Source organism: Streptomyces sp. NPDC048424 (assembly GCF_040651555.1).
In the GTDB taxonomy this organism is placed as follows: Bacteria; Actinomycetota; Actinomycetes; order Streptomycetales; family Streptomycetaceae; genus Streptomyces.
The window spans coordinates 111,465-169,135 of the sequence record NZ_JBEZKE010000014.1 but is presented as its reverse complement, the minus strand read 5'-3'; the positions used below and the strand labels follow the sequence as shown (position 1 = coordinate 169,135).

Annotated in this window: 40 protein-coding genes and 1 pseudogene (2 of these 41 cut by a window edge); 18 read left to right on the top strand and 23 right to left on the bottom strand. The window is 73.5% G+C overall.

The window, feature by feature from the left end; all coding sequences use genetic code 11:
• On the bottom strand, positions 1-287 hold the 5' portion of the coding sequence (locus tag AB0D29_RS21485; protein WP_362856249.1) for a TetR/AcrR family transcriptional regulator. 391 nt of this gene lie to the left of the window's left edge; 287 of the gene's 678 nt are visible here — the first part of the coding sequence; the start codon lies at positions 285-287; its stop codon lies beyond the left edge, outside the window.
• A gap of 63 nt (positions 288-350) precedes the next feature.
• On the opposite strand from AB0D29_RS21485, the pseudogene AB0D29_RS21480 reads away from it, so the two are divergent.
• Positions 351-1,963 (top strand): annotated as a pseudogene (locus AB0D29_RS21480) (FAD-binding oxidoreductase).
• An 82-nt stretch (positions 1,964-2,045) separates the two neighbouring features.
• Here AB0D29_RS21480 and AB0D29_RS21475 read toward each other — a convergent pair.
• From AB0D29_RS21475 to AB0D29_RS21455, 5 genes are all read right to left on the bottom strand, one after another.
• Positions 2,046-2,954, bottom strand: coding sequence for a geranyl diphosphate 2-C-methyltransferase (locus AB0D29_RS21475; RefSeq protein WP_362856247.1), 909 nt, complete (start codon positions 2,952-2,954; stop codon positions 2,046-2,048).
• A 2-nt stretch (positions 2,955-2,956) separates the two neighbouring features.
• Entirely contained in the window at positions 2,957-4,240 is a 1,284-nt protein-coding gene (locus AB0D29_RS21470; RefSeq protein ID WP_362856245.1) for a family 2 encapsulin nanocompartment cargo protein terpene cyclase, read from the bottom strand.
• A 341-nt stretch (positions 4,241-4,581) separates the two neighbouring features.
• Positions 4,582-5,994: a family 2B encapsulin nanocompartment shell protein gene (locus AB0D29_RS21465; RefSeq protein WP_362856243.1), complete on the bottom strand. Its 1,413-nt coding sequence runs from the start codon at positions 5,992-5,994 to the stop codon at positions 4,582-4,584.
• A gap of 312 nt (positions 5,995-6,306) precedes the next feature.
• Entirely contained in the window at positions 6,307-7,875 is a 1,569-nt protein-coding gene (locus AB0D29_RS21460) for an amidohydrolase (RefSeq protein ID WP_362856241.1), read from the bottom strand.
• A 41-nt stretch (positions 7,876-7,916) separates the two neighbouring features.
• Complete coding sequence (locus AB0D29_RS21455) at positions 7,917-8,129, bottom strand: MbtH family protein (RefSeq protein ID WP_351296379.1); 213 nt, start codon at positions 8,127-8,129, stop codon at positions 7,917-7,919.
• Between the two features lie 93 nt (positions 8,130-8,222).
• On the opposite strand from AB0D29_RS21455, the gene AB0D29_RS21450 reads away from it, so the two are divergent.
• Positions 8,223-9,341, top strand: a complete 1,119-nt coding sequence (locus AB0D29_RS21450) for an alpha/beta hydrolase-fold protein (protein WP_362856239.1) — start codon at positions 8,223-8,225, stop codon at positions 9,339-9,341.
• A 32-nt stretch (positions 9,342-9,373) separates the two neighbouring features.
• On the opposite strand, the gene AB0D29_RS21445 is transcribed toward AB0D29_RS21450, so the two are convergent.
• The 8 genes from AB0D29_RS21445 to AB0D29_RS21410 all read right to left on the bottom strand — a co-directional run bounded on the left by AB0D29_RS21445 (position 9,374) and on the right by AB0D29_RS21410 (position 29,570).
• A complete protein-coding gene (locus AB0D29_RS21445) occupies positions 9,374-11,077 on the bottom strand; it encodes an ABC transporter ATP-binding protein (protein ID WP_362856237.1) in 1,704 nt (567 codons plus the stop codon).
• The gene (locus AB0D29_RS21440; RefSeq protein WP_362856235.1) at positions 11,064-22,061 is read right to left on the bottom strand and encodes an amino acid adenylation domain-containing protein; all 10,998 of its coding nucleotides are present in this window, start codon (positions 22,059-22,061) and stop codon (positions 11,064-11,066) included. The genes AB0D29_RS21445 and AB0D29_RS21440 overlap by 14 nt, the downstream gene beginning before the upstream one ends.
• A 56-nt stretch (positions 22,062-22,117) precedes the next feature.
• The gene (locus AB0D29_RS21435) at positions 22,118-23,905 is read right to left on the bottom strand and encodes an ABC transporter ATP-binding protein (RefSeq protein ID WP_362856233.1); all 1,788 of its coding nucleotides are present in this window, start codon (positions 23,903-23,905) and stop codon (positions 22,118-22,120) included.
• On the bottom strand, positions 23,902-24,966 hold the full coding sequence (locus AB0D29_RS21430) for an iron-siderophore ABC transporter substrate-binding protein (RefSeq protein WP_362856231.1): 1,065 nt from the start codon (positions 24,964-24,966) through the stop codon (positions 23,902-23,904). Before AB0D29_RS21430 ends, AB0D29_RS21435 begins: the two co-directional genes overlap by 4 nt.
• 113 nt (positions 24,967-25,079) lie before the next feature.
• The gene (locus tag AB0D29_RS21425; protein ID WP_362798593.1) at positions 25,080-25,928 is read right to left on the bottom strand and encodes an ABC transporter ATP-binding protein; all 849 of its coding nucleotides are present in this window, start codon (positions 25,926-25,928) and stop codon (positions 25,080-25,082) included.
• Between the two features lie 47 nt (positions 25,929-25,975).
• Positions 25,976-27,085: an iron chelate uptake ABC transporter family permease subunit gene (locus AB0D29_RS21420; protein ID WP_362856229.1), complete on the bottom strand. Its 1,110-nt coding sequence runs from the start codon at positions 27,083-27,085 to the stop codon at positions 25,976-25,978.
• Positions 27,058-28,116 (bottom strand): iron ABC transporter permease, encoded by a 1,059-nt coding sequence (locus AB0D29_RS21415; protein ID WP_362856352.1) that lies wholly within the window; start codon positions 28,114-28,116, stop codon positions 27,058-27,060. The genes AB0D29_RS21420 and AB0D29_RS21415 overlap by 28 nt, the downstream gene beginning before the upstream one ends.
• A 98-nt stretch (positions 28,117-28,214) precedes the next feature.
• Positions 28,215-29,570, bottom strand: a complete 1,356-nt coding sequence (locus AB0D29_RS21410) for a lysine N(6)-hydroxylase/L-ornithine N(5)-oxygenase family protein (RefSeq protein ID WP_362856227.1) — start codon at positions 29,568-29,570, stop codon at positions 28,215-28,217.
• 270 nt (positions 29,571-29,840) lie between these two features.
• On the opposite strand from AB0D29_RS21410, the gene AB0D29_RS21405 reads away from it, so the two are divergent.
• On the top strand, positions 29,841-30,788 hold the full coding sequence (locus AB0D29_RS21405) for a methionyl-tRNA formyltransferase (protein WP_362856225.1): 948 nt from the start codon (positions 29,841-29,843) through the stop codon (positions 30,786-30,788).
• Positions 30,789-30,850: 62 nt separating this feature from the next.
• On the opposite strand, the gene AB0D29_RS21400 is transcribed toward AB0D29_RS21405, so the two are convergent.
• Positions 30,851-31,735, bottom strand: coding sequence for a 2OG-Fe(II) oxygenase (locus AB0D29_RS21400; protein WP_362856223.1), 885 nt, complete (start codon positions 31,733-31,735; stop codon positions 30,851-30,853).
• 173 nt (positions 31,736-31,908) lie between these two features.
• Between AB0D29_RS21400 and AB0D29_RS21395 the strand changes: the two genes are divergently transcribed.
• Both AB0D29_RS21395 and AB0D29_RS21390 read left to right on the top strand, forming a co-directional pair.
• Complete coding sequence (locus AB0D29_RS21395) at positions 31,909-32,556, top strand: DUF4389 domain-containing protein (RefSeq protein WP_362856221.1); 648 nt, start codon at positions 31,909-31,911, stop codon at positions 32,554-32,556.
• Positions 32,557-32,588: 32 nt separating this feature from the next.
• The gene (locus AB0D29_RS21390) at positions 32,589-33,647 is read left to right on the top strand and encodes an alpha/beta hydrolase (protein ID WP_362856219.1); all 1,059 of its coding nucleotides are present in this window, start codon (positions 32,589-32,591) and stop codon (positions 33,645-33,647) included.
• Between the two features lie 31 nt (positions 33,648-33,678).
• Here the strand turns inward: AB0D29_RS21390 and AB0D29_RS21385 are convergent, their stop codons facing one another.
• The 5 genes from AB0D29_RS21385 to AB0D29_RS21365 form a co-directional block, all read right to left on the bottom strand.
• A complete protein-coding gene (locus AB0D29_RS21385) occupies positions 33,679-36,234 on the bottom strand; it encodes an ABC transporter permease (RefSeq protein ID WP_362856217.1) in 2,556 nt (851 codons plus the stop codon).
• 120 nt (positions 36,235-36,354) lie between these two features.
• Complete coding sequence (locus AB0D29_RS21380) at positions 36,355-37,146, bottom strand: ABC transporter ATP-binding protein (RefSeq protein WP_362856215.1); 792 nt, start codon at positions 37,144-37,146, stop codon at positions 36,355-36,357.
• Between the two features lie 125 nt (positions 37,147-37,271).
• Positions 37,272-38,558 (bottom strand): HAMP domain-containing sensor histidine kinase, encoded by a 1,287-nt coding sequence (locus AB0D29_RS21375; RefSeq protein WP_362856213.1) that lies wholly within the window; start codon positions 38,556-38,558, stop codon positions 37,272-37,274.
• Positions 38,559-38,563: 5 nt separating this feature from the next.
• Positions 38,564-39,343, bottom strand: coding sequence for a two-component system response regulator CseB (gene cseB / locus AB0D29_RS21370; RefSeq protein ID WP_362856211.1), 780 nt, complete (start codon positions 39,341-39,343; stop codon positions 38,564-38,566).
• A 215-nt stretch (positions 39,344-39,558) separates the two neighbouring features.
• Positions 39,559-40,725, bottom strand: coding sequence for a glycosyltransferase (locus AB0D29_RS21365; protein WP_362856209.1), 1,167 nt, complete (start codon positions 40,723-40,725; stop codon positions 39,559-39,561).
• Between the two features lie 258 nt (positions 40,726-40,983).
• Between AB0D29_RS21365 and thpR the strand changes: the two genes are divergently transcribed.
• The 4 genes from thpR (at position 40,984) to AB0D29_RS21345 (ending at position 46,771) form a co-directional block, all read left to right on the top strand.
• Entirely contained in the window at positions 40,984-41,568 is a 585-nt protein-coding gene (thpR, locus tag AB0D29_RS21360) for an RNA 2',3'-cyclic phosphodiesterase (protein WP_362856207.1), read from the top strand.
• Between the two features lie 84 nt (positions 41,569-41,652).
• Positions 41,653-42,558, top strand: a complete 906-nt coding sequence (bla, locus tag AB0D29_RS21355; RefSeq protein WP_362856205.1) for a class A beta-lactamase — start codon at positions 41,653-41,655, stop codon at positions 42,556-42,558.
• A 40-nt stretch (positions 42,559-42,598) separates the two neighbouring features.
• Positions 42,599-43,258 (top strand): maleylpyruvate isomerase N-terminal domain-containing protein, encoded by a 660-nt coding sequence (locus AB0D29_RS21350; RefSeq protein ID WP_362856203.1) that lies wholly within the window; start codon positions 42,599-42,601, stop codon positions 43,256-43,258.
• Between the two features lie 72 nt (positions 43,259-43,330).
• Complete coding sequence (locus AB0D29_RS21345; RefSeq protein ID WP_362856201.1) at positions 43,331-46,771, top strand: hypothetical protein; 3,441 nt, start codon at positions 43,331-43,333, stop codon at positions 46,769-46,771.
• Between the two features lie 21 nt (positions 46,772-46,792).
• On the opposite strand, the gene AB0D29_RS21340 is transcribed toward AB0D29_RS21345, so the two are convergent.
• Positions 46,793-47,422 carry a cadmium resistance transporter gene (locus AB0D29_RS21340; protein ID WP_362856199.1) on the bottom strand — a complete coding sequence of 210 codons (630 nt, stop codon included), beginning with the start codon at positions 47,420-47,422 and terminating at the stop codon, positions 46,793-46,795.
• Between the two features lie 110 nt (positions 47,423-47,532).
• On the opposite strand from AB0D29_RS21340, the gene AB0D29_RS21335 reads away from it, so the two are divergent.
• The 9 genes from AB0D29_RS21335 (at position 47,533) to AB0D29_RS21295 (ending at position 55,116) form a co-directional block, all read left to right on the top strand.
• Entirely contained in the window at positions 47,533-48,036 is a 504-nt protein-coding gene (locus AB0D29_RS21335; RefSeq protein ID WP_362856197.1) for a metallophosphoesterase, read from the top strand.
• A 224-nt stretch (positions 48,037-48,260) separates the two neighbouring features.
• Positions 48,261-49,127 (top strand): CAP domain-containing protein, encoded by an 867-nt coding sequence (locus tag AB0D29_RS21330; RefSeq protein ID WP_362856195.1) that lies wholly within the window; start codon positions 48,261-48,263, stop codon positions 49,125-49,127.
• A gap of 188 nt (positions 49,128-49,315) precedes the next feature.
• Positions 49,316-49,870: a hypothetical protein gene (locus AB0D29_RS21325; protein WP_362856193.1), complete on the top strand. Its 555-nt coding sequence runs from the start codon at positions 49,316-49,318 to the stop codon at positions 49,868-49,870.
• 266 nt (positions 49,871-50,136) lie between these two features.
• Positions 50,137-50,901: a thioredoxin family protein gene (locus tag AB0D29_RS21320; RefSeq protein WP_362856191.1), complete on the top strand. Its 765-nt coding sequence runs from the start codon at positions 50,137-50,139 to the stop codon at positions 50,899-50,901.
• Positions 50,898-51,512, top strand: a complete 615-nt coding sequence (locus AB0D29_RS21315; RefSeq protein WP_362856189.1) for a TlpA disulfide reductase family protein — start codon at positions 50,898-50,900, stop codon at positions 51,510-51,512. The genes AB0D29_RS21320 and AB0D29_RS21315 overlap by 4 nt, the downstream gene beginning before the upstream one ends.
• Positions 51,509-52,297, top strand: a complete 789-nt coding sequence (locus tag AB0D29_RS21310; protein ID WP_362856187.1) for a cytochrome c biogenesis protein CcdA — start codon at positions 51,509-51,511, stop codon at positions 52,295-52,297. The genes AB0D29_RS21315 and AB0D29_RS21310 overlap by 4 nt, the downstream gene beginning before the upstream one ends.
• 68 nt (positions 52,298-52,365) lie before the next feature.
• Positions 52,366-52,944: a hypothetical protein gene (locus tag AB0D29_RS21305; protein WP_362856185.1), complete on the top strand. Its 579-nt coding sequence runs from the start codon at positions 52,366-52,368 to the stop codon at positions 52,942-52,944.
• A 37-nt stretch (positions 52,945-52,981) separates the two neighbouring features.
• Positions 52,982-53,704 (top strand): response regulator transcription factor, encoded by a 723-nt coding sequence (locus tag AB0D29_RS21300; RefSeq protein WP_362856183.1) that lies wholly within the window; start codon positions 52,982-52,984, stop codon positions 53,702-53,704.
• Positions 53,701-55,116: a HAMP domain-containing sensor histidine kinase gene (locus tag AB0D29_RS21295; protein WP_362856181.1), complete on the top strand. Its 1,416-nt coding sequence runs from the start codon at positions 53,701-53,703 to the stop codon at positions 55,114-55,116. Before AB0D29_RS21300 ends, AB0D29_RS21295 begins: the two co-directional genes overlap by 4 nt.
• Before the next feature lie 53 nt (positions 55,117-55,169).
• On the opposite strand, the gene AB0D29_RS21290 is transcribed toward AB0D29_RS21295, so the two are convergent.
• The gene (locus tag AB0D29_RS21290) at positions 55,170-57,011 is read right to left on the bottom strand and encodes an SMI1/KNR4 family protein (RefSeq protein WP_362856179.1); all 1,842 of its coding nucleotides are present in this window, start codon (positions 57,009-57,011) and stop codon (positions 55,170-55,172) included.
• A 70-nt stretch (positions 57,012-57,081) separates the two neighbouring features.
• Positions 57,082-57,671 carry the 3' portion of a LysR substrate-binding domain-containing protein gene (locus tag AB0D29_RS21285; protein WP_362856177.1) on the bottom strand. Its footprint extends 322 nt past the window's final position, so the window shows 590 of its 912 coding nt (coding positions 323-912); its start codon lies off the right edge, out of view; it ends in the stop codon at positions 57,082-57,084.

Below are 57,671 nucleotides of genomic sequence, written 5' to 3'. Positions count from 1 at the left end.
GCCGTACGGATCGCGTCCAGCAGCCGGTCCCCGACGGGGACCAGGCAGGCGACGTACAGGTCCTCCTTGGTCCCGAGGTACTGGTGCAGCAGCGTCTTGGTGACGCCCACGCGCGCGGCGATCGCGGGGAGCGACGCGGCCGCGTAGCCGTGCGCGGCGAACTCCTCCGCGGCGGCCTCCAGCATCTGCTGCCGGCGGTGCTCCCGCGGGACGCCTTTGGTGCCGGCCTTCCGAGTGCCGGCCCTCTTGGTGCCGGCCTTCGAAATCGGGGCTGGTGGGGTTGCCATGAGCAGATATTATCAGTAGGTAATTTACCGCTAGGTAAATTACCTCGACCCCTGGAGTGCCCCATGGCCGGCACCACCGCGCAACCGACGTCCCGTGCCCGCTCCTGGTGGGGCTGGGGGTGGGCCGACGCCCATCCCGACGACGCCGAATGCGCCGCGATGGGCGCCCTCCTGCCCGGTACCCTCGCCCGCCCGCTCCCCGTGCCCCGGGTACGGGACCTGGGCATCGGCAGCTCCGCCGTGCGGCCCCCTCGGAGCCTCGCCCGGCTGGTCACCGCCGATCCCGCCGACCGCGCCGCCCACGCCATGGGCAAGGCGTACCGCGACGTGATGCGCGCCCTGCGCGGGCGGCCCGGCCGCGTCCCCGACCTCGTCGCCCGACCGCTGGACGACCGGGACGTGGCCGACCTGCTGGACTGGGCCGGCGAGCGGCGGGTCGCCGTCGTCCCGTACGGCGGGGGCTCCTCGGTCACCGGGGGCGTGGAGTACCGGGGCGACGAGCACCGCGCGGTGCTGTCACTCGACCTGACCGCCATGGGCCGCGTCCTGGAGGTCGACTCCGAGGGCCGGTCCGCCCGCATCCAGGCGGGCACCCTCGGGCCGAGCCTGGAGGACCAGCTGCGGCCGCACGGCCTGACCCTGCGGCACTTCCCGCAGAGCTTCGAGTTCTCCACCCTCGGGGGCTGGCTCGCCACCCGGGCCGGCGGCCACTACGCCACCGGCCGTACGCACATCGACGACTTCGTGCAGTCGATGCGCGTGGTGACCCCGGCCGGCACCGGCGAATCCTGGCGGCTGCCCGCCTCGGGCGCCGGCCCCTCCCCCGACCGTCTGTTCCTGGGCTCCGAAGGGGCCCTCGGCATCATCACCGAGGCATGGGTCCGGGTGCAGGAACGCCCCCGCCACAAGGCGTCCGCCGCGGTCTCCTTCGCCGACTTCCACGACGCGCTCCGGGCGGTGCGCGCCCTCGCGCAGTCCGACCTCTCCCCCGCCAACTGCCGTCTGCTGGACGCCGGTGAGGCCGCGCTGTCGGGCGCGGCCCAGGACGGCCGCGCGGTGCGGTGCTCGGTTTCGAGTCGGCGGACGAACCGGTGACCGCCCGGCTCGACCGGGCCGTCGCCCTGGCCCGTTCGCACGGCGGCCGGCGCGGGGCGGCGAACGGGGGCGGTGACACGGCCGCCGGTGCGTCCGGTGACGCGGCCGTGGGCGCCTGGCGTTCGGCCTTCCTTCGGATGCCCTACCTGCGCGACGGCCTGGCCAGGATGGGCGCCGTCGCGGAGACCTTCGAGACGGCCGCCACCTGGGACCGGATCCCGGGCCTGATCGACGCGGTGCGCACCGAGGTGGGCGCGGCGGCGCTCAAGGCCACCGGACACCCCGCGACGGTCAACTGCCGTCTGACGCACGTGTATCCGGACGGCGCGGCCCCGTACTTCACCGTCCTCGCCGCCGGCCGGCCCGGTGACGAGGTCGCCCTGTGGGACGACCTCAAGGCCGTCGCGGGCGAGGTCCTGCACCGCCACCGGGCCACCATCACCCACCACCACGCCGTGGGCCGGGACCACCGCCCGGACTACGACCGCCAGCGCCCCGAGCCCTTCGCCCTCGCGCTGCGGGCCGCGAAGGGGGCGCTGGACCCGCACGGCATCCTCAACCCCGGCGTCCTCGTGGACTGACCGGTCCCGTGGGCGGCGGGTGGGGCCGGGTCCGCCGGGGGGCGGATCCGGCCCTCGGGCCGGCGTGCGGGATCAGACGCGGTCAGACGCGGTCGGCGGCGATCAGCACGTACTGGAAGGAACCGTCCTTGTAGGACTCGATGAACGCCTCCTCGATACCCGTGACCAGCGAGGACGTGGCCCGCAGCTCCCAGTAGGGCAGCGTCTCGGGCGTCAGGTCGATGACGGCCTGCGGTACGAGACGGTTGTCGGCCATGGCGCGCAGGTACTCGCGGCGGGAGTGGATGTTGCACTCGAAGTGCGCGTTGATCTGCGAGACCCACTTCGAGGGCTGGCCGTAGCGCGGGTTCCAGCAGCCGGTGATGGTCACGTAGCGGCCGCCGACCGCGAGGACGCGGGAGTGCTCGGCGAAGAGGTCGTGCAGGTCGACGTACATGCTCGACTCGTTGTTCCAGGAGGCCGCGGCCTGCCCGGTCTCGAAGGGCGTGCTGAGCATGTTGCAGACGCGGGCGTGGACGTGGTCCTCGATGCCGAGTTCACGGGCGCGCTGGTTGGCGAAGTCGGCCTGCTTGGCCGACAGGGTGACGCCTTCGACCTTGCATCCGAAGCGCTGGTGGGCCATGACCATGGAGCCGCCGCGGCCGCAGCCGGCGTCGACGAGGGTGTCCTCGCGCCGGATGGGGCCGAGGTGGTTCAGGAGGACCTCGGCCTGCGCGGACTCCAGCCGGTGGAGCTCGGCGACCAGCTTCTTCTCGTACTCGCCGGAACCGGCGTCACCGAGGGAGGCGTGGTCGACGTCGCCGATGCCGTAGTGGTGGTGGTAAAGGCCGTCGACGTCGCCGAGCCGCAGGTTCACGGGCCTGGCCTCGTTGTTCCAGTAACGGGCGATGTCGCCCTGGTAGGGCGTCGCCGGGGAGGGGATGATCACGGAGGGGTCCGCGGATGTGGCGGCGGTGGTGGTGAGATCGGTGCTAGTCACGGATAAGTCCATCCTTACCAGAAGTCGGGCAGGCTGTAGCGGTAGGTGTTCGTCTGGTGCCAGTAGTGGTTGCCGTCGACCCATACGGCCACGCCCCGCAGGAAGCGCGACACGCTCGGGACGGGACAGGCGGCCGCCAGGGCGGCGGCTTCGGCTTCGAACTCGTGCATGAGGTCGTTGTGGACCTCGACCGCCTTCAGGTAGGCCTCCCGCTCGGACATGTCCTCGCGTTCGGCGATCACCACGGGCAGGTTCAGGTGCCGGCCGGGGCTGGCGAGTTCCTTGGTGTAGGAGTACAGGTCGTTGACGATCGTGGTGGCGTTGCCCGCGAGCGCGATGACCCGCTGCATGGCGGACTGCGCGTGGAGGTCCGCGGGCAGTTCGTAGCCGCCGACGGAGTCGGTGATCGTGGGGCAGGGGCGGAAGTTGTTGAACTGGCGCATCGCCAGGTACTCCCAGACCTCGGGTACGTGGTCCGTCTGGGCCCAGGCCGCCTCGGCGAGGTACCCCATGTGCAGACGGGCCATGTCGTGCCGGAACCTGTCGGCCTGGGAGGGAGTGGCCAGTTGGAGGAAGTACTCCATGGCGGAGCGGTAGGCGCGCCGCGGCGCGTCCGAGTGGAGCGACTGCGCCCACTCCGGCTCGTACTCCTTCGTCGTGTGGAGGGGGTCGAGGGCCGTGTGCGCCAGCAGGAGGCGTCCGCCGAGGCCGATGGGCGAGCCGCCGTGGTCCTCGCAGTAGCAGTCGTCGACCGCGTTCTCCGCGACCATCAGCCGGGTGGCGAGCATCAGGTGCTCGATGCTGGGGGCGTCCGGATGGCAGGCGACCATGTAGCGCCCGACGGAGAAGCCGTCGAACTCGCCCTCCCAGTCGTCGGGGTACAGGTCGACCTCGTCCACCGCCCAGTCCTTGATCCTGCGGCTGACCTCCTCCACCCGCGCGGGATCGGGCTCCGGGATCGGGTGGTGGTAGAGGCCGGGGATCGGATGGCCCGGCACCGGCTGCTCGGGCGCCGCGGGCGCGAGCGGCTCCGCGCCCCGGGCGGCCGGGTGCAGGCTCGCCGTGCCCAGCCCGCTGGGTCCGCGCAGGATCCGTTCGAGGGCCGGGCTCACCTGCCGCGCGGCGGCGGACCCGGCGTCGGATACGGGCGCCTGTACGGGCACTTCCGCGGGCACGGTGGACACGGCGCCGGCGGCCTCGACACCGGAGGCCAGGGCGTTGGCGAAGACGTGGGCCCCGAAACGGGCCGCAGCGGCAGGCAGGCTCGACTGCAGAGGGGAAGGCCCGGGCTCGGGCATCCGTGGCTCCTTGCTGGGGTGGGTGGGCTGTCCCGGACCGCCCCGGGCACGCTCGGCCGGCCCGGCCCGGAGGCCTGGCCGGCCGTCGTGGCCGTCGTGGCCGTCGGGGGGGGTGGGCACGCTGGGTCCTGTGCGGGCGATTTTCGTGGATCAGGCCGCGGCTCCCCCAGCTACCGCTGGGAGGTGCCCCCAGGCGCGGTGCATCGCAAGGCGGAGGAGCGCAGCTCGTACTCGGCCGTACTCGCGCGCTCCGACAACGCGGCGAGGTGCCGTGGCTGGGGGCACCTCCCAGCGGTAGCGGGGGGAACGGCGCGGGCCCGCGAAGATCGCCCGGACAGGGCCTAGTCGCGCCTGCGGGCGATCTGGACGTTCTCGAGCACGCCGAGCGCGTCGGGCACCAGGATCGCGGCGGAGTAGTAGGTGGTGACCAGGTAGGAGATGAGCGACTTCTCGTCGATGCCCATGAAGCGCACCGACAGGCCGGGCTCGTACTCCTCCGGCAGGCCGGTCTGGCGCAGGCCGATGACGCCCTGGTTGTCCTCGCCGGTTCGCATGACCAGCACGGAGCTGGTGTTCTCCTTGCTGATGGGGATCTTGTTGCAGGGCAGGATCGGGACCCCGCGCCAGGCCGGGACCTGCTGCCCGCCCACGTCGACGTGGTCCGGGTAGAGCCCGCGGGAGTTGAACTCGCGCCCGATGGCCGCGATCGTCCGGGGGTGGGCGAGGAAGAACTTGGAGCCGCGGCGGCGGCAGAGCAGCTCGTCGAGGTCGTCCGGGGTGGGCGGGCCGGAGTGGGTCTGGATCCGCTGCTTGAAGGCGGCGTTGTGGAGCAGGCCGAACTCCCGGTTGTTGATCAGCTCGTGCTCCTGGCGCTCGCGCAGCGCCTCGATGGTGAGCCTGAGCTGCTCCTCCGTCTGGTTGTGCGGCCCGTTGTAGAGGTCTGCGACCCTGGTGTGGATCCGCAGGACGGTCTGCGCGATGGACAGCTCGTACTCGCGGGGCTTGAGCTCGTAGTCGACGAAGGCGCCGGGCAGTTCGGCCTCGCCCGTGTGGCCGGCCGACATCGCGATCTCGGCCTCGCCGTGCTTGTTCTGCCGCTGGTGCGGGAGCGAGCTGAACCGCTGGACGTGGGACTGCAGGCTCGGCGCCGAGGACAGCACGGCGGCGAACTCGGCGCGGGACAGCGTGAGCAGGGTGCCGGGGGTTTCGGCGGTCGCGGTGTAGTCCCACGTGGCGTCCGCGTCCAGCAGGGCGTTCTCGCCGAACTGCTCGCCGTCGGCGAGGACGGCGACGGCGACCGCGTCACCGTACTTGCCGACGGACGTCTGGTTGATCCGTCCGTGGGCGATCAGGTGGATCTGGTCGGCGGGGGTGCCGCGCTCGACGAGCACCTCGCCGGCCCGGAAGTCGCGCTGGACGCACCGGCCGGCGATCGCGGCCAGCACCTCCTCGTCCTCGAAGCCGCGCAGCACGGCCAGTTCGCCGAGCTCGCGGGGGATCACCCGGACGTCGCCGCCGTCCTGGATGAACTCGATCCGCCCGTCGCCGACGGTGTAGCTGAGCCGGCGGTTCACCCGGTAGGTGCCGCCCTTGGTCTCCACCCAGGGGAGCATCCGCAGCAGCCACCGGGAGGTGATCTCCTGCATCTGCGGGGCGGACTTGGTCGTGCTGGCAAGGTTGCGGGCGGCGGCCGTACTCAGGCTGGACTGCTGGGGGGCTTCCAGCTGCGTTTCCTGGCTCGTGTCAACAGTCATCGGTCGAGCTCTCCTTCGTAAGGGCGGCGATCGGCATAAGTGCACGTCACCGGTGAAAGAGGAAAAAGAGGGGGGAATATTCGGGAATCCGTCCAGATCCCGGGGAACACTAACGGCGGGTACGTCCGGCGGACCCTGACACGCCGTCCTCATTACCTCGATGCAGTGATCTTGACCCGCACCACGTTTGCCCGGCCGACCGATGAGATCCAGCCTGGTCCAGACCGCCACGGTTCATCGCCGGCAGCGACCCCGGCGCCACATGGCGAAGGCCCGCCGCGCCCCTGGGGACGCGGCGGGCCTTCGCTCGGGCTACTTTCCGGCCTCGCGGCCGTCGACGTACGTTGCCACCACCTCGATGTCGCCGATGCGCGAGACGTCCACGCCGCGCGGGTCGTCGCCGAGCACGACCAGGTCTGCGCGTTTGCCCGGGGTGAGGCTGCCGGCCCGGTCCTCCCAGTGGCAGGCGTAGGCGCCGGCCACGGTGTACGCGTGCAGGGCCTCGTCCACGGTGATGCCCTCGTCCGGGCCGATCAGCCGGCCGGATGCGGAGGCGCGCTCGACCATGAACTGGACGGCCCGCAGCGGGGAGCCGTCGGTCACCGGACGGTCGGAGCTGCCGACCAGGGTGATGCCGTGGTCGAGGAACCCCCTGCCCCGGTAGAGCCAGGGCGCCCGCTCCGCGCCCATGATCGCCGCGTAGTCGTCGCCGAAGGAGCGCAGGAAACCGGGCTGGACCACCGCGCTGACGCCCAGTCGGGCCATGCGCGGGAGCTGGTCGGGGCGGATCAGTCCGGCGTGCTCGATGCGGTGCCGGGCACCGGGGCGGGGGCGCAGGCCCTGGGCGCGTTCCAGGGCGTCGAGGGCGACGTCGGCCGCGCGGTCGCCGATGGCGTGGACGGCGAGCTGCCAGCCGCCGAGGTGGCCGTCCACGATGGACTGCGCGAGCGCCTCGGGGTCGTCCTGCAACTGGCCCGCGTGGTCGAGGCCTTCGTAGGGGGCGCTCAGGGCGGCGGTACGGGCCATCATGCCGCCGTCGGTGAAGATCTTGAGGGCGCCCACGGAGAGCCAGTCGTCGCCGAAGCCCGTGCGCAGGCCGAGGTCGAGGGCCTTGGGGATGCCGTCGGCCTCGTGCGCGCCGACCGGGCGCAGCCTGTCGGCGGAGACCATCAGCTGGACCCGCAGCGGCAGCAGGCCCTTCTCCCGGGCCAGTTGGTAGGCGCCCAGCTCGACCGGGGTGTGGCCGAAGAGGGCGCCGCCGATGCCGGCCTCGGCGCAGGCGGTGATGCCCTCGGCCAGGCAGGTGCGGGCGGCGCGTCCGATGGACTCGGCCACCTCCTCCTGGGAGTACGGCAGTCGCAGGGCGCGGGCGGCGCCCATCGCGCCCTCGGCGAGGAAGCCGTTATCGTGCGGGACGTCGGCGGCGAGCAGGTCCAGGACGGCGGTGTTGACGACGCAGCCGTGCCCGGAGTCGTGCAGCACGTACAGCTTGTGGCCCTGGCTGACCGTGTCCAGTTCGGCTGCCGTCAGATGGCGTCCCAGTGCCCGTTGGTCGTAGCCGACGATGCTCACCCAGGCGCCGGGCGTGTTCTTCCGGGCGACGGCGTCCGCCACGATCGCGAGGGCGTCGTCGATGCGCGTACAGCCCGCGATGCTGGTGGTGTTCTGGGTGAAGCCGGTCCAGGGCAGGTGCACGTGGGCGTCGATGAACCCGGGGAGCACCGTGGCGCCCTGGAGGTCGATCACCTCGCGTGCGGGGAGGGCGGCGACGGCCTCGTCCAGGCCGACGATCCGGCCCTGCCAGATGCCGAGTTGGCGGGCGACCGGATGGTCCGGGTCCATGGTGAGGAAGCGGGCGTTGATGAGCTTGGTGCACAGCATGGGCGGTGTCGTCCCCCTGTGGGTGTCGGCCGGAGCGCGGGTCAGGCGTCGATCGACCGTACGAGGGAACGGGGGCGCAGGTCGGTCCAGTTGGCCTCGATGAACTCCAGGCAGGCCCCTCGGGTGTTCTCCTCGAAGACGGTCGTCCACCCGCCGGGCACCTCGGCGAAGGAGGGCCAGAGCGAGTGCTGGCCCTCGCCGTTCACCAGCACGAGGAAGCGGCCCTCGGCGTCGTCGAAGGGGTTGGTGCTCACGGTCGGTACCTCCCGGGAACGTCGTAATTAGGTTAGGCTCGCCTAATTCCGAAGAGCTTAGTCCTTCCCCTTGCCGCTCACAAGGAGATCCGCATGCGCCTGACCGATCCCGTCTCCGGCCGCGGGGCCGGCACGGACCACTCCTTCGCCGCGTACGGACTGCTCGGCGAACCCGGCACTGAAGCGTTCTGGGCGGCAGCGGGGGCGCCCGCCTCCGTCCGTACCGGCGACGGGAGTTGGACGACCCTGTTCCTGTGGCGCGGCGCCCCGGCGAGCATCGGGTTCGAGAGCTGGTCGGAGCCGGTGCCCCTGCGCCGGTGGGGCGGTACGGACTGCTGGTACGCCGAGGTCCCCATGCCCCCGCGGCTGCGGGTGAGCTACCAGTTCCTCGTCGACGGCGCGGCGCACGCCGACCCCTTCAACCCGGCCGGCGCGGGCGGCGACCGGTCCATCGCCGCGACCCCCGACGCTCCCGCCCAGCCGCACTGGCCCCTCATCGGCCCCTCGGACGTCCTGCCCCTCCCGCGCACCCGGCTCCGCTGGGCGAGCGAACGGCTCGGCGGGCGGCGTACCGTACGGGTCCACCCGGCGGGCGGTGGCGGACCGGTGGTCCTGCTGCTCGACGGGGATGACTGGCTGTACCTGCACCCGGCCGTGACCGCCTTCGACTCGGCCGTCGCCGCCGGCGAGATGCCCCCCGTGACCCTCGTGTTCCTGCCGGTCCGGGACCGGGAGGCCGAGTTCGGGTGCGGGCCCGGGCTGTGGGAGGCGGTGCGGGACGAACTGCTGCCCCTGGTGGCGGAGACCGGTCTGCCCGCGGACCGGGACCGTCTGGTGGTCGCCGGGCAGAGCCTCGGCGGGCTGAGCGCGCTGTACGCGGCGCTGGAGTTCCCTGACCTGGTGTCCCGGGTCACCTGCCAGTCGGCGTCGTTCTGGTGGGCGCCCGGCGCCCCGGACCTGGCGGACCCCCTGGGCGGCCCGGCGGGCGGCGCCCTCGCCGCGCGCCTGCGGGAGGGCCCCGACCTGTCCGGGCTGCGGATCGCCTTCGACGTGGGGGAACACGAAACCCGGATGCTGCCCCACTGCGAAGAGGTCGAGGCCCTGACCGAACGGGCCGGTGCGACCGTACGGGTGTCCCGCTCGGCGTCCGGCCACGACCGGGCGGGCTGGCGGCACGCCCTGCTCAGGGACGTCGGCTGGGCCCTCGGCTAGGCCCGTCCCTCTCGGCTCTCGGCTCTCGCCGCTCAGCGGGCCACCGCCAGGCAGTAGCCCTCGTCGGTGGCGAGGAGGTTGCGGTGGGTGTCCTCGGCGGTGATGACCCCGTCGTCCAGGACGAGGACTCGGTCGGCGGCGTCCAGGAGGGCCGGGCTGCCGGTGATCACCACGGTGGTGCGGCCCCGGCGCAGCTCCGCGATGTTGCGGGCGATGAGCTGTTCCGTGACCGCGTCCACGGCGGTCGTCGGATCGTGCAGGACGAGGATGTCGCTGTCGGCGGCGAGGGCGCGGGCCAGGGACAGCCGTTGGCGCTGTCCACCGGACAGGTTCGCGCCGCGGTCCCGGACCCCGTAGTCGAGCCCTTCGCGGTGGAGGGCGACGACGTCGGTCAGCATGGAGGCCTCCACCGCCTCGGGGAGCGTGCGGCTGGTGCCCGACGGGTCGATGTTCGTACGGAGGGTGCCCGCGAAGATCTCCCCCTCGTACGGGTTCACCAGCATGTGCTCGCGGACCGCCTCGATCGACAGGTCGGCGATGTCCTGCCCGCTGACCCGCACCACTCCCTCGTACGCGCCGGGCGGGACCTTGACGGCCAGGATCGAGGCGAGGTCGGCCGCGGCGCGCGGCTGGTAGACGGCGATCGCCACGAACTCCCCGGCCGGAACCTGCAACTTCAGCTCGCGCAGGGCCCCGTACCGGACGCAGTCGATCTCCAGGTCCCCACCCGGGGCCGGGCGCTCGGGCCCGGTGGCCGTCACCGGCAGTGCGGCCAGTACCAGTGCCATCCGCTCGGCCGAAGCGCGGGCCATCATCACGTACTTGGGCATGTCCGAGAACATCTTGAGCGGTTCCATGATGAACTGGGCCAGCCCGACGGCCATGACGAGTTCCCCGACGGTGATCCGGCCGTCGAAGGCCAGCCAGCCCGCCGTCAGGGTCACGGAGGCCGCGAGGACGGCGTTCAGGGCCATGGCGGTGCCCGCGTACGCGCCGTTCGCCAGGGCCACGGTGACCGCCTGGTGCTTCGCCTCCGTGCTGACCTTCCGGTAGGACCGGAACGCGGCGTGGTTGCCGCCGAAGCCGTGCAGCGGGCGCAGGCCGGTGATCAGGTCGGCGACCTTCGCGCCCGCCCGCGCCACCCGGGCCTGCTGTTCGCGGGTGCTGGAGCCGATCCGTTTGGACATCACGCTCAGGATCGACAGGATCGCGACGGTGCCCACGATCACCAGCAGGCCGAGCCGCAGGTCGGCCAGTCCCAGGGCGACCGCCGCGACCAGCACCGCGACCAGCGAACTGATCAGGAGCGGCACCACCTCGATGATGTCGGCGGTCTGGTCGGCGTCCTCGGTGGCGATGGTCAGCACCTCGCCGGACTTGAGGTCCACGTCCCTGGCCACCGGCTGGAGTCCGCAGTCCGCGACGCGCACCCGCCAGCGGTGCGCCTCGGTCGTGTTGGCCTTCTGCAGGATGCGCATGCCGAACCGCCACGACAGCGACACGGTCGTGATGATCACGGCGAGCGCGGCGATGGACGCGGCGAGCGCGCCGAGGCTGCGCTCCCCCCGCATCGTGTGCTCGACGATCAGGCCGAGCGCGATGGGGAAGGCGGTCTCACCGGCCTGGTAGAGGCCCATGAGGACGGTGCCCCAGGTCATGGCGCCGACGTTGCGGCGCAGCGCGGTGCGGAGGATGTCGGACCCCACGTGGGGCCGCTGCTTGTCAGGAGTTTTCATCGACGTGGCGGGCAATCGCTTCCGGGGTGCGCAGGGTGAACAGATCACGGATCGTGATCACTGGACCGTACTCGCGGCGGAGCAGCCCGATCAGCCGCACCGCCAGCATGGAGTGTCCTCCGAGGGACACGAAGTCGCTCACCGCGCTCACCTCGTCATCGTCCAGGTCAAGGGCCTCTGCGAAGTACTCGCACACGACGGTCTCGGTCTCCGTCTCCGGGCCGCGCTCCCCCGCCGTCGTCAGCGCGCCGAGCGGCTTCGCCTCCGGCAGCGCCTTGGTGTCGGCCTTCCCGTTCACGGTCAGGGGGATGGCGTCGACCTGTGCGTAGTGGGTCGGGCGCAGGAAGTCCGGCAGTGCGGAGCCCACTTCGGCGGCGACGGTCGCCAAGTCGCCGTCGTCCAGGACGAGGTAGGCGGCCAGCCGGTGGGCGCCGTCGACCTGCGGGTCGGGCTGGGCGACCGCGGCGGCGAACCGGACGGCCGGATGCGCGGCGAACGCGGCCTCGACCTCGCCGAGTTCGACCCGGTGGCCCCGGATCTTGACCTGCTGGTCCGTGCGGCCGAGGTACATCAGGTTCCCGTCGGGCCGCCGCAGCACGAGGTCGCCGGTGCGGTACATCCGCTCGCCGGGGGCGCCGAACGGGCAGGCGACGAACCGGTCCGCGGTCTGGCCGGGCTGGCCGAGGTAGCCGCGGGCGATGCCGATGCCCGCCACGTACAGCTCACCGGGGACCCCGTCCGGCAGCGGGCGCAGCCACGGGTCCAGTACGTACACGTCGGTGTTGTCGATGGCCACGCCGACCACCGGGTCCTGGCATTCGAAGGTGCCGACCCCGAGCGTGTTGATGGTGTACTCGGTGGGCCCGTACAGGTTGTAGCCGGCCGTCCCCCCGGTCTCGGCGAGGCGCTGCCACAGCGTCGGGGTGACGGCCTCGCCGCCCAGCAGCACCAGCGCCGGCCGCCGCGTCGGGTCGTCGAGCAGTCCCTCGGCCACCAGCTGCTGCGCGTAGGTGGGGGTCACGTTGATGACGTCGATCGCGTGCTGGAGGCAGTACTCGACCAGCCGGGGGGCGTCACGGCGCAGTTCCTCGTCGCAGATGTGCACCTCGTGGCCGTCGGCGAGCCACAGCAGCTCCTCCCACGACATGTCGAAGGCGAAGGACACGGTGTGCGCGATGCGGAAGACCCGGTGGCCGTGCTCGGCCAGCACCGGCTCGAAGATCCGGCGCTGGTGGTTGATCAGCATGTTGGTCAGCCCGGCGTACTCGGTCACCACGCCCTTCGGGCGCCCCGTCGATCCGGAGGTGTAGATCGTGTACGCGGGGTGCCGCAGGCGGTCGGGGTCGTCCGGGGCGTACGTCACGAAGGGTTCGGCCCCGGGGAGGGGCCGGTCCAGTTCGATCAGGTCGCCGGTCAGCCGGGGGGACACGGCGCTGACGGTGAGGATCACGTCGGGGCGGGCGTCCGCGACGATCGCCGCGATCCGCTCGTCCGGGTGGTCCAGCTCCAGCGGCACGTACGCGGCGCCGGTGCGCAGCACGGCGAACAGCGCCACGATCGAGTCGAGCGAGCGGGGGATCGCGAGGGCCACGGTCGTCTCGGGACCGATGCCGCGGTGGGCCAGCACGCCCGCCACCGCGCGGCTGCGGTCCCGGAGGCTGCCGAAGGTCATGGTCCGGCCGTGGGCGACGAGCGCGACCCGCTGCGGGTCACGGTCCGCCGCCCGGTCGAAGCGGTCGACGACGGTGTCCGTGCCGATGTCCGTGCGGTCGGCCGGGGCGGGTCGCGGCTCCAGGCCGGGCAGCGCGCCGACCGGGCCGGTGGAGCGGGCCAGGTCTTCGAGCACGCGCAGGTAGTCGTCGAGGAGCCGGCGGGCGGCCCGTGTGTCGTGGTCGCGGTACTCCAGCTTGACCGTGAGCCGGTCGCCGGGCGTGACGACCCAGGTGAAGGGGTAGTGCGTGGAGTCGTCGGCGCGCACCGCGGTGATGCCGTGCCGGGCGTTCATCTCGGCGAAGGCGTCCATGTCCAGGAAGTTCTGGAGCACGAACAAGTTGTCGAACAGCGTGTCGTGGCCACTGGCCCGCTGGATCTCGCCGAGCCCGAGGTGCTCGTGCTCCATCGCCGCGACCCTCGCCGCTTGTACGGCCGACAGGTACGCGCCGGCCGTGTCGCCCGGCCGGGCCCGCGTCCACATGGGCACGGTGTTGAGGAGTACGCCGACGATGTCGGACAGGCCCTCGCCCTCGCGGCCGGAGACGGTCACGCCGAACACGGCGTCACCGCGGCCGGTGCGGGCGCCCAGGAGGAGGCCGAACGCGCCGGTCAGTACGGAGTTCAGCGTGACGCCGTGCGCCCGGGCCGCCTCCCGCAGCAGTTCCGACGCCTCGGTGGAGAGCGTGTGCACGAGCGTGCGCGGCAGGTCGTCGACGAGGGCCGGTGCCGGTCCGGCGAGCAGCGTCGGGCCCGGGAGGCCTGTCAGGTGCTCCGCCCAGAAGCGTTCCGATGCGGCCGCGTCCTTGGCGTCGAGCGCCCGGGCGTACTCCTCGAAGCTCGGCGCCGCCGGGGCCGGGGGCGTCAACTCGCCCGCGAGGGCTGCCTCGTAGGCGTCGAACAGGTCCCGCAGCACGATCTCGCGGGACCAGCCGTCCCACAGCAGCAGGTGGTAGCTGAGCAGGAGGCCGTCGCGGCCGTCGGGCATCCGCACCACGGTCAGCCGGATCAACGGCGGCTCGCCCGGGTCGAATCCGGTGTCCCGGTCCCGGGCGAGCAGGGCCTCGACCTCCGTGTCCGTGGCGAGGGTGAGCGTGCGCACGCCGACCCGCCGGCCGGCGGCGAGGACCTGCACGGCGTTTCCGTCGTCGTCGGTGGTGAATCCGGCGCCCACCACCGGGTGCCTCGCGATCACCCACGCCATCGCCTCGGCCAGCGCGTCGGTGTCCAGGCGCCGGTCGAAGGTGAACCAGCTCTGCGCCACGTAGTGGCCGGCCGGGCCCGCCAGCTGGGCCTGGAAGAACAGACCCCGTTGGAGCGGGGTGACCGGGGCCGTGCGCTCGGCGGTCGTGGCCGCGTCCGCGATGCGTTCCAGGGCCCGCCGCCAGTGCCCGGTGATCTCGTCGGGTACGCCCTCGGCGAGGGTGAAGGCCGCGTGCAGGCTGCCGGTGGCCGCGTCGGTCCAGGCGTTGACCTCCACGGCGTACGGGCTGCCCTGGTCCGCACCGGTGACGTGCAGGGCCTGGGACTCGCCGCCCCGGCCGAGGTAGTTGAAAAGCACCTGCGGGCGGGCGTCCAGCAGGGGGGCGGTCTGCGGGTTGAGGTACCTGAGCTGTCCGTACCCGACGTGCGCGCGCTCGTCCGGCTGCCGCTCGGCCACTTCGCGGGCCGCCGCCACGGGGTCGGTGTGCGCGGAGAGCCGTACGGGCGCGATGGAGGTGAACCAGCCGACCGTACGGGTGTAGTCGTGGTGGGCCAGCGCCGGGACCCGGCCGTGCCGTTCCAGCTCGACGGCGAGGTCGGTGGGCGCGGGCTGTACGTGGGTGAGTGCGGTGCGCAGGGCGCCGCACAGCAGCTCGGTGAGGCCGATGCCGAGTGCGGCGGGAGCGGTACGCGTCACGAGGTCGCTGACCTCGGGCGGGAGCACGACCGTGGTCTCGCGCGGTCCCTCGACGGCGGGCAGCAGCGGGGGCGCCTGGAGCGTGGTGATCCAGTGTCCGAGGTCGTCGGTCACGTGGGCGGACCGGTACGCGAGGGCCTCCGCGTACTCGGCGTAGGAGGTGGTCGGCGGCGCCAGGGCCGTGCCGCGCAGGGCGGCGGCCAGGTCGTCGAGGAGGACCAGCCAGGACACCGAGTCGACGGCGAGGTGGTGCACGGTGACCACCAGGGTCCGGCTCGCCTCCAGCCAGGTGAACGCGATGACGTCCCCGGCCTCGGGGTCGAGCCGTCCGGCGGCCTCGTTCGCGGCAGCCGTCGCATCGGTGGCGCCGGTTGCGTCCGCTCGTACGACGGTGACCGCGCGGGCGGGTTCGGTGCGCAGGGCCCACACCCCGTGCTCGACGCGCAGCCGCAGCCGCAGGGCGGGGTGCGCCGCCACGACGGCGTCCGCGGCGCGCTGGGCGTCGGCGAAGCCGGTGCCCTCGGCCGCCACGAGCGCCCTGGCCTGGGCGAACCGGGCGAGGGAGCCGCCCAGTTCGCGCCGGCGCAGGATGATCGATGTCGGGGGCAGCGGGCCGTCCTCGCGGACGGCGGAGGCGGGTGCCGGTGCGGGTGCCTGCTCTGCGGCCCGCGGGGTGCCCGTCGCCAGGTGTTCGGCGAGGGCGCGGGGCGTCTTGAGCAGGAACACGTCCCGTGGGGCGATCGCGAGGCCGAGCGCCCGGGCCCGGTTGACCACGGTGATGGCGAGGATGCTGTCGCCCCCGGCCCGGAAGAAGTCGCAGTCACCGTCCACGGCGACACCGGGCAGCGTGTCGGTGAAGATGCCGACCAGCGCGGCGAGCGCCGAGCCCGACGCGGCCACCGGGGTGTCGTCGTGGTGTGCGGCCCGCTCGGCCAGGGCCTTGCGGTCCAGTTTGCCGTTGACCGTCAGCGGCAGGGCGTCGACCGGGAGGACCAGGCCGGGCACCATGTGCGCGGGCAGCTTCGCGGCCAGCAGGCGGGTGAGGGCGGTGGCGTCGCCCGGAACCCGGCCCACGAGGTGCGCCACGAGGTGGTCGCCGCTGTCGGCCACGGTCACGGCGACGTCGACCACGCCGTCGAGCTCTCTGATCGCGGACTCCACCTCGCCGAGCTCGATGCGGAAGCCCTTGAGCTGCACCTGGTCGTCGGCGCGGCCGGTGAACTCCAGCTCTCCGTCGAGGGTGCGGCGGGCGAGGTCGCCCGTGTGGTACATGCGGGAGCCGCCGCCCGCGAACGGGTCCGCCACGAACCGGGCCGCGGTGAGTCCCGGCCGGCCCAGGTAGCCGAGCGACACCTGGTCGCCGGCCACGTAGATGGCACCCACCCGGCCCGGCGGCACGGGCCGGAGGCGGTCGTCGAGCAGGTGGGTGACGAGGCCCGGGATCGGGGCGCCGATCGGGCTGGCCTCGTCGCCGTGGCCGAAGTCCCCGTCGGTCAGGACCCGGTGGGTGACGTGGACGGTGGTCTCGGTGATGCCGTACATGTTGACCAGCTCGGGCGTGGCGGTGCCGTGCCGCTCGACCCAGCCGCGCAGCCGGCCGAGGTCGAGTGCCTCGCCCCCGAAGACGATCCGGCGCAGTGCGGGGAGCGGCTCGCCGGCCTGCCGGTCGGCCTCGATGAACTGGTGGAAGGCCGAGGGGGTCTGGTTGAGCACGGTCACGGCGCGCTCGCGCACCAGCCGGTGGAAGTCCACCGGGGAGCGGGTCAGCCCGTAGTCGGGCACCAGCAGTTCGGCGCCGTGCGCGAGCGCGCCCCACAGCTCCCAGACCGCGAAGTCGAAGGAGTACGAGTGGAACTGGACCCATACGTCGTGCGGGCCGAAGTCCATGTCGGGCCGGGTGTTCGCGAGCAGGGTCACCACGCTGGAGTGCGGGACGACGACCCCCTTCGGCCTGCCGGTCGATCCGGACGTGTAGATCACGTACGCGGGATCGCGCCAGTCGACCTCGGCCGCGGGCGGGGTGGCGTCCTGCGGCGCCTCGTCCCCCTGGACGAGCACGAGGGCCGGCACGCCCGCCCGGTCCAGCAACCGTGCGAAGCGGTCGCGCTGTTCGCGCTCCACGAGCACGACCTGCGGTGCGGCGTCGGTGAGGACGTACTCCAGCCGTTCGTCCGGATAGGCGAGGTCGAGGGGCACGTACGCGCCGCCCGCGGTGACGATGGCGACCAGGGCGACGACCTGCTCCAGGGAGCGGGGCACGGCGACGGCGACCCGTTCGCCGGGACCGACGCCGGCCGCGCGCAGGACCGAGGCCAACTCGTCCTTGGCTGCGGCCAGTTCGCCGTAGGTCAGGGAGCGGACGCCGCCGTCGAGGGCGCACTGGGTGACGGCGACCCTGGCCGGGTCCCGGTGCGCGGCGGCGTCGAAGAGCGCGCCCAAGGTCGTCGGGCTGATCTGCTGCGGGCGCCGGGCGTCCTCGGCCGTCAGGTCGTCGACCAGGGCGTCCGGGCGGGTGAGCAGACCGGTGAGGGTGCGGGTGAAGGTCCGCAGGATCGCCCGGGCGCCGGCCTCCCGCAGCAGCGCGCCGTCGTAGATGAGGTTGAAGCGTGGTCGGCCGTCGAGGGCGCGTTCCACCACGAGCGTCAACGGGTAGTGCGGGGCCCCTTCGTTGACGATGCCGGTGACGGCCAGGGTGTCCTCGGTTCCCCGCAGACCTGCCACATCGGTCGCGACGTCGAAGACGACCAGCGTGTCGAAGAGCGGTCCGGCGCCGGCCTGCCGGCCGGTGCGCGCCAGCGAGACGTGCTGGTGCGGCAGCACCGCGCTCTGATGCTCCCGTACCGACCCGAGCAGCTCGTGTGCCGTGGTGTGCGCGGCCCACCGGGCGCGCACGGGAATGGTGTTGATGAACAGGCCCACCATGTCCGCGATGCCGGGCACGTCGGCGTCCCGCCCGGACACCGTGGAGCCGAACACGACGTCCCTGCCGTACGGGTGCGCGCCGTGCGGGTCCGTGCCGTGCAGGACGCCGCCCAGCGTCACCGCCCAGGCGCTGTGCACCGCCACGCTCAGCGGTACACCGGCCGACCGGACGGCCTCGTCGATGTCGCCCTCGGGCTCCACGGCCGTGTCGGCGAACCGGTCGGACGGCGTGTGCCCCTCGGCGACGAGCGAAGGGCCGGGGAGCTCGGCGAGCTGCTCGCGCCACACCCGGTCGCTCTCGTCCTCGTCGCGTTCGGCGAGCCAGTGCACGTAGTCGGCGAAGCCGCCGAGCGGGTACACGGTGCCGGGTGCGTGGTACTCGGCCAGCAGGGCGCGGAGCATCGGCGGCACCGACCAGCCGTCGGCGATGATGTGGTGCACGGTCTGCACCAGGACGGTGCGGCCGGCGCCCGCGCGGATGAGCGTGTATTGCATCAGCGGGCCGGTGGCCAGGTCGAAGCCCGTGCGGCGGTCCTGCTCGGCGAGGTCGCGGATCTCCTCGTCGGTGATGCCGGGGCGGTCCAGCGTGGTGAACGGGGCCCGCACACCGCCTTCCAGTACGGAGACGACCCGGCCGTCGGCGAGGGCCGTGAACCGCGCGGCCAGGTTGGGGAAGAGCGTGAGCAGGCGGGTGGCCGCCGCCGCGAGCCGGGCGGGGTCCACCTCCCCCTCCAGCGTCAGCAGCTGCTGTTCGACGTAGCTGCCCGCGGAGTCGTCGTCGAAGACCGAGTGGAAGTACAGGCCCTCCTGGAGCGGGGTCAACGGCAGGACGTCCCGCAGCGACGGGCCGTCCAGGTCGTCGACGTCGGCCTGGGTGAGCTCCACCAGGGCGAAGTCACTGGGAGAGTGGCCGCCCTGGTCGAGTGCGGCCAGCCCTTCCAGGGCCTCGCGGAAGTACCGTCCGATGGTGGCGATGTCCTCGTCGGTGAACATCCCGTCGGGCCAGGAGATGGTGGTGGCCAGCTCGTACGCGCCGGCTGCCGGGGCGGGTTCGGCGATCGCGTTGAACTCCAGGGCGCGCGGCAGGCGCATCCGCGGATCGCGCCGCTCCCCCAACTGGCCGGTGCTTCCCGCGAGTTCCCAGTCCCCGGAGGCTCCGGCGTCGAAGCGGCCCAGGTAGTTGAACAGCACCTGGGGTGCGGGCGTGTCGGACCCGGCGCCGCCGCTCAGGTACCGCAGGACTCCGTAGGAGAGGCCGTTGCCCGGTACCCGGGCGAGGTCTTCCTTGACCGACTTGAGGGCGGCGGCCAGGTACGCGGGTGCGGTGAGGTCGGCCGCCGGTCCGGGGTCGACGGTCACCGGGAAGAGGGTGGTGAACCAGCCCACGGTGCGCGAGAGTTCGGGTTCGAATCCGGCGGCCGGCGCCACGAGGTGCCCTTCGCGGCCGTGGCCCTCCAGTTCGATGTGCGCGAACGTCTGGTCCTGCCCGAGGTCGCGGCGCCACCGGGCGAGGGTGACGGCGAGCGCGGTGAGCAGTACGTCGTTGACGCCCGCGTGGAACAGGGCGGGGATCTCGCCCAGCAGGGCGGCGGTGACCTCGGGGCCGACCGAGACGGTCGTCACCCGCTCCCGCTCGACGGTGTCGCTCTCGGCCGGCGCGCGCCTGCCCACCGGCGCGTCGGGCCCCGGCAGGGGGCGCCGGTAGTGGGCACGGTCGGCGTCGAACGCCGTGCGCTCCAGTAACTGCGTCCAGCGCCGGAACGACGTGCCCACCGGGGGCAGTTCGACGGGCGCGCCCGTGGCGCAGCGCTGCCATGCCGTGGCGAGGTCCTCCCGCAGGATCCGCCAGGACACGCCGTCGATCACCACGTGGTGGACGACCACGACCAGCTGTCGTGCCGCGCGGCGCCAGACGGCCCGCAGCATCACGCCGCTGTCCGGGTCCAGCCCGGCGGTGGCGAGGGCGACGCACGCGTCGAGCGGCAGGTCGTCCCTCTCCTGCCACCCCGCCGCGTCCCCGTCGGCCTCCGGGATGTCGAAGCTCCAGTCGTCGCGCAGCAGCCTGGCGCGCAGCATGTCGTGCCGTGCGAGGAGGGCGGTGAGGATCTCGTCGAGGGCGTCGGCGGTCAGGTCGGCCGGGGTGTTCAGCACCACTGACTGGACGAAGCCGTCGATGGCGTCGGTGGTCTCGCCGAGCCACCGCACGACGGGCGATCCGGCGACGGCACCGGTCGCGACGTCGCCGTGGTCCACCGCGGCCGCGCCCTCGCGGCTCGCCACCGCCGCCAGCGCGCCGATGACGCTGTTGGTGAAGATCTGCCGGGGTGTGACGTGTAGGCCCACGGTGCGCAGCGCGCTCAGCAGGGAGATGGCCAGGAGGCTGTCTCCGCCGAGCTGGAAGAAGTCCTGGTCGACACCGACCCCGTCCAGTCGCAGCAGCGCCGCGACCGCCTCGCACACCAGGCGTTCGTTCTCGGTGGCCGGCGCGGCGAGCGGGCCCGTCCCGAGGTCGGGTTCCGGCAGCGCGCCGCGGTCGAGCTTGCCGTTCGCGGTGAGCGGGAACTCCTTCATCACGACGATGTGGGTGGGCACCATGTACTCCACCATGTGCCCGGCGGCCCATGCCTTGACCTCGTCCGCCCGCAGGTCCTCGCTGCCGGCGGCCGGGATCACGTACCCGACGAGGTAGGTGCCGCCGGCGGCGTTCTTCTTCGCGAGGACGCAGGTGTGGCGCACGTCGGGGTGTTCCGCGAGGCCGACCTCGACGTCCTCGATCTCCAGGCGCATGCCGCGGATCTTGATCTGGTTGTCGGCGCGGCCGAGGAAGTCCAGCGATCCGTCCGGGGCGAACCGTGCGAGGTCACCGGTCCGGTAGAGCCGGGACCCGTCCGCGGCGAAGGGGTTGGCGACGAAGCGGGAGGCGGTCAGGCCGGGCGCGCCCACGTATCCGCGCCCCAGGAGGAACCCTCCGACGTACAGTTCGCCGCCGACCCCGACCGGGACCGGGCGCAGTTCTTCGTCCAGGACGTACAGCTGGGTGTTGGGGTTGGCCTTGCCGATCGACGTCGACAGGCGCTCCGCGGCGCCCCGGTAGATGACGTGCGAGACGCCGATCGTCGTCTCGGCCGGGCCGTAGCCGTGGTACATGGGTATGTCGAGGCGGGTGCGGAACCGTTCGTACAGCTCCGGGGTCAGCACCTCGCCGCCGCACCACACGTGCCGCAGGCTGTCGAGCCGTCCGGAGTCGCCGGCGATCTCCAGCAGCACGTCCAGCATGGACGACACCAGGTAGGTGAAGGTGACGCGTTGCTCGGCGATCACGCCGAGGAGGTGGTGCGGGTCGCGTTCGCCGCCGGGGCGCAGGACCACCAGCCGGCCGCCGGACACCAGCGGCAGGAAGATCTCGTTGATGGAGATGTCGAAGGACAGCGGCGCCTTGAACAGCGAGGCGTCGTCGTGGCCGAAGTGCAGGATCTCGTCGACCTGCCACAGCAGGCGCTCGCTGATCGCTTCGTGCCGGATCATCGCGCCCTTGGGCCGGCCGGTCGAACCGGACGTGAAGATGACGTAGGCGAGTGCGTTGCCGGGGACGGTGATCCCGGTCCCGTCCGCGGGGTGGGATCCGTACCGCCATTCGCCGAGGTCGACGGGCACGGCCGGTGGTTCGCCGGGGTCGTGCTCGCCCGGGCCGGCCAGCTGCAGGACGACGCGGGCGTCGTCGATGACGACGGCGCGGCGCGCGGCGGGCCACTGCGGGTCGAGGGGGACGAAGGCGGCGCCCGCCTGGAGCACGGCGAGCAGTCCGATCACCATGTCGGCGGAGCGGCTCAGGGAGATGCCGACGACCTGCTCGGCGGTGATGCCGGCTTCGATCAGGTGGTGGGCCAACTGGCTGGATAGTTCGGCTGCTTGACGGTACGTCAGCGAGCGGTGCTCGTCGACGACGGCGACGGCGTCCGGCCTGGTCCGGGCCTGCTCGCGGAACATCTCCACGATGGTCGGGCGGATCCGGTCCGCCCCGGTGTCGTTCCACTCGGCGAGGCTCGCGAGCCGCGCCGCCGCACTGGAGGGGGCGATGCTGCCGAGGGAGCGGTCGGGGAAGTCGGCCAGGTCGTCCAGCGCGAGCTGTGCGTCGGCCGCCGCGACGCCTTCGGGGACGGCGATGCTCCGGCCGTCCTCGCCGTCCTCGCCGTCCTCGCCGTCCTCGCCGTCCTCGCCGACCTCCCAGCCGGGCGCCCCGGCACCGCCGTTGGCGGCCCAGCCGAGGACGTCGGCGAAGAGGGTGCCGGGGGTGAGTTCCATGCCGTCCGGGCTGCTGCCCGTCGCCCAGTACGCCAGCCCGATGGCGCACGCGTGGGCGATGGTCCGGTCGCAGTGGTCGCCCGTTCGCCGGCGCACGCCGGCCAGGCGCGTGGGAGAAAGCCGCACGAGACGAGCGGTCGGTTCCGTCATCGAAGACTCAACGCCCCTTCACAGTCCGTATGTCGGCCCACCCGGATCGGGGTGGGCTAGCTGCCCTCGCGCCAGGCCCGCCACAGGCGCGCGTACCGGCCGCCCAGAGCCACCAGCTCTTCGTGAGTGCCGTGCTCGACGACGCGTCCCGCGTCGAGCACGGCGATCCGGTCCGCTGCCATCGCCTGCGTCAGCCGGTGCGCCACGAACAGCGTGGTCCGGCCCGCGCACGCGGCGAGCACCGCCCGTTCCAGCTCGGCCGCGCCCTCGCTGCCCGCTTCCGCCGTGGACTCGTCGAGCACCACCACCGGGGACCGGCCCAGCACCAGCCGGGCCAGGGCGATCTGGGCGACCTTGGTGACGTCCAGGCGCTCGCCGCCCTCGCCGACCAGGGTGTTCAGTCCGGCGGGCAGCGCGTCGACCCATCCGTCGGCGCCGACGGTGCGCAGCGCGTCCGTCAGCTCGGCGTCGGTCGCCGCCGGCGCGGCCAGCCGCAGGTCGTCGGCGAGCGGGCCGGAGAACACGTGCGTCTCCTGCGTCAGGATGCTCACCAGGGCCCGCGCCCCGGCCTCGTCCAGACCGGCGAGGTCGGTCGGCCCGATGCGCACCGACCCGGCCTGCGGGGTCCCGATGCCCGCGATCAGTGCGGCCAGGGTCGACTTGCCGGCGCCCGTCGCCCCCACCAGCGCGAGCGAACCGCCCGCCGGGATCATCAGGTCGACGTCCCGGAGGACCGGCTCCTCGGTGTCGGGGTAGCTGAAGGTGAGTGCCTCCACCCGGACGGGGTACGGGGCGTCGACCGCCGGTGCGACGCCCGGGGCGCCGACCAGCCGGTCCTCCGCGTCCTCCCCCAGCACCCCGACCAGCCGGGTCAGGCTCGCGCCCGACTTCTGCGCCTCGTCGAAGGTGAACATGATGGAGCCCAGCGGGGTGAACAGCCGGTGGAACAGCAGCGGGGCCGCGGACACCTCGCCCAGGCTGGCGGCATCGGCCTCCAGCAGGGCGTACCCGACCACGATGATCAGGACCAGTCCGATGAACTCGGCGCGGTTCTCCCGGCCGACGAACCGGCCGAAGAGCCGGAACACCTCGATGCCGAGTTCGCGCACCCGCCACGACTCGCTGGTGACCTTCTCGCGGACGGCTCCCTCCAGGCGGTACGCCCGGACCGTGTCGATCCCGTTGAGCCCGCTGATCAGGGCCTGTGCGCGGTCGGCCTGCACCGCGCGCTGCCTGCGGTAGAGCGGGGCGGACCGGGGCAGGTACCAGCGCAGGGCCAGCGCGTACGCGGGCAGGGCGCCGGCGCCCGCCAGGCCGAGCCGCCAGTCCAGGCCGAACATGCCGAGCGTGGCGATGACCACCAGCACGCCCGCCGAGAACACCGTGGGGACGGCCGTGCGGATGCCCCGGGACAGTACGGCGACGTCGTCGCCGACCCTGGACAGCACGTCTCCCCGGCCGACCTGCTCGATGCGGGCGCTCGGCATCCCCAGCACCGCCCGTACGGCGCCTTCGCGCAGCCGGGCGAGCAGATCGGCGCCCAGCCGCCCGACCAGGTAGGTCGACAGGGCGGTGGCCGCCGCGCCGAGCAGCGCGGCGGCGACCATCAGCACTCCCGTCGTGACCAGGATGGAGCGGGATGCGCCCTCGACCACCCCGTCCACGACCCGTCCGAGCAGCAGCAGCGGGAGTACCTGGAGCGCCGCCCCGGCCACCGTGGTGAGTACGGTGGCGCCCGTCAGCCAGGGCACTTCGCGGCAGTGCGCGGTGACCCAGCGGGTGGCCTCGCGTCCGGTCGTCGTGCGCAGGGTCGACGGGGCGACGCGGGTATCGGTGGTGCTCACACCTGGCCGACCGACTTGACGAGTTCGTCGATGGCGTACGGCAGGGAGAGCAGGGTGCCCTGGGACATGGCCGCGCCGACGGCCGGGCCCTCGCTGTCCAGCAGGTACGACACCTTGCCGTTCTTGACCGCGGCCAGGTTGGCGAAGAGCTCGAACTTCTTGAGCGCCTCCGTGTCGGCCTTGTCGTTGATGACGAAGATGCGGTCGACGTCGATGAGGTCCATGCGCTCGGGGGAGAGCGTGGTGAAGAACTTGCCGTCGGCGATCTTGTCGATCTCGGTCTGGTACGTGAAGCCGGTGCCCGTCACCAGGCGTCCGCGGACGTCGGTGGAGGTGAAGGGGGCCGCCGAGTCCTTGTACCAGGACAGCGCGACGGCCTTCTGGTTCGCGAACTCGGGGTGTGCCTTCTTGGCCGCGTCGAGCTTGTCCTGGATGCCCTTCACCAGCTCGGTGCCCTTGGACTCCTGGCCGAGCGCCTTGGCGATGTGGACGGCGTTGTCCTGCCAGGGGGCGCTGAACGGCTCCTTCTCGGCCTTGGTGCGGCCCACCGTCGGGGCGATCTTGGAGAGCTTGTCGTAGGCGGCCTGGTCGATCTCGGAGTAGACCGCGATGATCAGGTCCGGCCGGAGCGCGGCGATCTTCTCGTAGTTCGGGCCGGTGTCGCCGTTGTTCATGACGACCTCGGGGCGGGTGTCGCCCCACTTGTCCTTCACCCAGGGCCACTGGGTGTTGATGTCGGGGCTCGTGCCCGGCGGGTTCGGGTACTGGTCGACCATGCCGACCGGCTTGATGCCGAACGCCAGGATGGCCTGGTCGTCGGTGTAGCCGACGGAGACGACCCGCCGGGGGGCCTTGGCGACCTTCGTGGATCCGAACGCGTGCTCCACGGTGACCGGGAAGGTGCCGGCCGCGGCGGCCGGGGCGTCGTCGCCCTTCTTGTCAGCCGGGTCCTTCGAGTCGGAACCGCAGCCGGCCAGGAGGCCGACACCGAGGGCCGCGGCGGAGAGTACCGCCGTCAGCCGGCCCCAGGAGTTGGTACGAGTCGTTCGCTGGAGAAGCATCCGCAATCCCTTGCTTTCGTGCCGTCCACTGCACCCCCGCCCGAGGGCAGGCAAACCGTATCGTGCTCAAGTGAGGCTAGCCTAGCCTTACTTGACCCGGAATTATGTCCAATCTAGTCGAGTCGGCCGGGCTGTACGTGGGTGCGGCCGATCGGCACGATGAGCGGCCGGTCCCCCACCGGATCCTCGATCACCTTGGCGCGCAGCCCGAAGGCCTCGTGCAGCAACTCGGCGGTGATCACGTCCCGTGGGTGCCCCTGCGCCAGGATCGACCCGGCCCTCATCACGATGAGGTTGTCGCTGTAGCGCGTGGCCAGGTTGAGGTCGTGCAGCACCATGACCACGGTGCATCCCGACTCGTGCAGGTCGTCCACCAGGTCCAGTACGTCGATCGCGTGCGCCAGGTCCAGGAAGGTGGTCGGCTCGTCCAGCAGCAGCAGGTCGGTGCCCTGGGCCAGCGTCATCGAGATCCAGACGCGCTGGCGCTGGCCGCCGGACAGCGCGTCCACCGGCCGGTCCGCCAGGTCGGACACCCCGGTCATGGCCAGCGCCCGCTCCACGACGGCGGCGTCGTCCGACGACCACTGGCGCAGCCAGCTCTGGTGCGGATGCCGCCCCCTGGCGACCAGGTCGGCCACCGTGAGCCCCTCCGGCGCGACCGGCGCCTGCGGCAGCAGGCCGAGTTTCTTCGCCACGTCCCGGGTCCTGAGCGTGGCGATGTCCTCCCCGTCCAGGACGACCGAGCCCTTCGTCGGCTTGAGCAGCCGCGAGAGGGTCCGCAGCAGGGTCGACTTGCCACAGCCGTTGGAGCCGATGATCGTGGAGATCACCCCGGGCGGGATCGCCACGTGGAGGTCGTCGATGACGCTCCGGCCGCCGTACCCGACCGTGACCCCCCTGGCCGCCAGCCGTGCGGTCTCCTGACCCCCGGACGCGATCCCGGTGATGTGCGATACGGCCACAGCTCCCCCTGAACTAGACGTGCCTGCATACGGGTCGTACGAGTCGGTCAACGGAGGTTCGCCCGCACCAGGAGGTAGACCAGGAAGGGCCCGCCGACCGCGGCGGTGATCACGCCGACCGGAAGGGTGATCGGCAGGGCCGTACGCGCGAGCAGGTCGGCGCCGGTCAGCAGCAGGGCCCCGACGATGCCGGAGGCCACCATCGGCGGTGTCGGGCACCTCAGCAGACGCATCGCCACCTGCGGCGCGACCAGGGCGACGAACGGGACCGGGCCCGCCGCGCTCACCGCCACGCCGGCCAGCAGGACCGCGCACAGCAGCAGGACCGCCCGGACGGCCGAGTACCGCACGCCCAGGCCCGCGGCCACCTCGTCGCCGAGGTGCATCGGTTTGAACTGGAACGCGGCGCACGCCACGACGACCATCAGCACGAGCGTGCACCAGAGCGCCACCCGGATGTCGTCCCACGAGCGGTTGTCCAGCGAGCCGATCAGCCATGCCTGGGCCCGGGCCACGTCCCTGATGTCGGCCCGGACCAGCAGCCAGGTCGTGACGGCCTCCATCACGGCGCTCACCGAGATGCCGATGAGGATGAGCCGGAAGCCGTCGATCCCGCGCCGCCAGGCCAGGAAGTACACGAGGAGCCCCGTACCGAGACCGCCCGCGAGCGCCGCGCCCGACAGGCCGACCGAGCTGACGACCGCCGCGGCGGTCCCGCCCGACACCGTCACCATGAACACCGCGACCGCGCCGGCGCCCCCGGTGATCCCCAGGATGTCGGGGCTGGCCAGCGGGTTGCGCGCGATCGACTGGGTGATCGCCCCGGACACCCCCAGCGCGATGCCCACGACGCACCCGGCCAGGGCCCGCGGCATGCGCAGGTCCATGATCACGAACTCGTCGACCTGCTCGCCCCGCCCGAGGATCGTGGCGATCACCTGGGGCAGACCGATGGGGAACTCCCCGACGCCGATGGACAGACAGAACACCAGGAACGTCGCCGCCGCCAGCAGCAGGGTGACGCAGACCATCCACGGTCGCCAGACGAACGACACCCGGCCGAGCCGGACGCCCGGCGCCACCGACGCCTTCACGACCTCCACCGCTTCCACTTCCACGTCCGCCCCGTTCACGCGCTCTTGAACTTTCCGCGCCACACCAGGACCGCGAAGAACGGGGCCCCGAGCAGGGCCACCACGACACCGGCGTCCAGCTCGCCCGGCCGCACCAGCAACCGCCCCGCGATGTCGCAGACCAGGAGGACGATGGCGCCGAGCAGGCCCGCGTACGGCACCAGCCAGCGGTAGTCCGGACCGGTCAGGTACCGGGCCACGTGGGCCACCATGAGGCCGAGGAAGGCGATGGGCCCGCAGGCCGCCGTCGCCGCTCCCGCCAGCAGGGTGATGGCGACGATGCCGACGGCCCGGGTCAGCGCGATGTTGACGCCGAGTCCGCGCGCCACGTCGTCGCCGAGGTTGAGCAGGTTGACGGCGGGCAGGGTGGTCAGCGCCAGCACCAGCCCGACGGCGACGAACGCGGTCACCGGCCAGATGACGCCGAATCCGACTCCGGCCACGGAGCCCGCGTTCCAGAAGCGCAGCGCGTTCAGCGAAGCCTTGTCCGACAGGGCGACCGCGGTGGTCATGGCGGCCAGGAACACCGTGATCCCCTGCCCGGCCAGGGCGAGTGTCAGCGGATTGCCGGCCCCCCGGCCGATGCTCGCCAGCCCGAACACGACGACACCGGCGACCGCCGCCCCCAGGAAGGCGAACCAGACGTACTGGAACGGGCCGGCGAAGCCGAACACGGCGATCACCGTCACCACGGCGAAGGAGGCGCCCGAGTTCACCCCGAGCAGACCCGTGTCCGCGATCGGGTTGCGCGTGTACCCCTGGATCAGCGCCCCGCCGACTCCCAGGGCCACGCCCGCCACGACCGCGAGGACCGTCCGGGGCACTCGTACGGTCTGCACGATGAGTCTGATCTCGGTGAGCCGCCGGTCCGGGTCCGGCGCCGCCGTCAGCCCCTGCCACACATCGGCCGGGCTCAGCGCGCGGGCACCGACGGCCAACGAGACCACCACGGCGGCCAGGAGGATCAACAGAAGCGTCAACGAGCCCACAACGCGGCGCCCGCGGGCCTCCGTTGCACCCTTGGGCGCGGGACGCTCCACTGTAGTCGTGCCCATGTTGCTGTACGTCATCCCTTCGCTCCACCGGCGAAACGTCGTCGGTGGCACGCGCCACCAGGCGTCACGTGTGCGGACCGGACCGGCCCGTGAATCGGCTAGCGGGCCGTGCTGCCCGTCCCGTCTGCCACCGTCCGGACCTCGTCGGGATCGGACTTGAGGCCCCGGTCGAGGAGCGAGTCCAGGATCTCGCCGACCCTGACGCTGGTGTTGGACAGCAGGGACGAGGTGATGCCGTGCGTGTGCTCCGTACCGCCCTGCACGTAGATGCCGCAGCGCAGTGCGGGGTCGGTCGCGATGCGGTAGTCGCGCTCGACGCGGACGCGGCCCTCGTCGTCGCGCAGGCAGCGGTCGGCGACCTCGCCGAGGAGGCCGAGCGGGTCGGCGGGGCGGTAGCCGGTGGCGAAGACGACCACGTCCGCGTCCAGGGGGGTCTCCTCGCCGGTGACCAGGGACTGCACGGTGGCGTGGACCCTGGCCGGCGTCTCCGTGACGCCGGTGAGCCGCGAGACGTTGAGGAAGCGCAGGCGCTCGGTGCCGAGGACCTTCTCCTGGTACATCTGCCGGTACAGGTCGTCGATCAGATCGATGTCCACCACCGAGTAGTTGGTGTTGCGGTGGTAGTCCATCAGCTTGCGCTTGACGTTCTCGGGCGCGGTGAAGAACTCGCCGACCGCCTCCGGGTCGAAGATGCGGTTGGCGAAGCCGCTGTCGTCGGCGGGGCTGTACCCGTACCGGGAGAAGACGGCACAGACCTCGGCCCCGGGGAAGCGGCGGTGCAGATAGGCGACGTTCTCGGCGGCGCTCTGTCCCGCACCCACGACGACGAACCGGGAGGGGTCGGCGCCCTGGAGGCCCTCGACCTTCGTCAGGAGGTCGGAGTTGTGCCAGATCCGCTCGGTGCGCTCTACCCCTTCCGGCATGAGGGGGCGTAATCCGGTGCCGATGACGAGGTTGCGGGCCCGGTGGAGCGCGAGTCCCTCCGCCGACCGGACCGTCACGTCGAGGTGGTCCACCACTCCGTCGTGGACCACCGGCGTGACCCCCACGACCTCGTGCCCGTAGGACACCATGTCGTCGACCTTGGCCGCGGACCATTCCAGGTAGTCGTGGAACTCCACACGCAGCGGGAAGAGGTTCTTGTGGTTGATGAAGTCGATCAGCCGTCCCTTGCTCTTCAGGTAGCACAGGAAGCTGAACTCGCTGGCCGGGTTCCGGAGCGTCACCAGGTCCTTCAGGAAGGACACCTGCATGGTCGCGTCGTCGATGAGCATGCCCCGGTGCCAGCCGAAGCGCGGCTGCTGCTCGAAGAAGTGAGTGGTGATCACTTCCTCCCTGCCGACGCGTGCGTTGTGCTCGCCGACCGCGATCGCCATGGCCACGTTGGACGGCCCGAAGCCGATTCCTATGAGGTCGTGGATCAGCGGGGGGTCGCCAGGACGAGCCTGTGCCATGTCACTCCCATCGTGCGAGGGCAGCCGCCGCGCCGGAGGGGCGGGCGGCCTGTCGAGCATCGGGAAGGCGGGAAAACCGGGCACGCCGACGGAGACGCGACCGAAACTTAGGTAAGGCTAAGCTGATTCTCATGGAGCTGTCGATAGACAAATCGGGCAGCAGGCGAGTTGAGTGATCGTCAATTCACGACAGGGCGGGCACCGTTGCGGACTTAGGCAAGCCTTGCTTTACTCGGCAGTGACCAACCCCTGTCCCTGAGGAGGAACCCCATGCGGGTCGTCATGTTCGGTTACCAGACCTGGGGGCACCGCACCCTGCAAGCCCTCCTGGACTCCGAGCACGACGTGGTGCTGGTGGTGACGCACCCGAAGAGCGAGCACGCCTACGAGAAGATCTGGAGCGACTCCGTCGCCGACCTCGCCGAAGAGCACGGGGTCCCGGTGCTGCTGCGCAACCGTCCGGACGACGAGGAGCTGTACCAGCGCCTCAAGGAGGCCGACCCGGACATCATCGTCGCCAACAACTGGCGTACGTGGCTGCCCCCGCGGGTCTTCGGACTGCCGCGCCACGGCACCCTGAACGTGCACGACTCGCTGCTTCCGAAGTACGCCGGATTCTCGCCCCTGATCTGGGCGCTGATCAATGGCGAGACCGAAGTGGGCGTCACCGCGCACATGATGAACGACGAACTCGACGCCGGGGACATCGTGCGGCAGGAGTCGGTACCGGTGGGGCCGACGGACACCGCCACCGACCTCTTCCACCGGACCGTCGACCTGATCGCCCCGGTCACCGTAGGCGCCCTCGACCTCATCGCCTCCGGGCGGACGGAGTTCACCCGGCAGGACCGGACCCGGGCGAGCTTCTTCCACAAGCGGTCCCTCGAGGACAGCCGCATCGACTGGACCTGGCCCGCGCAGGACCTGGACCGCCTGGTCCGCGCCCAGTCCGAGCCGTACCCCAGCGCCTTCACCTTCCACAAGGGCAGGCGGCTGGAGGTGCTGTCCGCCTGTGTGTCCCAGGGGCGGTACGGGGGCACGCCCGGCCGGATCTTCTACCGCGAGGGCGAGGGCGTGGTGATCGTCGCGGGCGCCGACGCCCGCACCGGCCGCAACCACGGGCTGGCCATCACCCGCGTACGGACCGAGGACGGCCGGGAGCTGCCCGCGGCCGAGTACTTCACCGCCATGGGCGGATACCTCACCGGCCGGCCCTGACCAACGGGCCGGGCGCGCTGCCGGCCACCGGGGCAGGCCCGACGCCCGCCGCCCGGCGGCGCTCAGCCCTCGCGCACCCCGTCCACGCTGTCGTACGGGGTGCGGGGTGCGGGAAGGGTGAGACGGGTGACGGGATCCGCGGCCGGGAGGGCGATGGGCCGGGCACCGTCGTGGTCGCTCGTGACGTCCGCGAGCGGGCGGGTGTGTTCGGCCGCGCGGGCCATCCACTGCCAGATCCGGAACGGGGTGTCGGGGGTCGCCGGCGCCGGCTCGGTGCCGCTTATCCACGTCGTGAGGGTGAACCGGTGATCGGCGAAGTGCCCGCTGGGGCAGGTGGACGGGACCACCTCGTGGAAGGCGCTGGCGGGGAAGAACACGATGGTGTCGTGCTCGGGTTCGATGGTGCGGTAGGTCTCCGCCGGCTGCGGCCCGTCCTGGTGGAACTGGGTGTCGTACAGCCGGAGTTGACCACCGTCGAAGCCACGGGGCCTGCGGTGGAGGTAGTACACCGCCGACACCGCCGTGCTCACGTCGCGGACCCGTGAGGCGTCGGTGTGGATGCCGTAGTGGCCCCCTTCGCCGTGCGCCGTCAGGACGGTCAGGGTCTGCGTCAGCGCGGCCTGGTGACCGAGGACCTCCTGGACGAGCGGCAGGCAGTCGGCGAGGTGGCGGCTGAAGACGGAGCTGGTCACGGGGAGGACGAGGGAGCTGCGGCCCTTGTGGGAGACCTGGCCCGACAGGGGGTCCAGGACCGTTCCCGCGTTGAAGTCGGGCTGCCGGGAGATCGCGTACGCCAGCAGACCGGCGGCGCGCTCCGCGCCCAGGAAGTTCTCGAAGCGGCAGACCGGGGCCGGGATGACGGGGGTCGTGGACCAACGGTCGGAGGGAGGCAAGTCCCGGGTGCTGATTTCCGTCGGCGTGGCCGGTTCCTTCGCGTATCCACTCATGGCCCGGAACCGTAAGCGGAGTGACCCGTGCCGTCGAAGGAGCACATGGGGGCGCACAGGAGTACGCCGCCCCCGGTCCCACGTGCCGGACCGCGCGGCCCGCCCGAGTGGAGGGCGGTGCGCGCAGCCGGGATGATGGAGGAGGGGCGAGGTGAGCCGATGAGGTGAGCACGATGACCCTACAGACCCCCTACCCGCCGGTAGCGGTGTCGGCCACGCTGGACGCGCCGCTGTCGCGCTGGCTGTGGCTGGTCAAGTGGATCCTGGCCATTCCGCACTACATCGTGCTGGCGTTCCTGTGGATCGCCTTCCTCGTCGTCTGCGTGATCGCCTTCTTCGCCGTCCTCTTCACCGAGCGGTACCCGCGGGCCCTCTTCGACTTCAACCTCGGGGTGCTCCGCTGGTCCTGGCGGGTCTCGTACTACTCCTACGGCGCCCTGGGCACCGACCGGTACCCGCCGTTCAGCCTCGGACCCGAACCCGACTACCCGGCCCGGCTGGACATCGCCTACCCCGAGCGCCTCTCCCGGGGCCTGGTCCTGGTGAAGTGGTGGCTGCTCGCCATCCCGCACTACCTCGTGATCGGCTTCTTCACCGGTTCGCACGGCGGCTGGTGGAGCTGGGGCCTGATCGGTCTGCTGACGCTCATCGCGGTCGTCACGCTGGCCTTCACCGAGAAGTACCCGCGGGACCTGTTCGACCTCGTGATCGGGCTCAACCGGTGGGTGCTGCGCGTGACGGCGTACGCCACGCTCATGACGGACGCCTACCCGCCGTTCCGCCTCGACATGGGCGGTGAGGAGCACGTGACCGCCGGATGAGCCCGCGTCCGGCGGGTGGTTGACTACGGAGCATGGATTTCGCGCGAGTGTTCCCGGCAGGTGGCGAGCCCGGCCCGACGGCGTGGAACGCGCCCCCTTTCGATCCCGAACTCGGTGCGGCGCTGGCGGCCTTGGGGGACGGGGCGCTGGAGCCGTTCACCCCGGAGAACCTCGCCGCCCGGCAGGAGCAGGACGCCGCCGCCCGGCCCAGGCCGACGCTGCGGGAGCTCCGGGCCGACGGCCTCTTCGAGGTGGACGAGCTGCGGGTGCCGGGAGCGCCGGGCGATCCGGACGTCACGCTCGTGAGCGCGCGGCCCGCCGGGACCACCGGCCCGCTGCCGGTGCTGTACTACATGCACGGCGGCGGAATGATCATGGGCAATGCCCGGTCCGTCGTTCCGCAGCTGCTGCGCGAGTGGGCCCTGCCGCTGGAGCTGGCCGTCGTCTCCGTCGAGTACCGGCTGGCACCGCGGGCGCGGTACCCGGGACCGGTGGAGGACTGCTACGCCGGATTCGTCTGGGTGGCCCGGCACGCGGCCGACCTGGGCGTCGACCCGGACCGCATCGTCATCGGCGGGAAGAGCGCCGGCGGCGGTCTCGCCGCGGCACTCGCCCTGCTCACCCGTGACCGGGGCGGGCCCACGCCGATCGGGCAGTTGCTGCTGTGCCCGATGCTCGACGACCGCAACGACACCGTCTCCGGCCACCAGATGGCCGGCCTCGGCATCTGGGACCGGACCTCCAACGCCACCGGGTGGCGGGCGCTGCTGGGCGAGCGGTACGGGGCCGCGGACCTGCCGCCGTACGCGGCCCCCGCCCGCGCCACGGACCTGTCCGGGCTGCCCCCCGCCTACATCGACGTCGGGTCTGCCGAGACCTTCCGGGACGAGGACGTGGCCTACGCGAACGCGATCTGGCAGGCGGGCGGCCGGGCCGAACTGCACGTGTGGCCCGGGGGCTTCCACGCCTTCGACGGCTTCGCACCCGGGGCGGCCCTCAGCCGGGACGCCCGCCAGGCCCGTACCGCCTGGCTCCGGCGCCTCCTCGCCCGGCCCGGTGCCGGCGGCGCCCCCGGGCCCGCCGTCCGCTGAGCACGGCACGACGACGGTCCCGGGCACGGGGTCACTGCGCCGCCGTCGCGGCCGGGATGTCGACGCGGGCGGCCCTGTGGGCCGGCCAGAGCGAGGCGGCCAGCGCTCCCGCCAGGGCGACGAGCACCCCGAGGGCGAGGCGCCCCCAGGGAAGGACCAGCGCGTAGCCCGCGACGCTCTCCTGGAGGGTGCGGCCGAGCGCCCATCCGAGGAAGACGCCCAAGGCCGTGCCGAGCGTCGCGCCGAGCCCGCCGAGGATCAGGGCCTCCAGGCGGATCATCCGGCTCACGCCGGCGCGGTCCACACCGAGGGCGCGCAAGGTGCCGATCTCCTTGCGGCGTTCGAGTACGGACATCGCGAGGGTGTTGGCGATGCCCAGGGCGGCGATCGCCAGGGCCATGCTCAGCAGGGCGTAGAAGACGTTGAGCTGGTCACCGATGGACCCGCTGTCCTGGGCCCGGATGCCCTCCTGGTCGAGGACGGCCAGGGCGGGGTTGTCCCCGAGGGCGTGGGTGACGCTGCCGAGCGCGGAGCGACCGGGCCCGCCGTCCAGGGCCACGAGGATCCCGGCGGTGTGCGGGGTGGAGTCGTGTCGGGCGACGAGGGAGTCGGGTGCGGTGATGCTGGGCAGCAGGTTGCTCTGCTCGTCCGCCCGGTAGACGGCGCCGATGGTGACGCTGTCCGGCCGGCCGTCCAACCGCTGCAGGGGCAGGGTCTGGCCGACGTGCCAGCCGGCCGCCTTCGCCTTGAAGTCGGCCACGGCGATCTGGCCCTGGGCGAGACGGTCGAGGGAGCCCTCGACCACGTCGTACCGCAGCAGCCGGCCGATGGTGGCGGGGTCGACGCCGGTCAGGACGGAGGGGGCGCCGGCCAGCCGGTACTCGGTGGACTGGTTGAGCGGGCTGACCGCGGCGCCGGGCAGCTTCCTGAGGCCCGCCGCGGTGTCGGCCGTCATCCGCATGCCGCCCTCGGCGGGCTTCACCAGGTAGTCGGCGGTGAAGTCGTGCGTGGTCGCCCGGTCCAGGTACCGGGCGGCGGAGGCCCCGAGGACGGACAGGCCGGAGGCGAGGGTGAGGGCGATGGCGAGCGCGGCGGCCGTGGCCCCCGTACGGCGCGGGTCGCGCACGGTGTTGCGGGCGGCGAGGTCGCCGTACACCGGCTGGATGCGGGTCAGCAGCGGCCGGACCAGGGCGACGAACGGCCGGGCCAGCAGCGGGATGAGGACGATCGTCCCGGTCAGGGTGAGGGCCGCGCCGAGGCCGATGACGGTCCGCGCGTCACGGCTCGTGCCGAGCGCCCCGTACGCCGCGGCGCCGACGCCGGTGACCAGCAGCGCGGCGCCGAGGCCGGTGCGCAGGGAGCCGGTGCGCGCCGGCGCCGTCGGCTCGGCCGCGCTGAGCGCGGCGACCGGCGGGATGGCCATGGCCCGGCGGATCGGCAGCCATGCGGCGACCATGGGCAGGGCGGTGCCCACCAGCAGGGACGCGATCACGGTGCCCGGGGTGAGGACCAGCGGGCCGGCCGGGGTGTCGGCCGGGGCGAAGAGGGCCTGGAGCAGGGCGGCGGTCCCGGTGCCGGCGGCGAGGCCGGCCGCGGAGGCGATCGCGCCGACGAGGAGGGACTCGGTCAGCAGGATGCGGCGCACCTGCGTGCGCGAGGCCCCGACGGCCCGCATCAGGGCCAGCTCCCGGGTGCGCCGGGCGACGAGCATCGTGAAGGTGTTGGAGATGAGGAAGGTGGCGACGAACAGGGCGACCCCGGCGAAACCCAGCAGGATCTGGCTCATGGTGTCGCTGTCGTTGGTGGCGAGGTTGGCCTGGATCCGGGCGAGTTGGGCCCCGGTGGCCGCGCCGGCGCCCTGTGGCAGCACCGATTCGATCCGGCCGAGGAGTTGCTGCACGTCGGCGCCGGGTGCGGCCGTGACGTCCACGTTCTCGTAGAGGCCGGGCCGGAGGAAGAGCCGCTGCGCGGTGGCGTCGTCGAACAGCGTCAGGCTGCCGCCGGCGGGCAGCGTGGTCCCGTCGGTACGGAAGATCCCCCTGAGGGTGTAGGAGGCGGCGCCCTGGTGCGTGCCGACGCGTACGGTGTCGCCCACGCGGAAGCCGCCCTTCGCGGCGGTGGTCTCGTCGAGGGCGATGCTGTCGCCGCCGGTCGGGCCGGAGCCCTGGGTGAAGCGGTAGGCGGGGTCGGCGCCGTCCGTTCCCGGGGCGAAGTTGCCCGCCTTGTGGGAGGGGCCGTGCCCGAGCAGTCGGCCGTCCCGGTCGGCGACGGCGGCGAAACCGGTGACGCGGCCCGCGGCGAGGGAGACCCCCGGGACCTTGGCCAGCGTGTGCACGGTGGCGGCGTCGATGCCGGGCGGCCCGTCGTCCTGCTGCCGGGACCCCTTCGAGCCCTCGGAGTCCTGGGGGAAGACGCTGACGGCGATGCGTGCGTAGCCGTCGGTCGCCCGGGCGGAGGCGGCCCGGTGGAGGCTGTCGCCGTAGACGAGGCTGCCTGACACGAAGGTCACGCCGAGCATGACCGCGAACGCGGTCATCAGCAGGCGGGCCTTGTGCGCGAACACGTTGCGCAGGGCGGTACGGAACATGGGGATGCGGATCCTGGGGAGGCGGGCTCGGCCGGTGCGAGCGGGCGGGCGGGCGAGCGGGTGGGTGCGTGGGCGGCTGGTGCGGTGCTCGTGCGGTGCGGTGCCGATGTGCGGGAGGGGTCAGCTGGTGCGCGAGCGGGTGTCGAATTCCTTCATCCGGTCCAGCACCCGGTCCGGGGTGGGGCGGCTCATCTCGTCGACCAGCCGACCGTCGGAGAGGAACACCACGCGGTCGGCATAGCCGGCCGCGACGGGGTCGTGGGTGACCATGACCACGGTCTGGCCCAGCTCGCGGACCGAGTCGCGCAGGAAGCCGAGGACTTCGGCCCCGGACCGGGAGTCGAGATTGCCGGTGGGTTCGTCGCCGAAGACGATCGAGGGGCGGGACACCAGGGCGCGGGCCACCGCGACGCGCTGCTGCTGCCCGCCGGACAGCTGCCCGGGCCGGTGGTCGAGCCGCTGGGCCAGACCGACCATGGCGACCACGCGGTCCAGCCACTGCCGGTCGGGCCGGCGGCCGGCGATGGTCAGCGGCAGCGTGATGTTCTCCAGCGCGGTCAGTGTCGGCAGCAGGTTGAAGGCCTGGAAGACGAAGCCGATCCGGTCGCGGCGCAGCCGGGTGAGCTGCTGGTCGTCGAGGGTGCCCAGTTCGGTGGTGCCGATGCGGGCGGAGCCGGAGCTGAAGGAGTCGAGCCCGGCGGCGCAGTGCATCAGCGTGGACTTGCCGCAGCCGGAGGGGCCCATGATCGCGGTGAACTCGCCCTCCCCGAAGGCGATGCTGACCCGGTCCAGGGCGACGACGCGGGTGTCGCCGCTGCCGTAGACCTTCGACAGGTCGGTGGTGGCGGCCGCGGCCCCGGCCGATGTGTGCGGCGGGTGCGTCGGGTGCGGGGCAAAGGGGTCGGCGGTCACGGAGGACTCCTCTTCGGGTGCGGGAACGTGCACTTCGAAGGGTGTCCGGGGAACGTATCGGGGCCCGGACCGCCGTGTATCGGCCGCCGCTCCGCTCCGTATCGGTTGTGTGCGGGGACCGGCCGTCAGGCCGGCAGGCGCAGGGTGGCGACCGCGCCGCCGTCCGGGGCGTTCTCGAAGCGCAGCTCGGCGCCGAGGAGCCGGGCCTGGCCCAGGGCGATGGTCAGGCCCAGGCCGTGGCCCGAGCCGCGCCCCGCGGCGCCCGTGTGGAAGCGGCGCGGGCCGTCGACGAGCAGGTCCCGGGGGAAGCCGGGGCCGTGGTCGCGGACGACGACCGTACGGCCCTCGACGGTGACCCGCACCGGGGTGTCTCCGTGCCGGTGGGCGTTGACGACGAGGTTGGCGACGATCCGTTCGAGGCGGCGCGGGTCGGTCTCCACGGTCGCCCCGGCCGGGGCGGTACCGGAGCCGTGCGGGTCGGCGTCGGCGGGCGCGGTGACGGTGACCTCCGTGTCGAGGCCGGTCCGCACGACCGCCTCGGAGACGACCGCGCCGAGCGGGACACGGTCGCGGACCGGCCGTTCGGCGCCGGCGTCCAGCCGGGAGATCTCCAGGAGGTCCTCGACCAGGCCGCGCAGATCGCGCACCCGGGCCCGGAGCAGATCCTCCGTCTCCCCGCGGGGCAGCAGGTCGGCGGCGGCCAGCAGGCCGCCGACCGGGGTGCGGAGCTCGTGGGCCACGTCCGCGGTGAACTGGCGCTCGGTGCGCAGCCGCCGGCTGAGGCTGTCGGCCATGAGGTCGACGGTGGCGGCGATGTCGGCCACCTCGTCGCCGCCCTCGGTGGGCCCGGTCCGGGCGTCCAGGTCCCCTGCGGAGATCCGGCCCGCGGTCTCGGAGACCCGGCGCAGCCTACGGGCGAGCAGCCCGGCTCCGTAGACCGCCAGGGGCGCGGCCGCCGCGAGCGCGACCAGCGAGGCCAGCGCCATGCTCACGTCGAGCCGCCGCAGCTCGTGGAGGTCCGAGCTCATGTTGACCCGGACGGCGAGCACCGGGCTGTCGGGGCCGGCGGTGCGCTGGGCGGCCCAGACGGTGGGGCCCACGTTGCCTTCGACGTGCCCGTCGTGGGCGACGTGCCGGACGCCGTCGGCGGGGCGGCGCAGTGCGGCGGGCAGCTCGGCCGGATCGAGCTCGGCACCGTCGATCAGCGTTCCGGTGCGCCGGTAGGTGGCCATGGCCGAGTACACGGTGTTGAAGGCCTGGGCTTCGGCCCGGCCCCGGATGTCCTGCGCGGTCCACAGGTGCACGAGGACGCCCACCGCGGCCACGACGAGGAACGCCGTGGCCGCGGCCAGCGCGGCGATCTTCCAGCGCAGGGACGCACGGGCCGGCCGCAGCCGGTGGAACGGTCGCACCCGCCTCAGCGCCTGAGCTTGTAGCCGAAGCCGCGGACCGTTTCGATCCGGTCCCGGCCGAGTTTCCTGCGCAGCCGCTGCACGCACAGGTCCACGACCCGGCTGTCGCCGTCCCAGCCGTAGTCCCACACGTCCCGCAGCAGGGTGTGGCGCTCCAGCACGATGCCCGGGTGGGCGGCGAACACCAGCAGCAGCTTCAGTTCGGTCGGGGTCAGCGCCACCGGGCTGCCCGAGACGAAGACCTCCAGGCCACCGGTGTCGATGGTCAGGTCCCCGAAGACCAGCGACTCCCCCTCGGACGGGACCCGCCCGTCGGAGGCCGGGGCGCCGTCCGTCCGGCCGGGTTCCGGGGCGGGCGGCGCGGGTGCGTAGGTCGCCCGCCGGAGCAGCGAGCGGATGCGGGCCACGAGCACGTACGTGTCCACGGGCTTGACCACGTAGTCGTCCGCGCCGGCCTCGAGACCCGCGACGACGTCGAGCCCGTCACCGCGGGCGGACATCATCAGAACGGGCACGAGGCTGGTCTCCCGGACCCTGCGGCACAGGCCGATGCCGTCCAGACCGGGCAGCATCACGTCGAGGATCAGCAGGTCGAAGCTCTCCTCGCGGAAGAGCTCCAGCCCCGCCAGCCCGTCGGCCGCGGTCTCCATCCGGTAGCCGTAGCGCTCGAGGGCGACGGTGAAGGACCGGCGCATCAGGTCGTCGTCCTCCACCAGCAGCACGCGCACGGGGCGCGGAGAGGCCGGTGCCGGTGCCGGTGCCGGGGGCGGGACGGACGAGGACACGGGCGGATGACTCCTTGTTCGGAGGGTGGTGGAACACGGGCAGGTCCCGTCCGCGCCCACGCGCGGACGGGACCTGAAAGGAACGATATGGCAGCCATCGGGCGTGGCCGCCCGCCACGGCCCGGCGCACGCGTTCGATGGACGACCAAGCGCTCCCTGATACGCGGCCGATACAAACCGAGCCGCTCCAAGGGTTTCCGCAGGGACGGCCTGGCTCAGCCGGCGGCGTCGAGCAGCAGTTTCGCGGCGACCGTCGCCCCGTCGGTACGGATCGTGGCGGCGACGGCGGCCGCCCGTGCGCGGGTCCGCGGCGTCAGGGCCGCCTCGAGCGCGAGCGACAGGGACTCCGTGGTCGGGGCCGGGCCGTCGTGCGCGGTCCCGATGCCCAGGTCGGCGACCCGGCCGCCCCAGTACGGCGCGTCCCCTCCCTGGGGCAGGACCACCTGGGGCGTGCCGGACCCGGTGGCGGTCGTGGTGGTGCCCGCGCTGCCGTGGTGCACGACGGCGGCCGCCCGGCGGAACAGTGCCTGCTGGTTGACCTCGCCGACGAGGAAGCAGTCGTCCTGGTCGTCGACCAGGTCCAGGCCGGCCCAGCCGCGGGAGAGGACCACGCGCCGGCCCTGCGCGCGGACCGCGTCGACGGCCACCCGCGCGAAGTCCCGCGGGGCTCCGGCGGGCGTGCTGCCCAGGCCGACGTAGACCGGTGCCGCGCCGGCGTCCAGGAACGCCTCCAGGTCGGCGGGGAGCGGGCGTTCGTCGGGCCGGATCCAGGCGCCGGTCTGCACCACGTCGAGGTCCGTCGGCTGCCAGGGGTCCAGGACCGGGTCGGTGGCCAGCCACGGCCGGCCGGTGAAGGCGTAGTCGCGGACGCTGTCCACCGGCGGCAGGCCGATCGACGCCCGCCGGCCGTTCAGCTCCTCGCCGAACATCTCGTTCGCGATCCGCGCGTCGAGCTCCCACAGCGACCGGTTGTCGCTCACCCCCGGCGGCAACGGCCGGCCCCGCCGGGCGGGCGGCCGCCGGTGGGGCGACGGGAGGGCGACGGGCTGGTGGCTCGCGTGCACGTAGCGGATCCCCAGCCTGTCGGCCACGGACCGCGCCCCGGTCACCGCCGGCAACGGGCCCGTCGCCACCAGCACGTCACACCCCACTGCCGCCGCGGCGACCGTCTCGAACTGCGCGCCCATCAGGTCGGCCACGCGCTGCGCCAGCCCCACCGCCGAACCCGGCGTCACCGTGCTCACCATCGGATGCACCGGCTGCCCGGCCGGCACCGTCTCCACCCCGAACCCGGCCAGCCGCTCGACGAACTCCGCGTCCGGCGGCGCACACACCCGGACCTCCGCACCCAGCTCCCGCAACGCCACCGCGAGCCCCACCATCGGCTCGACACTCCCGCGCGACCCGTACGTCGACAACAACACACGCAACGTGAACAACCCCGACTTCCGCAGATTCCGGCTGAGATCGGTGATTCTGCTGTGCGACGGGGGTCTTGCCGCAAGGCCCCCCGTGCGCTATATGTTGAAAGTGGCAAGGAGCGGACGTGCTCCTTGCCTTTGCTGTTGGCGGCCATCGCCGCACCGCGCGCCGGGCCGTGAAGATGACGGGACCCGCCCGGACACTGTACGAAGTCCTCCGTGAACGAAGAGATCCAGTCCGAGACCGTCCGCGTCTTCATAGCGCTGGCCCCGCCCGACGACGCGAAGGACGAGCTGGCCGAGCGGCTGCGGTCCGCGTACGCCGCGTACCCGGACATGCGCTGGAACCGCATCGAGGACTGGCACATCACCCTGGCCTTCCTCGGCGAGCTGCCCGTCGCCGCCGTCCCGCTCCTCAAGGAGCCGCTCGCGGACCTCGCCGCGGCCCGGCGGCCGCTGAAGCTGACGCTGCGGGGCGGCGGGCACTTCGACGAACGGGTCCTGTGGACCGGGATCGACGGAGAGCTCGAAGGGCTGCACCTGCTCGCCACCGACGTGCGCGCGGCGGTCCGCGCGTGCGGCATCGACTTCCAGGAGCGGCCGCTGCGCCCCCACCTGACCCTGGCCCGCTCCCGCCGCAACGACCGCACCAGCGCGGTGGAGGCGGCGGCAGGGCTGGCCGCGTTCACCGGCCGCCCGTGGCCGACCCGGTGCCTCCACCTCGTCGGCAGCAACACCGGCCGCGGCCCCGGGCCCATCCACTACCGCGACATCGAGGCCTGGAGCTTCGACGGCCTGGACTGAAAACCTGCGGCCGGGCGGAACCGTATTGATCATCTTTGGCGTCTTTGTCGCCACGTGATCGTCAAAGGGAAGAGGAGAGCCGACGTGGAGCAGACCACCCGTCGAGCGGTACTGACTCTGGGAGCGGGGGCGGCGCTGGCCGCGGCCCTGCCGGCGGGCGCGGCGCATGCGGCGTCACACGGCGGGGACGGCGAGGTCGTCCGGCAGCTGCGCGCGCTGGAGCGCGAGTACGGCGCGCGGCTGGGGGCGTACGCGCGGGACACGGCCACCGGCAGGACGGTGCAGTACCGCGCCGACGAGCTGTTCCCCATGTGCTCGCTGTTCAAGACGATGGCCGCCGCGGCCGTGATGCGGGACCTGGACCGTGACGGCGCGTTCCTGGCCCGGCGCATCCACTACACGCTGGACGACGTCACGGCCGCGGGCGGCGGCTCGGTGACGGTGCGGCCCGAGAACATCGCCGGTGGACTGACGGTGGCCGAGCTGTGCTCCGCGGCCATCGCGCAGAGCGACAACGCCGCCGGGAACCTGCTGCTCCGCGAGCTGGGCGGCCCCACCGCGATCACCGACTTCTGCCGTTCCCTGGGGGACCGTACGACCCGGCTCGACCGGTGGGAGCCCGAGCTGAACTCGGCCGAGCCGTCGCGGGTGACCGACACGACCAGCCCGCGGGCCATCGGGCGGACGTACGGGCGGCTCGTGCTCGGCGACGCGCTGACCCCGAGGCACCGGGAGCTCCTGACGCGCTGGCTGCTGGCCAACACGACGAGCGGCGAACGGTTCCGGGCCGGCCTGCCCGTCGACTGGGTGATCGGGGACAAGACGGGCTCCGGATCGTACGGGACCAGCAACAACGTGGGCATCGCCTGGCCTCCGGGACGGCCGCCCGTAGTGCTGTCCGTCCTGACCACCAGGCCGGAGGCGTCCGCGCCGCGTGCCGACGCGCTGGTCGCGAAGGCCGCCGGGACACTGGCGGCGGCCCTCAGCTGACGGCCCGACACCTACGGCACACCGCACTAGGCTTGCCGCCGTGGACCTCTTCTCCCACTCCTGGGCAGCGTTGCGCACGGCGGTCGCCGACCTGCGCGACGAGGACTTCGCACGGCCGTCCGGATGCGCCGGGTGGCTCGTGCGGGACCTCGTGTGCCATCTGGTCATCGACGCCCAGGACGTGCTGATCACCCTCGTCACGCCCGCCGGGACGGCACCGACCCGCGACGCGGTGACCTACTGGAACCTCGTCGAGGCCCCGACCGGCGAGGACCCGCTCGACGCGCTGACCGTCCGGCTCGCCGCCGCGTACGGGGAGCCGTGGCTGCTCAAGTTCCACCTCGACGACGTCGGTTCCGCCGCGGGCCGCGCCGCCGGACTCGCGGATCGTACGGTCCCGGTCGCCACCCGGGACGAGGTGCTCACCACGGACGACTACCTCACCGCGTACGTGCTGGAGTGGACCCTGCACCACCTCGACCTGATCGCGTACCTCCCGGACGCGACGGAGCCGCCCGCCGCGGGCCTCGCCCGGTCGCGCGAACTGCTGGAGAAGATCGCCGGTGGGGCCTTCCCCGCGTCGTTCTCCGACAAGGACGCCCTGCTGATCGGCACCGGGCGACGGGCCCCGACCGACGCGGAGCAGGCCGAACTGGGCAGCTCGGCCACGCCGCTCCGGCTCCCCCTCGTCCTCGGCTGACCGGGATCCGGTCCGGCCCCGCGCCGATATTCGGTGGGATTCAGGGGCGGGTGTCTGTGACAATCCGCCCTGATGATCACCACCGTCGAACAGCTGCTCTCCGCACTCGACTCCCTCCCGCACAAGGCCCGCCTGCGGCACACCGCCGTCACCGCGCACGCGCTGGCGGCGCGCGGCGAGCTCCGGCCGCTGCTCACCGCACTCGACCGGCTCGGCCCGTACGAACGGCGGCTCGGCGCGCTCGCCGCGCTGGCCGGGTCGGACACCGACCACCTCGCCGCGCGCCTCGCCGACCCCGACCCGATCGTCCGGCGCTACGCCCTGCGCGCCGCCCGTGCCTCGGCCGTGCCCGACCGGAGCGTCGAGGCCGCCTACGACGACGCTCCCGCCGTGGTCCGCGCCGACCTCGCCCGGCTGCTGCGCGACGGCAGCCGGGCCGCCCTCGCCGAGCGCCTGCTGCTGCGGCTGCGGACCGAGCGCGGCGACCGGGACGCGGCCCTGCTGCTGCCGGGCTGCTCACCGGAGTTCACCGCCCGGATGCTGCCCGAGCTCGCCGGCGCCGTCGCGTTCGAGGGCTGGAGCCTGCTGGCCCGCCGTCACCCGGCGGCCGTGCTCGACCAGGCCGAGCGCGACCTCTCCGCGCTGACCCCCTGGCTGCGCGGCAGCTGGTGGCAGCAGCACGCCAACGGGATCGCGGCGGCCCTGCCCTCCGCCCCCGCCCGGGTGCTGGACCTCCTCGAACGCCACGGCCCCGGGGACCTGCCCGACCCGCTGCACGACCGGCTCGCCGACCTGGTCGACGCGGACGCCGAGCGGACGGCCCGCTGGCTCGCCGACCCCGGCCGGCAGAGCTCCCGCCGGGAGCGCACCCCGAACCCGTCGGTGCTGCGCCGGCTGGTCGCGGCGGCACCGCCGTCCCTGCACCGGCTCGCCGCCCGCTGGGCCCAGCGGGGCGCCTACGTCACCATGCTGCGCGCCGTACCGCGCGCGGAGCGGGTGGCCTTCCACGAGGCGGTCGCCGCCGCGAGCCGCCTCCCCGCGGTGCTGGGGATCCCCGATGCCGTACTGGCACTGTTCCCTGCGGCCGAACGGCACGCCAGGGCGCGGGCGGACGTCGCGCAGGGCCGTGCCGAACGGTGGTCCGTGTACGAGGTGTGGCCCACCCTCGCCTTGCTCCCGCCGGCCGAGGCCCGGCCGGAACTCCTCGCCGCCACCGGATCCGGCGACGCCGACGACCGGGCCTTGGCCTGGCGGCAGGTGACGGCCAACGCCGAGTACGCGGCGGATCCGGCGGAAGTGGCCGCCGTACTGGACCTGGCCGCGCACCGGCTGCGCAACGAACGCGACCCGGTGCGCCGGTCCGTCCTGGAGACCTTCGCCGCCCTGTCCGCGCCGCTGCTCACGGCGGCCCTCACCGGGCCCGCGGGCGGGGCCGGGCGCGACGACCTGCAACGGCTGTGCCTGGACGCCCTGCGCGCCCGCGACTGTTCGCCGGCCACCCGGACCGCCGTCCACGCCCTCGCCGTCGTCCTCCTCAACACCTCGGCCGACGCGGAGCTCCTCGGTCTCGCCGTGCAGCTGCTGGGTGCGCTCACCGCCCGCACCGGCGCACTCGCACCCGCCGTCCGGCTGGACCGGGCACTGCGCCTCGGCCGCGAACGCGCCGTGCTCGACGCCGTACGGCCCTGGCTGGACACCGCGGCCGGCCGGGGCGATCACACGCCGCTGCTCGCCCTGGTCGAGGCGTTCGGCAACCGGGCACGCCTGATACCCGAGCTCCAGGACCGCCTCGCCGACGGCCTGCGGGACTGCCCGGACGGCGCGTTCGCCGACCTGGCCGCGGCCTGGCTGGCCGACCCGGCGACCCGGGCCGATCGGGTCGCCGTACTCCTGGAACGGGAGCCCTCCGCGGCAGCCCTCGGCCCCGTACTCGACGTGCTCGCCGCCGACCGCACCGACCTGCTGGACCACGCCCTGGCCGACCCGCCGCCCACCGGCCGCTTCCCGGCCCCCGGCACGACCCGCGCGCTGCCCCGCTTCCGCCGTGCGGACCGGTGGCTGCCCCGCCAGCAGGGGGCCGCCGTACGCCTGGCCGAGACGGCCCTCGCCGACCCCGGCCGGTCCCTGGACGAACGCGCCGCGCTGCTGCGCGAGGCGGCCGGGGTCCCGGGGTACGGGTGGGACCTCGTCCGGCGGTACGGCGGCGCGGACGGAGCGGGTGCGGACGGAGCGGGTGCGGACCCCGCAGCGCCGGCGGACCCCGCAGCGCTGGCCGCCGCCGCCCTCGGTGACGGCCCGGACGCCGCCCTGCGCCTGCTGCGCGACAGCGCCGGCGAGGACGACGCGGCCGCGGTCTGGGCGGTCGCCGGCCAGGTGGCGCTCCGGGTCCGCCCGGACGCCCTCGCCGCCCTGCTGCGCGACCTGCTCACCCGCGAACGCGGGGTGAAGCTCACCGTCCGCAAGTCGGCCGCGCGGCTCGCGGCCCGCCACCTTCCGCCGGCCGAGGCCGCGCGGCTGCTGGCCCGGGCGGCGCTCGACGCCTCCGCGCACCCGGACCTGCGGACGGCGGCCGTCGCCCTGGCTCCCGCCCTGCTCCCCGCCGAACCGGCGTGGTCGCTGCTGGAGTCCGCCGTCGCCGACGGCCCGGAAGACGCCCGGCGAGCCGTGCTGCGCGGCCCGGCCGGGGTGGCTCCCGCGCACCGGTCCCGTTACGGCGGGCTGGTCACCGGCCTGCTCACCACCGCCGACGACTTCACGATCCAGAGCGTGTTCTGGGAGCTGGAGGAATGGGCCGCGTACGCACCCACCGTCGCCGGGACGCTCAGGGACCTGGTCACCGACCTGGCCTCCCCCCACATGTGGGAGGCGGCCGGCAAGTCCCTGCTGGGCATCGCCGGATCGGGGCAGCCCCATCCGTCGGGCGGAGCGGCCCCCGGCAGTGCGCTCCACGAGGCCGTCGCCCGGCTGCTGCGGGCCATGGCCCCGGAGGGCGGCGGGGCACAGGGCAGCGGCGCCGACGGTCCCGATCTGGCCGCCCGCCATCGGCTGCAGCACCTCCTCGCCTCGCCCTCCGTCACGGTGCCCGGCCGGTTGTGCGGCCCGCTCGCCCGGCAGCTGGCCGCGGAACCGCGGCTGACCGGCCTGCGCGCCTCCCTGCTCGTCCGGGCCGTCGACCCGGCCGCGCCCGAGGCCGAACTGACCGCGGCCTGCCGCGAGCTGAGCGCCGCCGTCGCGGACCGACCCGCGCTGGCGGGCCGCTGCGCCGAGCAGCTGCTCCGGCGTCACCACTACGCCTCCCGCACGATGGCGCACCCGGAACGGGCACTGGGGGCCGTACGCGCCCTGTCCGACGGCACCCGCACCGACGGGCTGTTCGCCGCGGCCCTCGCCGCCGCGCTCGGCCCCGGTCTGAACTGGCCTGGCCCCTGGACCTCGGCCGTCCGCACGCTGCGCCGCCACGAGGACCCGGAGGTCCGCGAGGCGGCCGACGCCATCGACCTCACCGCCCACTGACAGCCGCGCCGAAGGGACCGGTCACAGGCCGAATGCGCCGCCTTCCACCAGGATGAGAAGGCCGATGGCCACGAGGACCAGCGGCAGCAGGACGTGGCCCCAGCGGGCGAGGGCCCCGGCGATGACGGGACGGGTGGCGAAGTACCGTCCTGCGCAGCACCACACCGCCACCAGTACGAGGAAGACCGCGGCGTACGCGCTCATCCCGCCCACGCCGGCGGCGGCGAAGACGGGAACGTAGACGCCGATGTTGTCGCCGCCGTTGGCGAAGGTGACCGAGGCGACCTCCAGCGGGCTCGGCCCACCGGATCCGGCCTGCGCCTCCTCCTCGCCCTCGTTCCCGTCCTCGTTCCCGTCCTCGCCGTTGTCGGCGCGGTCCTTCCACGCCTGCCACCCGGCCTTGAGGCCCAACGCGAGCGGCAGCAGGCCGAGGTACGGGACGGCGGACTCCGGCAGGAACGTGGCGCCGAACGCGGCGGCCACCGCGACGGCGAGGATCGCGACGAAGCCCAGGTACTGACCGAGCACGATGCGGCGCGTGGACCCGGGGTGTCCGGCGCCCCTGGCGAAGTAGAGCGCCAGGAGCAGGATGTCGTCGATGTTGGTGACGGCGAACAGCCCGACCGCCTGCCCGATGATGCCCAGGTTCACGTGTCGGTGCTCTCCTGCCGGTGGTGTGTGATGTGGCGCAGGGCGACGTTACCGGGGGCGCGGTCCCGTTCCTCCACGGGGCGACGGCCCGCTCGTCTACGGTGGGCACCATGAGGCTGCTGCTGACCTCCGACACCCATGTACCCGCGCGGGCCCGGTACCTGCCGGAAGTGCTGCTGACGGCCGTCGACGAAGCCGACGTGGTGGTCCACGCCGGGGACTGGACCGACGAGGCCACGCTCGACGTGCTGGAGTCGCGGTCGCGGCGGCTGCTCGCCGTGTACGGCAACAACGACGGGCCCGCCCTGCGCCACAGACTGCCCGAGATCGCCCGCGCCGAACTCGGCGGCCTGCGCTTCGCGGTGGTCCACGAGACCGGTCCGGCCGACGGGCGCGAACGGCGGTGCGCGGCACGCTTCCCGGACGCGGACGTCCTGGTGTTCGGCCACAGCCACATCCCGTGGGACTCCACGGCCCCGAGCGGGCTCCGGCTGCTCAACCCCGGCTCTCCGACGGACCGTCGGAGACAGCCCCACCACACGTTCCTGACCCTCACGGTCGCGGACGGCGCCCTGCACGACGTCGTTCTGCACAGGCTGACCGGACGGTCCTGAACCCGCGGGCCGCCGTACCCGGGCCGAAGCGGAACTCCGCCGCCCGGCAACGCGCGTGCCGGGCCAGCCGAGTTGGGGCGATTGTCCGGCTCGTCCCTGTGTTGGCCCTGCGGGTTTCCTTAGGGGAACCTGAAGAACCCCTCCAGCGCGCTCTTTTGGCTGGTCGGCGACCTAGGCTCAGCCGGACTCCCCCTCCTCCCCTTCTCCTGTGAGGTGTCACCGTCATGAGCCGCAGCCACACTCCCGAAACGCCGTCCCGCGCCGAGGCGCGACGGAAGAGGACGGTGCGCACCCGCATCGTCCTGTCCGTCACCGCGGCGGCCGCGGCGGTGGCGGTCGGGGTCGCCGTGGCCGACTCCGACGGTGATGCCGGCCGGGACAAGCGGGCCGACGGCGTCGCCGGCAAGGCGGCCGGGACCGCGGGGACCGGTGACGGCGTGGGGACGGCGCCCTCCCCCGCCGTCCCCACGCCCACCACCGACGCCACGGCCACGGCGAGCCCGAGCCCGTCCGGCACACCGGAAGCCGGCGCCTCCGAATCAGCCGACGCGCCGAAGCCCGACACGGCGGAGAGCAGCACTCCGGCCAAGCCGGCCTCGACCCGGGCCGCCGACCCGACGCGCAAGCCCTCCACGACCACGGGCGGCGGGTCCGGGGGCTCGGGCGGTTCGGGCGGTTCGGGGGGATCAGGCTCCGGCACCGTCAACGGTGATGCCGAGTCCGCGGTCCTCGCCCTGGTCAACAAGGAGCGGTCCGCCGCCGGGTGCGGCGCGCTGACCATGAACGCCAAGCTGAGCGCCGCCGCACGGACGTACAGCGACACCATGGCCCGGAGCGGCGTCATGTCGCACACCGGCCCCGACGGGTCCACCATGACCAGCCGGGTGGAGGCCGCCGGATACGGGTGGTCCCGCCTGGGCGAGAACATAGCCCGGGGGCAGGCCGACCCCGACTCGGTCATGAAGGCGTGGATGAACAGCTCCGGCCACCGGGCCAACATCCTCAACTGCTCCTTCAAGGAGATCGGCATAGGTGTCCACAAGGGCGACGGCGGCCCGTGGTGGACGCAGGACTTCGGCACCCCGAAGTAGCGGGGCCCGCGCCGGCGCAGCCGCGCGCACCGGACCAGCCACCCCCCACGTCCACGTCCTCCGACCCGTCCCACGGGTCGGAGGACGTCGGCGTTCCCCGGCCCGCCCGGCGGGCCCGCACGCGGGGTTCCGGGGCTCTTCGGGGGGAGGGGTGACGGACCGGCCGGCGGGTCGGCCACTATGGGGCCGTGCCCCGGATTCCGCGTTACCTGTTCATATGGCTGTCGTGCACCGCCACCAGCGTGACCGCCGTGCTCGCCACGGTGCAGTTCGTGGTGGGCTCGACCAGGCACACGCCCCCGGTCGCGCGGTCCGCCCCGGTGGTCATCGACACGCCGCCGGCCTGGGAGGCCGGCAGCCCCGCGCCGAGCGAACCGTCCGCCTCCGCGTCCGCGAGCCCCTCCCCCACCGTGACGCAGCGGCCGAGCCCCTCGGCCGCGACCCCCGCCAAGGCCTCGCCGGGCACCCCCCGGACCACCGCGCCGAAGCCCTCCGTGGACTGCGAGGAGGGCGGAGCGGGCCTGCACACCGTCCCCTCGCAGGGCGGCAAGGTCACCGTGCGGTACGGGAGCCGGGGCGTGTGCCTGATCTCCGCGATCCCCAGCCGCGGGTTCAAGGCCACCACCGCGCAGACCTCGGCCGACACCCTCACCGTCACGTTCTCCGGCGCCGACCACCGCTCGGAGGTCACCGCGACGATCGTCCCGGCGGCGAAGGCGAGCGTCCGGGAATCGTCGTTCTGACGCCGGTCCCTTTTGCGCGGTTCACGTCTTGTGCGCCCCGATGCACCGCGCTCCGGCGAAGCGGAAGGTGAGCGCTTCCTTAGGGCAACCTCAAGATCGTGCCGAGGCGGTTCCACCGGCCCGGACGGGGCCTATGCTCGCGTCAGCCGAGCGGCCCTCGGCGCCGGGGAACCGCACCCGGCGAACCCCGGGGCCGTCGGTTCCGCCGCGCCGGAAGGCGTTCGGCCCTTCCCGCAGTCCGCATCGTGCCTTGGGGTGTCTTCGCCATGAGTTCTCGCCTGCTCCGACCCGTCCGCGCCGACCGCCGTACGACGGCCCCCCGGTCCGCCGCGCCCCTGGGAACCCGACTGCCGCTGGTCGCCGTCGCCGTGGTCGCGGCGGGACTGACCGCCGCCTGTGGTCCGTCCTCCCAGCCCGTCGGTTCCGCGGCGCCGGCCAAGGCCGGACAGTCCTCGGAGGCCGCCCTCCCCTCCGCGTCGGAGTCGGCGTCGGTGTCCCCCGAGGCCTCCCCGTCCGCCTCCGCCTCGCCGTCCGGGTCCGCGTCCGCGTCCCCCTCGCGCGCCGCGACCGCTTCGGCCGCCCCCTCCCGGACGCCGTCCAAGCCGGCGCGTACGTCCGCCGCGCCCGAGCCGGCCCGCGTACCCGGCCCCGGCTACGACAGTTCGGCCGACGCGCAGAAGCAGATAGAGGCGGCTCTGCGCGCGGCCAAGGCCGACGGGCGGGCGGTGCTGCTCGACTTCGGCGCGAACTGGTGCGGCAACTGCAAGGCCGTCGACAAGGTGTTCGCCCAGCCGCAGACCACGGCGATCCTCGGAGCCTCGTACCACCTCGTCAAGGTGGACATCGGCGGCAACAGCTCCGCCAACTCGGCGCTCCTGCGCAAGTACAGCCCGTCGGGGGGCACGTACACGATGCCCGTACTCGTCGTCGTCTCCCCCACCGGCACGGTGCGCACCGACACCCACGTCACGGGCAACCCGTCCCTGACCGCGGACGGCATCAACGCCTTCCTGCGCAAGTGGGCGTCATGAGACGACAGGTCCGCAGGGCCGTGCTCGTTCCGGCCGGCGCGGGCCTCGTGGTGGCAACCGGTCTGCTCCTCGCCGGTCTCCTGACGGACGACGGCGATACCAGGGCGGCACCGGGCGGTCGGGCCGGCGGGATCAGTACCGCCGCGGGGGCGCGGGTCCTGGATCCCGGCGCCCGGCGGCACGCGCCCGCGCTGGCCGGTGACGACCTGGACGGGAGGCCGGCCGGCCTCACCGGGCTCCGGGGGCACGTCGTGGTCCTCAACGTCTGGGGCTCCTGGTGCGGCCCCTGCCGGGCGGAGGCCGAGGACCTGGCGCGGCTCAGCCGGGAGACCCCGGGCGAGGAGGTCCGGTTCCTCGGGATCAACACGCGGGACCCGGACCGGGCGGCGGCCCGTTCGTTCGTACGCGAGCACGGCCTGGACTTCCCGAGCCTGCACGACCCCGCCGGCGAACTCCTGCTCCGCTTCCCTCCCGAGCTGCTGAACCCCCAGGCGGTCCCCTCGACGCTCGTGATCGACCGCCGGGGACGCATCGCCGTCGCCATCGGGGGCGCCGTCACCGACGAGCAGTTGCGGCCCCTGCTCGCGCGCGTGATGGAGGAGGAGTCGTGACGGGGGCGGCGGCCGTGTACCGGACACTCGCCGTCGCGGACGCGCCCTCCCTGGTGAACGGCACGCTGGCGATCGCGGCCCCCGTGGCGTTCGTCGCGGGACTCGTCTCCTTCCTCTCGCCGTGCGTACTGCCGCTCGTACCCGGCTACCTCAGCTACGTGACCAGCCTGTCCGTCGCCGACCTGGCGGACGCGCGCGGCGGGCGCCGCAGCCGGATGGCTACCGGGGCGCTGCTGTTCGTCCTCGGCTTCACCGCGGTACTCGTCTCCGGCGGCGCCCTGTTCGGCTACTTCGGCCGTACCCTCCTGGCGCACCAGGAGACGGTCACCCAGGTGCTCGGCGTCTTCACGGTGCTCATGGGGCTGTCCTTCATGGGGTTCCTGCCGGGGTTCACCCAGCGGGAGTTCCGCAGCCACCGGCGCCCCGCCCTCGGACTGGCCGGGGCTCCCCTGCTGGGGGCGGTGTTCGCGGTCGGCTGGACCCCGTGCATCGGCCCGACGCTGGCCGCTGTCCAGGCGCTCGCGTGGACCGAGGCCAGCGCGGCGCGCGGCGCCCTGCTGATGGTGGCGTACTGCCTCGGGCTGGGCCTGCCGTTCCTGCTCGCGGCGCTGGCGTTCCGGCGCGCCCTGGGCGCGTTCGGCCTGGTCAAGCGCCACTACCCGTGGGTGCTGCGGATCGGCGGCGGCATGCTCGTGCTCGTCGGCGTGCTGCTCGCCGGCGGGGTGTGGAACGACCTGGTGTACCGGCTGCAGTTGTGGAGCGCGAACTTCAGCACGGTCCTCTAGGGCCGCCGTTCGCCGCGAAGACCGATTCGATCCCGTGATACGTGACACACAGAAGTGCAGGGACACCCATGAACCTTTCCGTATATGCCGGCCGTTCCCGGAAGGTCCGCATCGCGGCCGCCCTCGTCTCCCTGGCCGCGCTCGCGGCCTGCGGCCAGCAGCCCGCCAAGGGCTCCGACGCCGGGACCGGGACCGCCGCACCCACGACGCGCTTCACCGAGAACGGGGTCACCGTCACCCTCTCCGTGTCCGACTGGCGCGCCTCGAAGGGCACCGTCACCGCGGTCTTCACGCCCGAGCGCAAGGGGTTCCACCTCTACAGCATCGACCTGCCGACCACCGGCATCGAGGACGTGGGCCGGCCCACCGCGATGACCGTGTCCGGAGTCCTCAAGGCGGAGGGCAGGCTGACGGCTGCCGAGGGCGTACGGTCCATCAGCGTGCCCGGTGTCGACGCCCCGGTCCCCGTCTACCCCGACGGGCCCGTCACCACCACGCTCCCGGTCAGCGCCGACGGGAACGGGGACGCGACCCTGCTGCTCGGCTACGCGAGCTGCAGCTCCCAGGACGGCTGCACCATCCCGGTCTCCGACCGCCCCGTGCGCCTGCGCGTCACCGGCGACGGCCCGGCCTTCGACACCCCTTAGGGTCCGTCTTCCCCGGCCGAGCCCCTAAGGTGTGCGCATGCCGAGCGTCCTGGTCGTCGAAGACGACCCCAGCATCCGCCAGTCACTCATCGAGGTACTGGCGGAGCACGGGTATGCCGTGCGCAGCGCGGGCGACGGGTTCGGCGCCCTGCGCGAGGTCACGCAGTCGCCCGTCGACGCGGTGGTGCTCGACCTGGGACTGCCCGATCTGGACGGAGGGGACGCATTGCGGATGATCCGCGGCATATCCTCCGTACCCGTGCTGGTCGCCACCGCCCGCGACGACGAGACGGAGATCATCAAGCTCCTCAACGCGGGCGCCGACGACTACCTGGTCAAACCGTTCTCCGGCGGGCAGCTCGTCGCACGCCTCTCCGCCGTCCTGCGGCGCACGAGCCACGTCGCGCCGGCCGGTGCCCCGGCGGGCGCACCGGTGGCGCCGGCCGCCGAACCGCTGCGCCCCACCACCGTGGGCGAACTGGCGGTGGACCCGGGCGCGCGCACCGCGTACCTGGCCGGCCGGGAGCTCCGCCTCACCCGGCGGGAGTTCGACCTCCTGGCGTTCCTCGCCCAGCACACGGGACAGGTCGTCTCCAAGCGCCGCCTGCTGACCGAGGTGTGGCGCGAGCCGTACGTGGACGACCAGACCGTCGACGTGCACCTGTCGTCCCTGCGCCGCAAGCTGGGCGAACGGGCGGCGGCCCCGCGCTACCTGCTGACCGTCCGCGGCGTCGGCATCAAACTGGTGGCCCCGCGTTGAGACGCTCACTTGCCGGAGTGGCGCTCGCCGTGACCTCCATGGTCGCCCTCTCCTTCCTCATACCGCTGGCCGCCCTGGTGATGTCGCTGGTCAAGGAGCAGGGCGTGACCGCGGCCGAGCAGCGGGCCGCCGCCCTGGCGCCCGTCCTCGCGCTGACCACGGACCCGGCGGCCCTGCGGGAGTCCGCCGCGAGCCTGGACGCGGCCGAGCACCTGGTCGTCCATCTGCCGGGCACCGGGCCCCTCGGCAGTTCCAAGGCGCCGGCGTCCCTGCTCGAACGGGCCCAGCGGGGACGCGAGTCCATCTCGCAGGAGGTTCCGCACGGCTGGATCTGCCTGCAGCCGGTGGTGCTCCCCGGCGAGCAGGTCGCCGTCATCGAGAACTTCGTTCCCGAGGCGGAACTGACCCGCGGGGTCAAGGAGTCCTGGGCGGTCATGCTCTTCCTGGCCGTGGGACTGATCGGCGGATCCGTGCTGGTCGCCGACCGCCTCGGCGCGAAGGTCGTCAGGTCCTCGAAGCGGCTCGCGCAGGCCTCGCGCGCACTCGGCCAGGGCGATCTGGACACCCGCGTGGACCCGATGGGCCCCAAGGAACTGCGCGAGGCGGGCGTGGCCTTCAACGCGATGGCGCACCGGATGACCGAACTGCTCGCCGTGGAACGTGAACTCGTCGCCGACCTGTCCCACCGGCTGCGCACTCCGCTGACCGCCCTGCACCTGGCCTCGGAACGGATGGCCGGCACACCGGAATCGGCCAGGGTCGAGGCCGCCGTCGGCGAACTGGAGACGGAGCTCCAGGCCATCATCGCCACGGCCCGCACCCCGCTGGCCGTCGGACCCATGGGCCAGGGCATGCTCGGCGCCGAACCCCTCGCGGGCGACCGCGCCGCCGGCAAGGGAGCGTCCGAGCCCCGCTGCGAGGCGGCCGACGTGGTGCGCCGCCGCACCGCCTTCTGGGCGGTCCTGGCGGAGCAGCAGCAGCGGCCCTGTTGCCTCGACCTCACCCAGGAACCCACCGGCGTGGGCCTCTCCGAGGACGACGTGGCCGCCGTGGTGGACGCGCTCATCGGCAACGTCTTCCGGCACACCCCGTCCGGGACCCCGTTCGGCGTCCACGTCGTGCGCACGGCCCACGCGGTGGAGCTGGTCGTGGAGGACGGCGGGCCGGGCATCCCGGATCCGGAGCGGGCCCTGTCCCGTGGGAGCAGCACCGGTTCCACCGGGCTGGGGCTCGACATCGCGCAACGGGCGGCGACGGCCACGGGCGGCTCGATGCGCATCTCCCGCGGCCCCCTGGGGGGCGCGCACATCACGGTGACGTTCGCACTGGCCACGCCGTCGCCGACGGGCCGTGGCCCCCGCCTCTCCCGGCGACGGCCGACCTGGCGGGCCACCCGCCGGCCCCGGCCCTGAGACCGGAGCCGGCCCGCGCCGGCGGGACGGCGGGACGGCGGGCAGCCGGCGGGTCAGGAGCGCGCCCAGTAGGCATAGCCCTCGCCGGAGTGCGGCTCGCGGAGCCAGCTGCGGGTCTCGAAGCCGTCCAGGCGGCCGTGGCACACGGCCTCCCGTGACACCGTGACACCGAAGTGCGCGGCGATCGCGTCGAGCGCCGCACGGAGCCCGTCGGGAAAGGTGCGCCCCGCGAAGAGGCCGGCGGGTGCGAGCTCCGCGGGTATCTCCCCCATCGTCGTCCGCGTCCCGCCCCGGGCCGTCAGCCCGTAGCGCTGTTCTCCGTTCTCCGCACAGGAGAAGTGGAAGGCCGCGGGGGAATCGGGGCCGCGCTGCGGTTCGTACGTCAGCGTCAGGGCCCGGGTCCCGTGGGAGGCCTCCGTGGCCGGTGACGCGAAACGCTCCTGGGTGGCGGCGTCGATGCCCCGGCCGGAGTGGGCGAAGGCCCAGCCGTCGCCCGCCGCGCCGAACCGGGCCACCGTCCGGTCCTCCCACGGCTCTGCGCCCGGGTGCGCCTGCCATGCGTCCCACGGCGTCAGCGCCGGGCGGACGGTCGCCCCGCCGGCGGCCAGCCGGCGCGGCATCTCGGACGGCTCCACGCCGGCGATCAGCACCATCCGGAACCCGCTGTGGGTTTCCTCCGCGAGCCAGCCCAGACCGTCCGCGGGAGCGGACCCGGTGGCCGGCGGGGCGGACTTCGCGGCGCCGGGGCCGCGTGGGGTGGCCAGCAGGACGCGGCCGCGCGCCGGGGTGAGGACCGGACCCAGGTACGGGTCCGCGAGCAGGCCCACGGGGGCGATGTGGTCGGCGCAGCGGGGCGTCCACGCGGGCAGCGCGGCGGCCAGCACCGACCAGGCCGCCTCCGGCTCCGCCCGCCGGGCCAGCGTGCGTGCCGTCTCCACGGCCTCCCCGAAGGCTCCGTCCGTCCGGTACCGGAACGTCGCCTCACGGATCGCCCGCAGGGTCGCGGCCACGGCGGGCCGGTCCTCCTCGGGATACCGGCGCGTCAGCGATTCCTCCTGGTCCGTGCCGTACGGGGGTTCCGCCCGGCAGGTCAGCGGCACCGCTTCGTGGGCGACGTACGGGTCGGCGAGCGAGGCCCCCGCCTCGGCTCCACTGGCTATGCCGCACAGGACGCCGATCTGTTCCAGAAGGCGCGCCGCCCCCGGCCGGCCGAACGCGCGGGCCTCGGACAGGGCTTCCTCGGCCGCTTCCCACCCGCCGCGCAGGGCGGCCGACCGCGCCTGCTCGACGCGGTCGTCCAGGGCCGTGGTGGTCTCGTTCACGAAGGCCGGCCGGTCCGATGCCATGGCGTGGAACTCCCGGTACGCGTCCTCCATGAAGTGGCGGAAGGACGGAAACCGTTCCGGTGGGCTCCCGCGCCAGGGCGCCCAGGTGTACACGGCCCACTCGCCCCGCTCGTCCACGTCCTCCGGGTCCAGCAGGACGTCGACCATGTCGGACTCGGCGGCGAGTTGGAGCGAGCGGGACCACAGGCCCGCTTGGCGGACCAGGTCCTCGTCGGCGTCGTCCCCGGCGCCGTCCAGCCATATCCCCCGCATGTCGTGCGGGTCGCCGCACCAGCGGAGGTCCTCGCAACCGGCGAGCCGCCAGACGAAGTGGCCCGCGTGGTGCCATCCGTCGGTGACCGCGAGGAAGGACCGCAGCGACGGGGGAAGGGTGCTGCCGAGCCGGGTCTCGGCCGCGGCGATCCGGGCCTCGTCCGCCGGCTCACGGCCCAGCCACCGGGCCGCACGCCGCTCCTCCGCGCCCGGCAGTCCGTCGTGCTCCGGGTCGTACGCGTCGGCCCATTCCCCGCTCCACCTCTCGAGGAAGGGGCGCCACTCGAATCGCATCATGATCGCAAGGGTGGCAGCCCCCACTGACAACGGCCCCGGCCCGCCCGGCCTGCCCTGCCCGCCCAGCCCGTCACGACACCGACGAGGCGGCCGCCCCGGCGGGCTGCCGCGGCCACAACCGCGCCGCGGCGGCGTGGAGGGCGTCCGCGAGGGCGTCGGCCGACGGGTCGGGAACGGCCGCGCGCCGGGCGGTGACGACCCGGCTCGGCGGGTGGCCGGCCACCGGTACGAAGGCGATCCCGGGGCGGGCGTGCCGCAGGGCCGCCCCGGCGGGCAGGAGCCCGACGGCTCCCTCCCACAGGACGGCGTGCAGGCACTCCTCCACGGTGGCCACCACCGGCCCGTGCGCATCGTCCTCGGCGGCGGCGAACCAGTAGGCGCGCCACCGGGCGTCGGTGTCCGGCGGGAGGCGGAAGCGCGGCCTGCCGGCCAGCTCCGCCACCCGCACCCGTTCGCGGCCCGCCAGCGGATCCGCCGCGGGAACGGCCGCCACCACCGGCTCCTCACCGAGCGGGCACACCGTCAGCCCCGTGGTGTCGAAGGGCAGCCGGGTCAGCGCCACGTCCACCAGGCCTTCGCGCAGCCCGGCCGAGGGGTCGGTGACGGGCGCCTCGCGCAGCCGGACCCGTAGCCCGGGACGCTCCCGCCGCAGCGCGGCCA

Coding starts and splice junctions, on each gene's coding strand:
- AB0D29_RS21475 (WP_362856247.1), bottom strand. CDS start 2,954: ATGGACTTATCCGTGACTAGCACCGATCTCACCACCACCGCCGCCACA.
- AB0D29_RS21470 (WP_362856245.1), bottom strand. CDS start 4,240: ATGCCCGAGCCCGGGCCTTCCCCTCTGCAGTCGAGCCTGCCTGCCGCT.
- AB0D29_RS21465 (WP_362856243.1), bottom strand. CDS start 5,994: ATGACTGTTGACACGAGCCAGGAAACGCAGCTGGAAGCCCCCCAGCAG.
- AB0D29_RS21460 (WP_362856241.1), bottom strand. CDS start 7,875: ATGCTGTGCACCAAGCTCATCAACGCCCGCTTCCTCACCATGGACCCG.
- AB0D29_RS21450 (WP_362856239.1), top strand. CDS start 8,223: ATGCGCCTGACCGATCCCGTCTCCGGCCGCGGGGCCGGCACGGACCAC.
- AB0D29_RS21445 (WP_362856237.1), bottom strand. CDS start 11,077: ATGAAAACTCCTGACAAGCAGCGGCCCCACGTGGGGTCCGACATCCTC.
- AB0D29_RS21440 (WP_362856235.1), bottom strand. CDS start 22,061: ATGACGGAACCGACCGCTCGTCTCGTGCGGCTTTCTCCCACGCGCCTG.
- AB0D29_RS21430 (WP_362856231.1), bottom strand. CDS start 24,966: ATGCTTCTCCAGCGAACGACTCGTACCAACTCCTGGGGCCGGCTGACG.
- AB0D29_RS21415 (WP_362856352.1), bottom strand. CDS start 28,116: ATGGGCACGACTACAGTGGAGCGTCCCGCGCCCAAGGGTGCAACGGAG.
- AB0D29_RS21410 (WP_362856227.1), bottom strand. CDS start 29,570: ATGGCACAGGCTCGTCCTGGCGACCCCCCGCTGATCCACGACCTCATA.
- AB0D29_RS21405 (WP_362856225.1), top strand. CDS start 29,841: ATGCGGGTCGTCATGTTCGGTTACCAGACCTGGGGGCACCGCACCCTG.
- AB0D29_RS21400 (WP_362856223.1), bottom strand. CDS start 31,735: ATGAGTGGATACGCGAAGGAACCGGCCACGCCGACGGAAATCAGCACC.
- AB0D29_RS21395 (WP_362856221.1), top strand. CDS start 31,909: ATGACCCTACAGACCCCCTACCCGCCGGTAGCGGTGTCGGCCACGCTG.
- AB0D29_RS21390 (WP_362856219.1), top strand. CDS start 32,589: ATGGATTTCGCGCGAGTGTTCCCGGCAGGTGGCGAGCCCGGCCCGACG.
- AB0D29_RS21385 (WP_362856217.1), bottom strand. CDS start 36,234: ATGTTCCGTACCGCCCTGCGCAACGTGTTCGCGCACAAGGCCCGCCTG.
- AB0D29_RS21365 (WP_362856209.1), bottom strand. CDS start 40,725: ATGGTGGGGCTCGCGGTGGCGTTGCGGGAGCTGGGTGCGGAGGTCCGG.
- AB0D29_RS21345 (WP_362856201.1), top strand. CDS start 43,331: ATGATCACCACCGTCGAACAGCTGCTCTCCGCACTCGACTCCCTCCCG.
- AB0D29_RS21335 (WP_362856197.1), top strand. CDS start 47,533: ATGAGGCTGCTGCTGACCTCCGACACCCATGTACCCGCGCGGGCCCGG.
- AB0D29_RS21330 (WP_362856195.1), top strand. CDS start 48,261: ATGAGCCGCAGCCACACTCCCGAAACGCCGTCCCGCGCCGAGGCGCGA.
- AB0D29_RS21320 (WP_362856191.1), top strand. CDS start 50,137: ATGAGTTCTCGCCTGCTCCGACCCGTCCGCGCCGACCGCCGTACGACG.
- AB0D29_RS21315 (WP_362856189.1), top strand. CDS start 50,898: ATGAGACGACAGGTCCGCAGGGCCGTGCTCGTTCCGGCCGGCGCGGGC.
- AB0D29_RS21305 (WP_362856185.1), top strand. CDS start 52,366: ATGAACCTTTCCGTATATGCCGGCCGTTCCCGGAAGGTCCGCATCGCG.
- AB0D29_RS21300 (WP_362856183.1), top strand. CDS start 52,982: ATGCCGAGCGTCCTGGTCGTCGAAGACGACCCCAGCATCCGCCAGTCA.
- AB0D29_RS21290 (WP_362856179.1), bottom strand. CDS start 57,011: ATGATGCGATTCGAGTGGCGCCCCTTCCTCGAGAGGTGGAGCGGGGAA.